The organism is Actinobacillus vicugnae (assembly GCF_901687125.1).
Lineage (GTDB): Bacteria > Pseudomonadota > Gammaproteobacteria > Enterobacterales > Pasteurellaceae > Actinobacillus > Actinobacillus vicugnae.
In genome coordinates, this window is sequence record NZ_CABFJY010000010.1 from 1 (window position 1) to 50,300 (window position 50,300).

The following is a 50,300-nucleotide window of genomic DNA, read 5'->3' on the forward strand; positions in this document are numbered from 1 at the left end:
GTTTAGCGACCTCACGAATACCCAAATCCTGTTCGGTCACTTGTTTGATAATGTTTAAACGAAATTGATAAGAATAAGACATAATCTGCACCTCAAATTAGGTGTCCAGGTTTTGGGGTGCAGATCAACAAGCGGTCAAATTTTAGGAAATTTGACCGCTTGTTTAAATGGTTAAGCCAATTACAGGGCTACCGTTAATTTTGCATAAGCACGTTCGGCTTTTGCCAAGGCTTTTTCAGTATTTTCATCACGCGCTAAAATCACCCCTAAACGGCGATGCCCATTCACTTCACCTTTACCGAACAAGCGGATATTGGTACCGATTTCTTCTAACGCTTTATCCAAATTACCAAAGGTTACATTTTTTGATTTACCTTCAACCACAATCGCTTTTGATGCTGCAGGGCTAATTTGATAGATTTCAGGAATCGGTAACCCCAAAATAGCACGAGCATGTAATGCAAATTGTGAAAGCTCTTGTGAAGCTATAGTCACCATGCCCGTATCATGAGGACGAGGTGAAACTTCGTTAAAGATAATTTCATCACCACAAACAAACAGTTCTACTCCAAAAATACCTCGTCCGCCTAATGCTGTAGTAATGCGTTCTGCTGTTTCTTGCGCACGTTTTAGTGCTAGATCAGACATCGCTTGTGGCTGCCAAGATTCACGATAATCACCATTATCTTGACGATGACCAATTGGTGCAAGGAATGAAGTACCATTTATGTGACGTACGGTTAATTGGGTAATTTCATAGTCAAATTTGATAAAACCTTCCACAATCACACGTCCTCCACCAGCACGTCCACCTTCTTGTGAATAATCCCAAGCCTGTTGAATTTGCTCTGCAGATTTGATTACCGATTGTCCATGACCTGATGAAGACATAATCGGCTTAACCACGCAAGGGAAGCCGAGTTCATCTACCGCTTTTTTAAATTCATCAAAAGTATCAACAAAGAAATAAGGTGAAGTTTTTAAACCGAGTTCTTCTGCCGCTAGACGGCGAATACCTTCACGGTTCATAGTTAATTGGGTAGCTTTAGCGGTTGGCACAATGTTATAACCTTCTTGCTCAAGCTCAACTAGCGTTGCAGTGGCAATCGCTTCCACTTCTGGCACAATAAAATCAGGCTTTTCTTTTTCAACTAATGCACGTAAAGCTATACCATCTAACATTGAAAGAGTATAAGCACGATGTGCAACTTGTTGAGCGGGCGCATTTTCATAGCGATCTACCGCAATCACTTCTACACCGAAACGTTGTAATTCAATCACAACTTCTTTACCTAGCTCTCCTGAGCCAAGCATCATTACTTTCGTTGCATTCGATGTTAATGGGGTGCCAATTGTGGTCATTTTTGATCCTCTTTGATACAAAAAGCAAACGTTTGCGTAAGATTATATAATAAAAGCGGTAAGATTTTGTGAAAAATTTGTAAAATCTTACCGCTTGTTCAAACTATGAAGCTATGCTGATTCTTCTTCAACTTTTTCCATCGCACCTTGAATAGTGAGTTGAATTTCAACTGAAATCAATGCTCTGAGCATTTCCTCAGCTTCTTTGACTTTAGCAACCACTGCGTTACCTTGTTCATCAAAATACCCTTGTGCTTTTAAACTTGCACTAAAAGTCGAGAAAATCGCTTTATCAAAGAATTCTGGTGCGTTAATACCATGTAGAATCGACAGACGTTGTGCAATAGAACGACTTTCTTTTTCTAAGTTATTACGGCTCATTTCTGGCTGTTCTAACAATACACTTAGACTGATGTAATAACGCTGTAAAATCTCACGAATCCCTGCAGCGTGTAACTGTAACGCACGCACACGAGAACGGTTAATTTTCAATACATCACTTTCGTATTTAATAATTTGCTGGCGTGCAAACTCAGTTAAAATCAGCTCAACTTGATTACGTACTTCATTCTCTTTGAAATGAAGGAATAGCTCCGCTTTTAAGAACGGATAAATATGATTTACCGTTTTCATAATCAGATCTTTAGATACTGATTCATGATGCAACACAATACTTGCAACTAACGATGGCAATACGAATAAGTGCTGAATATTATTACGATAATAGGTCATCAACACCGCCGACTCTCGGTCTAAACGGATCATTTCACCAAAATTATCTTTTTCACTTACTACACCAGAGCGAGGCAAACTAAGCACATGCTCAAGCATTTGCTCTGCAGATTCCACAGGCACAGTGATATCTGTAGCATACGGCACATTTTTAAAGAGCTGTAAGTAACTATCCACTTGTTCAATAAGTTGTTCACTAGCAAGAGCTCGTTGGCGAGAAGCAAGTAAAACTGAACCAATTAAGTTTTTCGCGTTTACTGCAGCCGCATTATTAATATTTACCATCACTTGCTGTGCAATCTCATCAACCGCATCATTTAGCCATTTAGGGCGACTATCTTCTGCTGGCGGTTCTTTCCATTCAGGAAAATGTTGGTTCAAATAAGTGTTTACTTGAATCGGTTCACCAAAATTCACAAAGCCTTGACCTAAATTACGTAATTTTTTAATTACTCGTAATACTAAGCCCGCATTTTCTTTTTCTTTTGCCGCACCACGCAACTCTTTTGCGTAAGTATCTACTTCAAGCACGTGTTCGTAACCGATATACACTGGCACAATACTAATTGGGCGAGAGAGCCCTCGTTGTAGTGCTTGCAAAGTCATCGACATCATGCCTGTTTTTGGCTCAAGTAAACGTCCAGTACGAGAACGCCCCCCCTCAATAAAATATTCCACCGAATAACCACGATAAAATAATTCTGCTAAATATTCACGGAAAATAGTTGAGTATAAGCGATTACCTTTAAAAGTACGGCGAATAAAAAACGCACCGCCTCGACGGAAAAATGGTCCCGCTGGCCAGAAATTTAAGTTAATTCCTGCCGCAATATGCGGTGGAACTAAACCTTGATGATACAAAATGTACGACAATAATAAGTAGTCCATATGACTACGATGGCAAGGCACATAAACAATTTCATGCCCTTCTAAAGCCAATTTACGCACACGATCCGCATTTTGAACCTTGATACCTTGGTATAACTTATTCCATAGCCAACTTAAAATACGATCAGCAACACGCAATGTTTCGTGGCTTACATCTGCAGCAATTTCATCTAAAATTTTCTCGGCTTCCTGACGTGCTTTTTCTTTAGAAACCTTTTTCGATTTTGCTTCGTCTTCAATTGCCTGCACAATGGTTGGTAATTGAATCAGCTTATTGAACATTGCTTGACGATCAGCTAAACGGGGCCCTGTTGCTGAATAACGTTGCTTCGCAAAATGGATTTTTGCTACACGAGCGAGTTTTTGTGCTAAGCCTTCTTCAGAACCATGTTCGGTTACCATATAGCGTAATGAGAGCGCTTGGGAGAAACGCACAAAGTTATCTCGCCCAAACCAAATCATTGCAATAATACGCTGGAAGGTACTCATAAAACGAAGTGAAGGTGCTTTTTCTTTACCTGGTGAACGTCCCCATAATACTGACACTGGTACTAATTGCACATCTAAATTTTCATCCGAACGATGTAAATCTAAATAGCGATAGAAAAGAGATTCAGTCTCGCTTTTTGCCCCTTTCGATTTAAAAAATCGACGCCCTTCATCTAAAAAAACATAACGAGGTAACGATTGACCGTTAATCTCATTATTTTGCAATGGGTCTGGTAAATTCAATGCCTGACAATTCTTTTGAAGAATTAATAAATCCGTTTGCGATGTGTAAGGTAATACGTAAATAATAGGTTGAGATAAGTTTAATGAAAGCTCGTTTACAGGATCTGTAGGAATAGAACGAGACTTAACTAATAACGAAAGTGGAAGATTCAACACTTGTCGATAAAAATTTAAGAGGCTAGACATTTTAATATCCTTAATTGTTATGGTTTATGCCATCTAATATAGAGATAACCCTACTAAAGAAACAGTTTACCATAAATTTGTAAAATTTTTCTGAATTTATCTAGTTACAAATAAAAAATTACTGTATATAATGACACAAAATTCTGTATATAAAGACAGTGAGGAAAAAATGTCACGTAAACACTTAACTGCTCGCCAACAAGAAATTTTTGATTTTGTTAAACATCATATCGAAACAACTGGCATGCCACCAACACGTGTTGAAATTGCACGCGAAATCGGCTTTAAATCCCCTAATGCAGCAGAAGAACATTTAAAAGCGCTTGCTCGTAAAGGTTATATTGAAATGCTTTCAGGTACTTCTCGTGGGATTCGTATCTTAGTCAATAATGAAACTGAAGAAGCTGCGAATGATGATGGCTTACCGCTGATCGGTAAAGTTGCTGCAGGTACTCCCATTATGGCGATTGAACACGTTGAAAGCCATTACCCTGTAAATGGCGCTATGTTTAATCCAAATGCGGACTATTTACTCAAAGTAAACGGCAATTCTATGGAAAAAATCGGTATTCTTGATGGGGATTTACTTGCAGTGCACAAAACCAATTTTGCTCGTAATGGTCAGGTTGTAGTTGCACGAGTAGATGACGAAGTGACTGTAAAGCGTTTAGAGAAAAAAGGTGAGCTGATTTATCTTCACCCTGAAAATGATGAGTTACAACCTATTGTTGTTGATCCTCGTATCGAATATATCGAAATTGAAGGCATTGCTGTCGGCGTTATCCGTAATAACGCTTGGATGTAAAATCAAGCTCAAAGCAGGAAATAGGAGAATAAAGCGTTCGTTTATTCTCCTTTTCACCCCATAATATTATGCAACTTTCCACCTTTTCACACACTGAAGCAGAATTACTCAAGAAAGCGAATTGGCTTGCGGGCTTTACGCTTGGTGAAATTGCCCATCAATTAAATATTGACGTTCCGCTTGACCTGCGTAGAGATAAGGGCTGGGTCGGTCAATTAATTGAAACTGCTTTAGGCGCAAAAGCAGGTAGCAAGCCAGAACAAGATTTTGCTCATTTAGGCATTGAGCTCAAAACCATTCCTATCAATCATAAAGGCTTTCCATTAGAAACGACTTTTGTAAGCCTAGCTCCACTTACTCAAAATACAGGGGTTACATGGCAAACTTCTCACGTTCGACATAAATTACAAAAAGTGCTGTGGATTCCAGTACAAGGTGAAAGACATATTCCCGTTGCTGAACGTTATATAGGACAACCCATTTTATGGACCCCCTCATTTAAGCAAGAGCAACAATTAAAAAATGATTGGGAAGAACTAATGGAATATATCAGTTTTGGGCGCTTAAATGAGATCAATGCGACATTAGGCGAAGTCATGCAATTACGGCCGAAAGGTAGAAATAGTAGCTCACTTACCAATGCAATTAATCAACAAGGTGAACGCGTTCAATCTTTACCACTCGGTTTTTATTTACGTAAACAATTTACTGCTGAAATTTTACAGAATTTTTTACGTTCGCCCCTTTAACTTTTGCTTGGCTACCGTTATGCTTTCACCCTTTTGATCGTAGGCAATTGCCTATTAATTCTCTGTTTTAAAGGATATTTTATGTTTGATTGGATTGCCAATCCCGAAGCTTGGGTTGCTCTCTTAACCCTAACTGGACTTGAAATCATTTTAGGTATCGATAACATCATTGTTATCAGTATTTTAGTTTCTCGTCTACCAATTCATCAGCGCCAATCGGCTCGTATTATTGGCTTAGCATTAGCGATGGGAACTCGTATTCTATTATTGCTTTCACTGGCTTGGATGATGAAATTAGTCGATCCGCTTTTCTCTATTGCGGGTATGCCGATTTCTGGTCGAGATCTTATTTTATTACTCGGGGGGATTTTCCTTATCGTTAAAAGCGCAATGGAATTACAAGAATCTATTGCAGGTGAATCTCATGAAGAAGCCCAAAATGCAACTAAAACAGCAAATTTCTTAATGATTTTAGTACAAATTGCGATTTTTGACGTGGTATTCTCGCTTGATTCGGTAATTACTGCAGTGGCAATGGCAGATGATATTCCAGTAATGGTTATTGCTATTATTATTGCGGTTGCGATAATGATGCTGGCGGCAAAATCAATCGGCGATTTCGTTGATAACAACCCAACCATTAAAAACCTCGCATTAGCATTCTTAATTTTAATTGGGGTGGTATTAGTGGGCGAAGGCTTCAATATTCATATTCCAAAATCAGCAGTTTACACCGCAATGGGTTTCTCTGTTGTAGTAGAACTACTCAATATTAAAATGCGTAAAAATCAAGAAAAACACACTAAAGCATAATAAATTGCCCTTGATGAAAATCGGGGGCATTTTTAATGCTAAAATAACACCTATTTAATGATTATAAGCGGTCAATTTTACGCCGAATTTTGCATTACATTCTCAATAAATTATGTTACTGATTGATATAAAAGATAAAGAACTCAGCCAAGAAGAGATTGAAATCCTTGGGCATCCACTTATTTCTGGCTTGATTTTATTTAGCCGTAACTTTTACGACAAAGCACAATTAGCCGCACTCATTAAATCTATTCGCCAGCGAGTAAAAAAACCGCTATTAATCACCGTCGATCAAGAAGGTGGCCGAGTTCAGCGCTTTCGTGAAGGCTTTACCAAGTTGCCAGCTATGCAAGCTTTTCAAACATTAGCAAAACATACGCAAGAATCGACCGCTTTAGCTCAACAAGCTGGCTGGTTAATGGCGGCAGAGATGTTTGCACTTGATATTGATTTAAGTTTTGCACCTGTGTTGGATTTAGGTCATCACTGTAAAGCGATTGGAGATCGTTCATTTGGTGAATCACCAGAAAGTATATTACCTGTTGCTGAAGCATTTATTGATGGAATGCGAGAAATGGGAATGGCAACAACGGGTAAGCACTTCCCTGGGCATGGACATGTTCTCGCCGATTCACATTTGGAAACTCCCTTTGACGATCGTCCAAAAGAAGCCATTTTTGCTCATGATATTTTGCCGTTTAAGCAATTAATTACAAAAGGAAAGCTCTCAGCAATTATGCCCGCGCACGTTATTTATACGCAATGTGATAGCCAGCCTGCAAGCGGCTCAGAATATTGGCTTAAAAACGTATTACGAACCCAACTTAATTTTAATGGCGTGATTTTTTCTGATGATCTCGGAATGAAAGGCGCAGGTTTTATGGGCGACTTTGTACAACGTTCTGAAAAAGCAATTCACGCAGGTTGCGATTTATTACTACTTTGCAATGAGCCTGAAGGCGTGGTTCAGGTGTTAGACGGTTTAAAATATCAGCCGACAAAAGCTCAAACAGAGCGCCATATTTCGTTGATGAAACGCAAAAACGTAAGCTGGCAAGAACTTGAAGCAAGCACACGTTATCAGCACGCGCAACAACGTTTAACCGCATTACAAAATAAATGGCTAGAGTGGAAAACTCAGCATTGTTAGTCCAAATAAATAGGGCATAAACCTATTTTATGCCCTCATAAATAAAACCCTACTTATCACTAAATGACATTAAATTGCCCACATTTTCAACATCAGCATTGTGTTTCATGCCAATGGCTAGAAAAGCCTTATCAGGTACAACTTTTGGAAAAAGAAGCCGATCTCAAGCGGTTAATTTCTCCGTTTATTTTGCAAAATTTCACTGAAATCCTACCGCTTGTTGCCTCCCCAGCAAGTCAATTCCGTAACAAAGCAAAAATGGTGGTTTCAGGTAGTGTAGAGCGACCAACTTTAGGCATTTTAAAAGATCAGACGGATGTCAAAACAGCGCTAGACCTGACAGATTGTCCACTTTATCCTATTGAATTTAAAACACTTTTTCCTATCCTCAAAGACTTTATTGCACGTGCGGGATTAGTGCCTTACAACATCGCCAAAAAGAAGGGTGAACTTAAATATATTCTGATCACCCAAAGCCAACATAACAAATCCATCATGCTGCGTTTTGTGCTAAGAAGTGAGCAAAAACGACCGCTTATTGAGCGCGAATTAACCAATTTATTGACAAAATTACCGCAAGATTCTGTAGTAAGTTTGAATATTCAGCCTCAACATGCCGCAATTTTGGAAGGTGAAACCGAAATTTTTCTCACTGAGCAAACCACAATTGAAGAAAATTTTAATGGCATTCCACTATTTATTCGCCCACAAGGCTTTTTCCAAACGAATCCCAATGTAGCAAGTCAATTATATGCAACTGCACAAAATTGGATAAAAGATTTGCTGATTCAACAATTTTGGGATCTATTCTGCGGCGTAGGTGGCTTTGGTTTGCATTGTATGAAAACGTTGCAAACGAAAAATAAAAATGTGCAATTAACAGGAATTGAAATCTCTGCTTCTGCGATTGCCAGTGCAACGAAATCTGCCGAAAGATTACACCTAAAAAATGTTAAATTTGCTTCACTTGATTCCGCTCAATTTGCGCTAAATGAAAAAGGAACATCACCAGATTTAGTGATTGTCAATCCGCCTCGCCGAGGCATTGGCAAACCATTAGCGGAATTTTTAAATCAATTAGGCGCACCTTATTTAATTTATTCAAGTTGCAATGCACAAACAATGGCAAAAGATTTTATATCATTAAGCAACTACTCACTCCAAAAGGTGCAATTATTTGATATGTTTCCGCATACTTCGCATTATGAAGTGCTGACTTTTTTAGTGAAAAAGTAACTATTGCCTACTGGTTAATATTGGTTGGAGTTTATATTTTTTGCAAAATTTAGGTATAATTAGCCCGCTTTAGTTTTATTTATCCGTATTCGATCAAAGAACCGTTAAATTTTGTGATCCAACTCACTTTTTTACAAGACAAAAGCGCAAAATAGCTTTACTATATTGCTATTCTTTTTTCTATTAACTCTCAATTAGAGGATATTAACAATGGCTAAAATCGTTAAAGTAATTGGTCGTGAAATCATCGACTCACGTGGTAACCCAACTGTTGAAGCAGAAGTTCATTTAGAAGGTGGCTTCGTAGGTCTTGCAGCTGCTCCATCTGGTGCGTCAACTGGTTCACGTGAAGCATTAGAATTACGTGATGGCGATAAATCACGTTTCTTAGGTAAAGGTGTATTAAAAGCTGTTTCAGCAGTAAACAATGAAATCGCTAACGCATTAGTGGGTAAAGAAGGTACTGCTCAAGCTGAAATCGACCAAATCATGATCGATTTAGACGGTACAGAAAACAAATCTAAATTCGGTGCAAACGCAATCTTAGCGGTTTCTTTAGCAACAGCTAAAGCAGCAGCGGCATCTAAAGGTTTACCATTATACGCTTATATCGCTGAATTAAACGGCACGCCAGGTGTATATTCAATGCCATTACCAATGATGAACATCATCAACGGCGGTGAGCACGCTGACAACAACGTTGATATCCAAGAATTTATGATTCAACCAGTTGGTGCATCAACATTAAAAGAAGCACTCCGTATTGGCGCTGAAGTATTCCACAACTTAGCGAAAGTATTAAAATCGAAAGGTTTAAATACTGCAGTAGGTGATGAAGGTGGTTTCGCTCCAAACCTTGCTTCAAACGCAGATGCTTTAGCATGTATTAAAGAAGCAGTTGAAAAAGCGGGTTATGTATTAGGTAAAGATGTAACGCTTGCGATGGACTGTGCGTCTTCTGAATTCTACGACAAAGAACGTAATGTGTACGATATGAAAGGCGAAGGCAAAACCTTCACTTCACAAGAGTTCACTCACTACTTAGAAGGTTTATGTAAAGAATACCCTATCGTGTCTATCGAAGATGGTCAAGACGAGTCAGACTGGGAAGGCTTCGCATACCAAACTAAAGTTTTAGGCGACAAAGTACAATTAGTAGGTGATGACTTATTCGTAACTAACACGAAAATTCTTTCTCGTGGTATCGAAAACGGCATCGCAAACTCAATCTTAATCAAATTCAACCAAATCGGTTCTTTAACTGAAACTTTAGCAGCAATCAAAATGGCTAAAGACGCAGGTTACACAGCAGTAATTTCACACCGCAGTGGTGAAACTGAAGATGCAACTATCGCAGATTTAGCGGTTGGTACAGCAGCAGGTCAAATCAAAACTGGTTCTATGAGCCGCAGCGACCGTGTTGCAAAATACAACCAATTAATCCGTATCGAAGAAGCATTAGCAGCTGCAGGTACACCAGCACCATTTAACGGTCGTAAAGAAGTTAAAGGTCAAGCGTAATCTTAATTGATTAATAAAAAATGCCACAGGATTTCTGTGGCATTTTTTTATATATTTGGAGTGATTTATGCAAGAAACTCTACTTTCTGAGCCGTAGCTTCAATGGGCGATTGAAATTCAAGGTATTGCACAAAATGGGCTTACTTATACAACAGGAATTTATGATCGTGAACGCTATCAACGTCTGCGAGAAATTTCTGCTGAAATGTTAAGCTATAAAACTGCTATTCCAATGGAAACCATAAAATTGCTTTTTTGTAACGAGGATGGCTACCAAACTCCTAAAATAGACACCAGAGCCGCTATTTTTCAAAATAAGCAGATTTTACTTGTACAAGAACAGGACGGACGTTGGGCACTTCCTGGCGGTTGGGTCGATGTATTAGAGACAATTAGTTCTAATACTATCAAAGAAGTAAAAGAAGAAGCAGGATTAACCGTGCAGCCACAATTTCTTATTGCTATCCATAATCAACGACTGCGTAATGATCCTAATTATCCTTATGGCGTTTTAAAAGCCTTTGTCATGTGTGAATTTCTCAGTGGCTCATTCGTTAAAAATAGCGAAACTATTGCATCTCAATACTTTTCTTTTGAGCAACTTCCTGAACTTGCACAAGAAAAAAATAGCAAACAACAAATTGCTCTATGCTTTGAGGCTTATCAAAGCACAAATTGGCAAACTCAATTCGATTAAAAAGGAAAAACCATGTTGTATTCAGTATTAACCGATCAATTACTTATTGGGCAGAGCTATCGTAATGGCGCTCATTCAACAAAGTATGAACATTTAGTTGTGATGTTTGAGGATGATGGCGAAACAGGCTACTTTTATGCGATGGATTTACACCAATCAGCCAATCCTGTGGTAGATAGTTTATTTGTTTATAGTAAAGCCGATATTGAAGAGAAAACGCTTACCGAGCCTCGACGTTTAGAAATTTGTTGGTCTGAAGATGGATACCAAGCCTTTTTACTTATTAATAGCTATCCGCATGCAGTATTTGATTTTAGCCAATTTGTTGGCTACAACCATACCAAATTTCCACAACCTGAATTAGGTAGTATGTGGGTACATAAAGAAACTACTTCTGAATTAGTTAAACGTTGGCTTAAATAAATTCAATAACTAGACTATCCTGAGAATTTTTTTTACAAAAGCCCTTGACTTTATAAAGTTTAATGCATAAAGTTCAAATATCAAGCAAACTATTGTCAATAGTCTGTTTGATGTTTTATCTATTTATATGAATTTATTAGGAGTTCATTATGAAAAAATTAATTCTTGCAACCCTTGCAACTTTTACTTTACTTTCTGCAACGACAAGTGCTTTTGCGGCCAATTTCCCTGGTGCTTGCACCCGTGAATACGACCCAACACCTTACCTCACTAAAGATGGTAAAGTAATATATGCTCCAAACCCATGTATTGCTGAATTATGGGCGATTCAAGGCAGATAATATTTTTAAATAGATAGTGATATAAAGTGAGTTGAAGCTCTTACTAGAGTTCAGCTCACTTTTTATTTATAGTGCTGACATTCTAGAAAAATGTGTTCTTATTTCCAAAGAAAGCTGACAAGTTAAAATCTTTAAGAAACATTATTGACACTCCAAATGGCTTCTGAGTAAAATTCGGACATCAAACATTGCTTCTGATAATCATTGTCAGTTTTTTGTTTGATACTTTGATATTTTATTTTTTGATAAAACTTATTAGGAGTCAATTATGAAAAAATTAGTTCTTGCAACATTCGCAACTGTAACTTTATTTTCTGCAACAACTAACGCTTTCGCAGCGAACTTCCCTGGTGCTTGTACTCGTGAATATGATCCAACACCTTACATCACTAAAGAAGGTAACTTAGTTTACGCACCGAACCAATGTATTGCAGATTTATGGGCTGCTCAAGGCAAATAATCTGAATTGATAAACTGTACTTAGTTTCACTTTGAGCTCAGGTGATTCTAAGTGCAGTTTTTATTTATGGCTATTGCAATGCTCTCTAATTAAACTTAAAAATGCGCCACCAAAACGTTCTAACTTTCGTTCTCCCACACCATTAATATCCAACATTTCCACTTCCGTAAGCGGTAAAAATTCTGCCATTTCCTGCAATGTTGCATCATTGAATACCACATAAGGTGGAATATTTTCTTTATCCGCAATTTGCTTACGAAGAAAACGTAAACGAGCAAATAAATCTTTATCGTAACGTACCGAAGCCTGCTTCTGTATATAAGCTGTGGCAGAGAAGGTCAAACGGGGCATCGCTAATTCAAGCTTTTGCTCAGAACGCAAAATTGGGCGTGCCTGTTCAGTAAGCTGTAGCGCCGAATGATTCACAATATTTTGCCGAATTAAGCCCAAATGAATCAGCTGGCGAATAATACTTAACCAATAATCTTGGCTCTGCTCTTTGCCGATACCGTAAACTGTCAGTTGATCATGATTAAATTGGCGAATTTTCTGATTATTCATTCCACGCAATACTCCAATCACATGATGAGCACCAAAAGTTTGCCCTGTGCGATAAATTACTGACATTACTTTTTGTGCATCTAAGCTACCATCATATTTACGAGGTGGATCAAGACAAATATCGCAATTTTTGCATGGTTCTTGGCGTGATTCGCCAAAGTAATTGAGTAACACTAATCGACGACAAGTTTGTGATTCTGCAAAAGCACCTATTGCTTGTAATTTATGCTGTTTAATATCCCGCTGTTCACTTTCAGGCTCTTCTAATAGCACTTTTTGTAACCAAGCGTAATCGGCTGGATCGTAAAACAATAATGCTTCAGAAGGCAGATCATCTCGCCCCGCTCGCCCTGTTTCTTGATAGTAAGATTCAATACTACGAGGCAAATCAAAATGCACCACAAAACGCACATTTGATTTATTGATGCCCATACCAAACGCAATGGTTGCTACCACCACCTGAATATTATCTCGCTGAAAAGCATTTTGTACCGTTTCACGCTGTTGCACCGACATACCCGCGTGATAGCCCATTACCGCAATTTTACGAGCGGCCAATTTTTCAGTGATTTCTTCCACTTTCTTACGACTATTGCAATAAACAATCCCACTTTTGCCCTGTTGTTTACTGATAAATTTAGCTAGCTGTTCCATTGGCTTAAATTTTTCTTGCACCGTATAACGGATATTTGGGCGATCAAAACTACCGAGGTAAGTATGTGGATTTCTTAAGCGCAAATGTTGCAAAATATCATGACGTGTCGTTGGGTCTGCAGTTGCAGTCAGCGCCATTAACGGCACATTCGGAAAAGTGTTACGCAAATTGCCCAGCAACGTATATTCTGGGCGGAAATCGTGTCCCCATTGTGAAACGCAATGCGCCTCATCAACCGCAATTAAGCTGATTTTGCATAATGAAATAAAGTGGAAGAACCCTTGTGTCATCACTTTTTCTGGCGAAAGATAAAGCAATTTTAACTGCCCAGAAATCGCCTTTTGTTCAACGCATTGTTGCTCTTCAAGCGTTTGAGTAGAATTTAAAAAGCCAGCTTCAATCCCATTGGTAATAAGTTGATCAACCTGATCTTTCATCAATGAAATTAGCGGAGAAATGACCAACGTGATGCCATCAAGGCATAGCGCAGGCACTTGGTAACAGAGCGACTTACCGCCACCTGTGGTCATAATCACAAGACAATCTTTTCCTGCCAATACCGAATCGATTACCTCTTGCTGTCCGTGACGAAACGCTTGATAACCGAAAACGTTATTTAACACCTCTTTGGCAGTGGTTCGAGAAAGTTGCATTATGATTCCAATAAGATAAGCTCAAAAGAAAAGGATCAAGCGGTCAAATTTGCGAAATTTTTCGACATTATGTAGCAAATGCACAAAAGTGCGAATTTGTCTCAATGATGTAGAAGCAAATCCTGTGCCCGCCCCTACAAAAAATGCTTGTGTAACTGCTACATAATACCTAAATTTTTTGCAAAAACGACCGCTTATAACTTAGAAACTGATTTGTTCACCGTGACGTGCAAATGCTTCTTCAAGGTGTGTCCAAAAAGAGCGACCTTCTGCCGTTACCCATTCCCCATCGCGGAACGCAAAATGAAAACCACCCAATTTGCTTGCTAACCAAAGCTCTAACATAGCTTCTTGTTTGTTGATGATAATTTGAGATTCATCATCAAAAGTTAAAGTACATACTGCGCCTTGAATTTCTGTATCGACACTTAAACCTTCATCATCAATTTTTTCTTCGATTTGTTGCCATACTTGTTCAATTTTTTGGTGAAATTCCGCTACATTCATTTAATGCTCCCAATAATTTATAAAAATATTTTATTTAAATTCAAGTTCTCTATCAAATAGTCGTTTATTTAATTAATAAAATGGGCTAATTATTTCTCTACAATAATTTAGATAGAAAAGGTACGTTAAGTATTCTCTTATTAGCTAATTCACTATTAAAGCTGGCATAATGTTATGCCTTTGCACTGTGCATGCAATCCTTATAGCCTTAGAGTAATAACAATTTTTTGCTTCATCAAACAGTTATTTTATTACCCGATTAAAACTTACTTGAAATAAATCTTCTTATATTTAAGTTGTAAAAAAGGCCTTTTCAGTTCTCTAATGATTTTCTTGAAAAAAGTAAGCTTTTCTTTTTTTACGACATTTAAGCATCGAATATCTCTTTCATATTTTAAGGCACTAATAAAACTAACATTTTTATTTAAAACAAAATCCTGAATACAGATAGCAGGATTCATTTGTAAAACATGATAATCCTCATTATCCAACAGAATTTCAAAAATAAAATCATCAATTGGCATCAATAAATGATAATCTCTAAGTTTATCTAAAATATAATCAATTCCTTTCTTAGAAACAATATAACCAGCCAATCCAACGTGCTTAGATTTCAACCTGTAAAACCTTCTACCCATATAAATTAAACTTGGAAAAATCGACATATTTACACGATGAGAAAATTTTTCTATCTTTAATACATCTACATTCTTAGGTAAGTAATTTACATTTAGTAAGTTTTGAGCATTCTTGCCCAAATAAATATCATCTTCAAAAATTACAATATAATCTAGGCTCTTAGCTTGAGCCAAACGCCATAAAGCAATATGACTTAATGCACAGGCAATTTCACCTTTCGTTAATGGGCTATTAAAAATATCAAGCCCAAATTCTTTTGCTTTTTCTTCCATTAAATCAGGCGTAATCGCATCAAAAAATTCAAAAGGAATATTTTGTTTGCCAAATTCTGAAATAATATGTTTTCGACGTTGAATATTATTTTTTACGCTAATAACATAATTATGTTGCGCTGTGCCATACTGCATTATTTTCTCCTTTAAAGATAAAATGAACAGTTATTAATAATTATACTTAAATGCTAGGTAGCTCTGTCATCGCCCAACGAGGTTTTACACTTACACTTAAATCGGTGGTTTCACCATTTTTTAAGCGTAAGAAGCCCGTATAAGCGATCATTGCACCATTATCGGTACAAAATTGTGGGCGAGGGTAATATACCTCTCCTTTTAGATTTTTCATCATTTCAGCTAAATCTGCGCGTAATTGTTTATTCGCACTCACACCACCCGCCATCACAAGACGCTTGTAGCCTGTTTGCTGTAACGCACGTTTACATTTGATGATAATCGTATCTACTACGGCTTGTTGGAAAGCGTGCGCAATATCGCAACGAGTTTGTTCATCTAGCTCTCCAGCCTCATTTAGATTGGCTTTGATGGTATTAGCAGCAAAGGTTTTAAGCCCAGAAAAGCTAAAATCTAATCCAGGTCTATCCGTCATTGGACGCGGAAAAACAAAACGATTTGGCGAGCCTTGTTCAGCAAGTTTTGAAACTGCTACACCAGCAGGATAATCTAAACCGAGCAATTTACCTGTTTTATCAAAGGCTTCGCCTGCTGCATCGTCAATCGACTCACCTAAAATTTCATATTGCCCTACACCATCAACTTTTACCAATTGGGTATGACCGCCTGAAATTAATAGTGCCACAAACGGAAATTCTGGCGGGTTATCTTCTAACATTGGTGCAAGCAAATGACCTTCCATATGGTGAACACCAAGCGCTGGTACATTCCAAGCATAAGCTAATGAACGTGCAATAGTTGAACCAACCAATAATGCACCAACCAAGCCAGGACCTGCGGTATAAGCCACACCATCAATATCACTTGCAGTTAAATTTGCTTCTTTTAACGCTTGTTGAATTAATGGCAAGGTTTTACGAATATGATCCCGTGAAGCAAGTTCTGGCACAACACCACCATAGTCGGCGTGCATTTCAATTTGGCTATAAAGTTGGTTTGCCACCAAACCTTTATGTTCATCATAAATTGCTACTCCTGTTTCATCACAGGAAGTTTCAATACCTAAAATTCGCATATTTTCGTCTTATTTATTAAATGGGAAAGGGGCATTATTCAAAAATAACGCCCCTAGAATAGCAAAACTTTGATAAAAATCGACCGCTTGTTTAGAACTGTTCGCTATATTCAGGCTTAGCGATTTCAGGGAAGTTTCTATCTTTATTTGCTTCAATTAATCCAGCCACTTTTTCTGCTGAATCTTTAATGCCCATTTGTTCGTAGGCTTTTTGCATATAAGGCAAAGCTTCATAAGTTGATTTACTTTCTGGATAGAAACGTAACATTTCTTCTACACGGTTTACTACTGCAACATAAGCTTCACGATCGTCGTAGAACTTAACGATAGCTAATTCATGTTCTGCCATACGATTAACTAAATAGCCCATCCAATTTCTTGAATCTTGTGCATATTTACTTTGCGGATAGTGTTGAGTGATCGTTTGGAAGCTACCATAAGCATTGCGTACACTATCTAACGCACGAGATGAACGATTAATACCAAAGAAATCTTGAATAAAGTTATCTCCTAAACGAGCATTACTTAAACCCGCTAAATAATAAACATAATCCATGCTTGCACTATTTGGATAAGCACGCACAAAACGCTCAGCAGCATCTAAGGCCTTGTAATACTCACCCACTTTGTAATTTGCATAAATTAAGCTAAGTTGAGTTTGTTCACCAAAAGCACTTTGCTGACCGCCTTTAGTTCCAACCGCATCTAAATAGCGAATCGCTGAGTTATAATCGCCATCTTGTAAATAGGTTTGTCCTTTAGTGTAGAGATCTTGTGCGGATGATTCTTCTAATTCTTTATTCGCACTATTAGAACAACCTACTACTAAAAGCCCCGCTAACACCAGCGAAGCAAGAGATGTGAATTTACGCATAATGATTTTACCTATAAAAAAGTGTCTATGAGCCAAAGTTAATGTACAATGGTCGAGTTTGACCAATGGCACTTTGCTAAGTTCATACCAATTGCCCTATTTTATAGAACCTATTCAAATAAGCAACAGACAAATTTTGGAATTTATCTTTAATGACTCAACAAATGATATTAACCGCTGAAGTTTCGGCGGATTTACTCGGTGCTCGCTTAGACCAAGCGCTAGCACAGCTCTTTCCTGACTATTCTCGTTCACGCTTGAAAGTATGGATCGAAAACGATTTAGTAAAAGTAAACGGTGAAATAGTAAACAAAGCTCGTGAGAAAGTTTTTGGCGGAGAACAGATTGAAGTTCTAGCGGAAATAGAAGAAGAAGTACGTTTTGAACCACAAGATATTCCGCTAAATATTGTTTATGAAGATGACGATATTTTAGTCATCAATAAACCGAAAGATTTAGTTGTGCACCCTGGCGCTGGTAATCCTGATGGCACGGTACTGAATGCGCTATTGCATTATTACCCACCAATTGCGGAAGTGCCTCGTGCAGGTATTGTGCATCGTCTGGATAAAGACACCACAGGTTTAATGGTGGTGGCGAAAAATATTCCAGCACAAACACATTTAGTAACCGCTCTGCAAAAACGCCAAATCACACGTGAATATGAAGCGGTTGCAAGTGGCATAATGACACAAGGCGGTAAAGTAGATGAGCCAATGTCTCGCCACCCGACCAAACGTACTGCAATGGCTGTGCATCCAATGGGTAAACCCGCGGTAACCCATTACCGTATTATGGAGCGTTTCCGCAACTATACACGCCTACGCTTACGCTTAGAAACAGGAAGGACCCACCAAATTCGTGTACATATGGCGCATATCGCCCATCCATTATTGGGTGATCAGCTATACGGTGGTCGTCCGCGTCCACCCAAAGGCGCAAGCGAAGAATTTTTAGCAGTATTGCGAGGCTTCCAACGTCAAGCGCTACACGCAACGATGCTGCGTTTAGAACATCCAATTACGGGCGAATTAATGGAGTGGCATGCACCATTACCTGATGACTTTGTGGCGTTGATTGAGGCGCTCAAAGCAGATTATCAATTATACAAAGATGATTTAGATTACTAAAAAGAAAGGCGCTCTGACATTCACCGAGCGCCTTTTCCTTTAGGCTAAAATTAAGCAAATAAAAAAAATCAAAACCACAGGAAATTCAAACATTCCAACTTGTTTTACATTCCAACCAAAACTTGGCACAACAATCGCTCGTGCAAGTGCAATCAAATAACTTGTAAATAACCATAGGTTTCCACTCAATATATAAATCAGCGCAAACAACAAATGAAAAGTGATACTTAGCTCCATATAAACAGGATTTTTTCGTTCCCGCACCATACTTTTTACATATAGTGTTGCAACGATAAAAAAGAGCGTTGGGTGAATTAATATCGCCCAATTAAATTGCTCGTGTACTAAATAAAAGCTCGCCATACCAATCACACCAAAGGTTAAATAGCCCGCCACATCATTAATAAAATTACGTTCATCTTTTCGTTTTGCATAGTAAATTTGAATCACGACAAGCGGTAAAATTAGCCCTAAAAATTGCAAGATTTGCGGTTGGCGCCACAAAATCGGCATGGCGCAAATCAAACTTAACAGCGCATAAATTAATGCCCATTTTTTATTGCGGCTGGTTGGTTTTTTACTAAATAACGAAAGAAATGGGTAAGAAAAGAGGTAAAGAAATAGCCAAGTAAAACCAAGTGAGAGATGCGCCAGTGTAGGAGTTGCCGCAAACATTCCATATAAAAAAGGAATAAATGCCATTGCTAATGCACCGTGCTGATTAGAAATAACAGGCTTATCATTAAACATAAATTATCCTTATATAAACAAAAAGGCGACTTAATTAAGTCGCCTTTCGATTTTAAGAAAAATTAGAATAATTTTCTAGCTGCATCGAACAATTCTTCTTTGAATGGACGACGCATATTATTAATTGCATCAATAATGTCGTGGTGTACCAATTTCTCATTTTGAATACCCACACAACGACCACCGTAGCCTTGTAATAATAAATCTACCGCATATACGCCCATACGTGAAGCTAAAATACGGTCGAATGGGCAAGGCGCACCACCACGTTGAATGTGACCTAATACTGTTGCACGCGTTTCATGGCCGAAGCGACCTTCGATCTCTTTTGCTAATTGGTGAACGTCCGTCATTAATTCAGTAATTGCGATAATTGCGTGACGTTTACCTTTTTTGAAGCCTTCATCGATATTACGCATTAATGATTCTTTATCTAAACCTTTCTCTGGCACGATAATATATTCACAACCACTTGCAAGCGCTGCACTGATAGTTAAATCACCACAGTGACGTCCCATAATTTCAACAATTGAAATACGTTGGTGTGAAGTAGAAGTATCACGTAAACGGTCGATTGCTTCTACTGCAGTTTCTAATGCTGTTTGGTAACCAATAGTATAGTCTGTACCTACGATATCATTATCAATTGTGCCTGGTAAACCGATACAAGGGTAACCAAACTCTTCGGTTAAAAGTTTCGCCCCCATATAAGAGCCGTCACCACCGATGACCACTAATGCATCAATTTCATATTTTTTTAGGGTTTCTACTGCTTTTCTACGCACTTCAGGATCTTTAAATTGCGGGAAGCGTGCAGAACCTAGAAACGTGCCACCACGGTTAATTGTTTCTGACACTGAACGGCGGTTAAGCTGGATAACTTTATCATTATATAAGCCATAATAACCGTCTTGGATACCATATACTTCTAAACCTTCATTGAGTGCAGCACGAACCACACCACGAATCGCAGCATTCATACCTGGTGCATCACCACCACTTGTTAGAATCGCAATTTTTTTGATTTGTTTAGTCATTTTTAGACACCTTTTGCTATAAAATTAAAATTTTGAAATAAATCAGAAATTGGCGTGAAGATTACCCTATTTAGGTTATTCATTCTAGTAAAATTTTATCTTTTTTTGATCTAGTCAGCCAAAATATCCAGCGCTATATCTAAAGCGTTGCAAAAGCGCTCAACATCTCCCATTTGGTTATAATGGGCTAACGATAAACGCAACGTTCCTGTCTGTTGCAGATAGTGTAGATAAGGTTTCGCACAATGTTCTCCACTACGTAATGCGATCTTGCTTTCAGTCATCATTGCAGCAATATCTGCATGATGAAGATTACGTAAAGCAAAGCTCAATGTGGTGCAACCTTGTTGTGAAAAGAGCTGAATATTCGGGTATGTTTTTAAGCGTTGGTACGTTTCATCAGCTAATGCTTCTAGCGAGCGATTTAACGCTTCAAAATCCCATTGTTCCAGCCACTCCAGAGTTTTTCCAAAGCCAATAATACCCGCAATATTTGGTGTTCCTGCTTCTAAACGATAAGGCAATTTTGCAAGCGAAAGTGAAGTTTCTGAAACCTCTTCAAGCATCTTTCCGCCAAAAAATAGCGGTCGAATTTGCTCCAAACTTTGCAATTTACCCGTCAGCACGCCCACCCCATTCGGTCCATACATTTTATGTGCAGAAAAGGCATAAAAATCAGCATCTAACTGTTGCACATCAACCTTTTCACAACAAACTGCCTGTGCACAATCTAACAAAATTTTTGCCTGCGAAAATTGGCGGGCAATCGGAATTAACTGCTCAACAGGCTGACGTACTCCCGTGACATTCGAAACCAAATTCAAAGCAACAATTTTAGTTTTAGCCGAAATCGCTTGGGTGAAAGCGGTCAAATTTAGCTGAAAATTTGCATCTAATGGCAAAACAATCAATTTGGCTTGAGTGCGCTGTGCCAATTGTTGCCACGGAATAAAATTGGCATGATGTTCTGCGACTGAAATCACAATTTCATCGCCTGCTTGCAATAAATGTTCTAGCCCGTATGCCACTAAATTAATCGAATGCGTTGTGCCTGTCGTCCAAATCACCGCATTGCGTGACGCCACATTAAACCGCTTTGTAACTAAATCTCTCGCCTGTTCATAGGCTTGGCTTTGAGCAAGATCGTATTGGCTACGGTGTACCGATCCTGCCGAGGCATAAAATGCTGCTGTACTATCAATTAAAACTTGCGGTTTAAGTGTTGTCGCTGCTGAATCCAAATAGATCCATTGGTCTGTTTGATTGAAAAAAGGGAATTGAGATCTAAACGCGGTCGTTTGTTGCATATCCATTAACGTGTTGCCTCTCGATACAATTTATTACAAGGAATACCGTCGTTATTGCCGTCCATTGTTTTCGAACCACATTGGTCGAAATAGCGTTTTGCCGCTTGGTAATCGCTGAAATCACTACAATGCAAAACTTTACCGCAATTCACGCTTTGAGCCGTTGCAAGCGGTCGTTTTTGCCAATTCCAGCCCGAATCGAGCCGCTTGTCTGCACTATGTGTTTTACGCCATTGGGCAGGGTTAATTGGTGATTTATCTTGCCACAAGCCTTTTTTAGCTTGCTTTGCTTTTTGCATAGCTTGCTCATAAATCGGTAGCGTTTCATGATACGCCCATGCCATTCCTTTTTCGACTAACAACAGATTAATATTTTGTTGCTGTTCATCATACACTACCGCCAATAAACGCTGATAACGATCGTAACCTTGAGTGGCTAAACTAACTTGTTTTTTAAATACTAACTTGGCAAGCGCTTGTTTCGCTTTATTACCAAAAGGCTGTGCAGATTCGGGCGCATCAATATATAACAAACGCACCTTAAACGGTGTGCGTTGATATAAACAAGTGAGCGTATCACCGTCGCTAACCCCCACCACTTTACACTGAATAACAACGTCTGGCGTATTGGCATAAGCAAGCGGGGCTTGGCTAACCAATAGCAATAAAAATAAAGAGAAAATTGATTTCATATAAAACAAAAAAGTGTAGGAATAATCCTACACTTTACCATAATTTCTTGGTATTAATCTTATTTGATTTCACCGTTTTTTAAACGGAAGAAATAATTTTTGGTTTCTTCAATAATCACTTTACGCAATGCAATTAAAGCGATCAAATTTGGGAATGCCATTAAGCCATTTACAATATCTGCAATCGTCCAAATCGTCTTTAATTGTAAGAATGGCGCTGAAGCAATTAATGCGATAAAGAGTAAGCGGTAGAATTTAATCCCTTGTGTTTTGCCATTGGTTAAATACACAAAACAACGCTCACCATAATAACACCAGCCTAAAATGGTTGTGAATGCAAAGAACACTAACCCCACGGTTACCACTACCGCACCAAATGAGCTTTCTAAACCTTGGCTAAATGCTTGTGTGGTAAGTTCTGCACCTTCCGCATCACCAGTCCAAGCACCCGTTAAAACAATCACTAAGCCTGTCATAGTACATACGATAATCGTATCTAAAAATGTCCCCGTCATTGAAATTAAACCTTGACGAACAGGCTCTTTGGTTTGTGCGGCTGCAGCTGCAATGGGGGCAGAACCTAAACCAGACTCATTCGAGAAAATACCACGTGCAAGCCCTAATTGAATTGCCTGCATGACGGTAAAACCAAATACACCGCCTAGTGCTGCTTCTGGGTTAAATGCTGCGTGTACGATTAACACAATTGCATCAGGTACTTTTTCCGCATGCATAATCAACACACTTACCGAAGCAATTACATAAGCTACTGCCATAAATGGCACCACAATTGAGGCAATTTTAGAAATACGTTTTACCCCACCTAATACGATTGCCGTTACGACTAACGTTAAAATCATCGCACTAAATACCACTGGTACATCAAAAGTTGATTCTAATGAATGAGTGATACCATTTACTTGTGGGAAAGTACCAATCCCTAATAATGCAACTAATACACCGAAGAAAGCAAACGCTTTAGCAAGCCATTTCCACTTTTTCCCCATCCCCATTTCAATATAGTACATCGGACCGCCTGCAATGAAACCATCTTTATCACGCCCTCGGAACTTGATTGCTAATAACCCTTCTGCATATTTGGTTGCCATACCGAATAAAGCAATTAGCCACATCCAAAATAGTGCACCGGGCCCTCCCGAGTGAATTGCAGTTGCAACACCGACAATATTTCCCGTACCGATGGTTGCCGCCAGCGCAGTAGAAAGTGCAGCAAATGCAGAAATATCTCCAGATTGTCCTTGCCCTTTTTCAGGTTTAAACATATAGACAAAAGCACGTCCCAATTGACGGAACTGAATGCCTTTTAATGAAAGGGTTAAATATAAACCGACACCAGAAAGTAGGATTAAAAGAGGGGCGCCCCAAATCAGGCTGTTAATAGAGTTAAGAATATCGTCAAATGACATTGTTGGTTCCTCGTAAAACTGAATTACAAGGAAAGAAAAGCAAGCTACAAGCGGTCAAATTTTTGCAAAATACCACAAAATAGAAATAGGTTATACTTTTCTCCCCTGTCCTTTTGCCTGAGCGTTTCATGCTTACGCACTTGCGCCTTCGGCGTCCATTTTCCATAAACTACATGGATTGGATCTCTCCAAGGGTTCGTCCAGTAACTGTCCCCGCTATTGCTAGCACCTGAAAGATTTTACCTCGTCGGTAGAGTTATCACTCTTCTCCAGCTACCTTCATCCGAACGTATCTTTTATAAAAAGAATGCGCCAAATTCTACCGTTTCTAACAAAATCGTCAATAGTCAAAAACACATTTTAAAGCGAACGTTTGCTTTTGTTTCTCGATTAACCATCTATCTAAGTTGCCATTCTTTTAGTGCCTTAAAAACAAAAAAACAAGCGGTCAAATTTTCAAGAAATTTTGACTGCTTGTTAAAAATACAATAAATCTTAGCGTTTAATTTCTTCTATATCACCTAATAACACTGCATAACGACGCGTTGATTTACCCGATTCTAATGCGATTTTTAGCGCCATAGTTAATGGAACCGAAAGCAACATTCCCACCGTGCCTAATAACCAGCCCCAAAATAATAAAGAGAGAAATACAACCAGAGTAGAAAGCCCTAAGCGTTTCCCCATCATCCTTGGTTCTAGTGCGTTGCCAAGTAACATATTTATTCCAATTACGCCCGTTAATACAATTAATCCAACTGAGAATCCATTGAGTAACAAGGCTTGTAATACAATTGGAATACCAGCTAATATTGAACCAATATTAGGAATATAATTTAATAAGAAAGCCAATACCCCCCACAATACCGCATATTGCACCTCAAGTAGCATGAGTAAAATCCAAATACAGATCCCTGTTAATGTACTAACAATAGTTTTAACACCTAAATAACCAATTACCCCATCTAATACTTGATTAATATAATATTCTTCATTTGAAAGATCATCATCAGGGCTTAGTGCAAGTGCTAATTTATATTTAGCCATTGGTGATTCCAATAACATAAAAATCACCACTAAAAATAATACAAAAATATTAGATAGCACCCCTGAAAAACTTAATAGCAATCGGCTAACTAAATTCATTACTGCGCTAGGATCGAACTTATTTAGTATATCTTCTTGGCTAATGATAATTGGCAATTGATGTTCTTTTAGCAAAGTAAATATAGTTTGCAAACGTGTAGTAAGTAATAATTTATATTGTGGAATTGAACTGGTAAATTCTTGAATAGCATTATTTACCATACTGGTTAAAAATAGGAAGATTAAGATTATCAATCCTAACAAAATACCAATAGCTAAACCTAAAGGAATACGACGATTTGTCATCAATTTAATTATCGGTGAACAAATAATCGCAATAAATAATGAAAGCAAAAATGGCACAACAATTTCAGTAGCTGCTTTTATCCCCGCTAAGATCACAATAATCGCAGCAGTTGCGACCAGCGCTTTAGTGGTTGATACATGATCTTTTTCCATAATTTCTCGTCTATAAAATAAAAAATAAGCGGTAAAATTTTAGCATTTTTTGCAAATAAAAACTAAAATTCAACCGCTTGTTAGATGAGTTATTTATATTCAATGTGATATTTTTTCTTCATATCATCCAATGAATTTAGCATCTCTTTCGCTTGAGCTAAATTACCTTGTTTCGCCTGTTCATCTGCTTTTTTCACGAAATCAATCACTTCTTGCATTGCACTTTGATAACCCGCAAAACGCTCTTGATCGCCTTCCAAACTCGCTGGCATAGTTTCTTTCGCTTTTTCTGCTTGAACTAAGAAAAGCTCAGCCGCTTGCTGAAATTCTTCGCTTGTTTCCGCCTGCATAAAGCTATTCATTTGCTTTTTCATTTGGAACATTTCCATCATTACCCCTTTCGCGAAACTAAAGCTTGAGCAGACTAACAATGCGGTCGCTAGTAATCGTTTAAATTTTTTCATAAATTCCCACAAAATAAATTAGGGCGCTTGCCCTTGCATAAGCATAAAAAGTCGCATTTTAATCTATCTATTGCTTGCGAGAAAGAGATATTTCTTAGAGAATAGGCTCTTTTATGCCTCCCACTCGTGGGGGGTACTGACTTGTTATCAGAAGAGAATCAAACCTATGTCCGAATTAAAATACCCAAAACCCGAATTGCTCTCGCCCGCAGGCACATTAAAAAATATGCGCTATGCATTTGCTTATGGTGCCGATGCAATTTATGCGGGGCAGCCTCGCTATAGCTTACGTGTACGTAACAATGAATTTAACCATGCAACGCTAAAAGAAGCCATTGATGAAGCGCATAGCTTAGGCAAAAAATTCTATGTTGTGGTAAATATTGCACCACATAACTCAAAACTTAAAACCTTTATTAAAGATCTGAAAGTAGTGGTGGATATGAAACCCGATGCCCTGATTATGTCAGATCCAGGTTTAATTATGTTAGTGCGTGAAAATTTCCCAGAAATTGATATTCACCTTTCAGTGCAAGCAAATGCGGTAAACTGGGCAACGGTAAAATTCTGGAAGCAAATGGGCTTGACCCGTGTAATTCTTTCACGCGAATTATCATTAGAAGAAATTGAAGAAATCCGCCAACAAGTGCCAGATATGGAGTTAGAAATTTTCGTACATGGCGCACTTTGTATGGCATATTCAGGCCGCTGCTTACTTTCAGGCTATATTAATAAACGAGATCCAAACCAAGGTACTTGTACTAATGCTTGCCGTTGGGAATATAAAATGGAAGAAGGCACTACAGACGAAGTAGGTAATATTGTGCCAAAAGCAATGGTACAAAAATATGAGCCTGAAATCGAAGTGAAAAACGTTGCGCCGACCTTAGGTGAAGGTGCAAATACCGATAAAGTGTTCCTTTATACTGAGCCAAATCGCCCAGACGAACAAATGACCGCATTTGAAGATGAACATGGTACTTATTTTATGAACTCAAAAGATTTACGTGCGGTACAACACGTAGAGCGTTTAACCCAAATGGGCGTTCATTCACTAAAAATTGAAGGTCGTACTAAATCATTCTATTACTGCGCGCGAACTGCTCAAGTTTATCGTAAAGCGATTGATGATGCGGCGGCTGGTAAGCCTTTTGATGAATCATTAATGGATACATTGGAATCACTTGCACATCGTGGTTATACCGAAGGTTTCTTACGTCGCCATACACACGATGAATACCAAAACTATGAGTATGGTTATTCTATTTCAGAACGCCAACAATTCGTCGGTGAATTTACTGGAAAACGCAATGCCGAAGGTATGGCAGAGGTTGCGGTGAAAAATAAATTCCTTGTGGGTGATTCAGTAGAAATGATGACGCCAAAAGGCAATATCGTGTTCAAAATTGAACGTATGTTAAATCGTAAAAATGAACAAGTTGAAGCGGGGCTGGGCGACGGACATTTTGTCTTCTTAGATGTGCCTGCAGATATTGAATTAGACTATGCACTTTTAATGCGTAATCTGGTTGATTCTAATACAAGAAACCCGCATAAAATGTGATCAGCCTCACAACTTTAATAAAATATTGTAAAGATTGCAAATTTCTTGTTGAAGTTATGAATTATATTCATATAATGGAGGCTCAATACTCATAGAAGTATGACTCCATAATAAGTTTTACCCCTCCAAATGAGGGGTTTTTTTATGCCTATTGGAAATTTACACGATAAGGCTAGCTTTTCTCGCTTTTCTTTCCTTTCTTACACTATTTTTAAGTATAATGCGCTATTAAAATTTTTATGTGGGACTCTTATGCTAACGCAAATTAAATCGAATAAAAGCCAAATCTATTCAGTACTTATTGGGCTATTTTTTATGTTAATTCTTCAATTTAAACTAAGTTATAGCCTCATTCCGATCTTATTAGCATTAGCGGGCATTACGCTACTTATTCCACATATAAAAAATAAATCCTATACCTTAACCAGCGTAGATAAATGGCTGAGTATTACTTTTATCTGCTATTTTTTGTTATTTGTCGTCTCTCTTATTGTGCATAAGGGAAAAGGGAGCGAATTAGATCTCGCTAATCGTGCATTATTAGCATTACCAATTTTGGCAATTTTCTATAAAAATCCGATCAAACATTCATGGATTATTTATTCACTGTTAATTGCAGGTATTGGTATAGGCATTACCAGTATATTACAAGTTTTCATATTTGATTTCGAAAGGCCATTCCCTAAAATTATGCATATTCAAGCGGGCGATATAGCTATGTCGCTTGCAATGTTCTCGCTTTGTACTTTGTTCTATTTTTATACGCAAAAACAGCGTATTGCGATGTATTTTAGCTTAGTAGCTGGATTATTTGCGATGATCGCTAGCTTTCTTACCACCGCTCGAGGGGCATGGATTGGCGTACCATTTGTGCTTTTAGTGATCTTTTGGCTGAATCGTAAATCACTCTCAAAATGGCTTATCGCAAGTGTGCTATTGATTACTGTTGGCGGGGGTATTTTTACGAGTAAAATTATTCATCAGCGTTATCTTGACGCACAACGCGATATCGCCGCTTACACTGATGGAGCAAATAAAAGCACTTCCGTTGGTGCACGTTTTGATATGTGGAAAAGTGCACTACTCGGCATTCAAGAAAAACCGATTTTTGGTTGGGGAATACAAGGCGTAAAAGCAATGCGCCAACAGCATTTCGCAGAAGGCGAAATTTCAGAATATGCAGCAAGTTTTGAGCATGCACATAATCAATACTTACATGATGCCTCAACCCGAGGTTTGTTAGGTTTAATGGCACTACTGGCAACATTATTTGTACCACTTTATCTGTTTTGGAAAAATTTAAAATCAGCCGAACCCAATTCGTTAGCTTATTTGTGGGGCGTATTAGGTATTACTCATATGCTATTAATGATGAGTTATTTTTTAACTCAAGCATTTTTATCGCATAATTCAGGGGCGATTTTCTATTTTGTTACCACCGTTATATTCTTAGGCTTGCAAACAAATGCACAAAATAGACCGCTTATGGAGAAAATCTAGTGCTACATTTATTCTATACGATTTTAAGTTACATCATTCAGCCGTTCATTTTATTGATGATGTGGAATCGTGGGCGTAAACAACCAGCCTATCGTCATCGTCTGGCAGAGCGTTACGCTTATTACGATAATGATCAACAGCCTGTAGAGAACGGTGTATTAGTACACGCCGCCTCTGTAGGAGAAGTCATAGCAGCGACGCCGCTTATCAAAGCGATCCAAGAAAAATATCCAACATTACCCATTACCGTAACCACGGTTACTCCAACGGGATCGGCTCAGGTGCATTCTGCATTTGGTAACAGCGTATCGCATTTTTATTTGCCTTACGATCTGCCTGATGCGATGACCCGCTTTTTGGATTTTGTAAAACCTAAGTTGATCATTGTGATCGAAACCGAGCTATGGCCAAATTTAATTCATAAAGCGCACACCAGAGATATTGCCTTTGTGATTGCTAACGCCCGTCTGTCGCCACGTTCAGCAAAACGTTATGGTTGGATCAAATCAGGCTTAGCAAAAATATTAAATAAAATTGATTTAATTATGGCGCAAGATGCAGTAAGTGCAGAACGCTACTTAAATTTAGGCTTTCATCAACAAAATTTAGTGAATACGGGTAATTTAAAATTCGACTTAGAAATTAATAATGAACTGCGCAATCAGGTTGAGCTGACAAGAAAAGAGCTAAATTTACAGCAACGACCTGTTTGGATTACTGGTAGCACTCATGAAGGCGAAGAAAAAATATTGCTCGAAGCACATAAACAGCTACTTACTCGTTGGCATGATTTAGTACTTATTTTAGTGCCAAGACACCCCGAGCGTTTTGCAAGCGTGGAAGATTTACTGATTAAATCCGAACTAAATTATACAAAGCGCACCGATAAAGTAGCCTTAGACGCCAATAGCCAAGTGCTACTCGGCGATACCATGGGTGAAATGATGACGCTTTATGGGCTAGCTCAAATTGCGTTTGTTGGCGGAAGTTTGGTCAAACACGGCGGACATAACCCTCTTGAGCCGATTGCCTTTGAACTTCCTGTTATTTCAGGTGTACATACTTTCAACTTTCCTGAAGTCTTTGCCAAATTACGCTACGTAAAAGGCGTTATTGAAATAAAAAGTGAAGTAGAAGACCTAGTACAAGCGGTCGATTTTTTACTGGAAAATCCGAATGCTTGCCAAGCAATCAGCCAAGCAGGCTTTAGTGTATTACAAGAAAATCAAGGCGCATTAAAACGTCATATGGCGCTCCTTGCACCTTACATAGAGAAATAAAATGAGTTATACCGTTATCTACGCAGGTACTTTTGACCCGATTACCAATGGGCATTTAGATATTATTGAACGTGCTACCAAGCTATTTGGCAAAGTGATTGTTGCTGTGGCGAAAAACCCAGGTAAGCAACCACTTTTTTCGTTAGAAGAACGTACACAGCTAGTTGAGCAAAGTTGTGCACATCTTAGCAATGTACAAGCGGTCGGATTTAGTGGCTTATTAGCACATTTTGCTACCCTTCATAATGCTAAAACTTTAATACGAGGCATTCGTGGTAGTGATGATATTGAATATGAAATTCAATTAGCACAATTAAATGAAAAACAAGCCGCAGGGTTAGAGACGGTGTTCTTCCCTCCTGCTGTGGAATGGCGCTATCTTTCTTCAACTATGGTGCGCGAAATTTATCGTCACCAAGGTGATGTTACACAATTTGTACCAGCGCCTGTTTTAAAAGCATTAAAAGAAAAGGAATAACAATGAGTAAATTAGACAACCAAAACCTAATTTGGATCGATCTTGAAATGACAGGTTTAGATCCAGAAAAAGAACGCATTATTGAAATTGCGACGATCGTAACGGATAAAGATTTAAATATTCTTGCTGAAGGTCCTGTTTTAACCGTACATCAGCCAGATGAACTATTAAATAAAATGAGTGATTGGTGTGTCAAAACGCACACCGAAAATGGCTTAATCGAACGAGTAAAACAAAGTAAACTGACTGAACGTGCAGCGGAGTTACAAACACTTGATTTCTTAAAACGTTGGGTGCCAAAAGGTGCTTCGCCAATTTGTGGCAACAGCGTGCCGCAAGACAAACGTTTTTTATATAAATATATGCCTGATCTTGCCGATTATTTCCATTATCGCCACCTTGATGTAAGCACCCTAAAAGAGCTTGCGCGCCGTTGGAAACCAGAAATCTTGGAGCAATTTACCAAGAAAAATACTCATTTGGCATTAGACGATATTAGAGAATCTATCGAAGAACTAAAATTTTATCGTAGTCATTTTATTAAATTAGATTAAAATGCCTTCTATTTTATTAACCTTAGCTGTAACAATTACTCACTGAAATGTCAGATTCAATCACTTTTTATTCTCCAACTGAGCAACAAATGTCGCAATTTGGTCAAGCGTTGGCTCAACGTATGCAGACCTATTTAAATCTTTCCACTCAGCACTCGCTCGTGATTTATTTAAACGGAGAATTAGGCGCAGGGAAAACCACCCTAACCCGCAGTATTGTACGGGAGTTTGGTCATATTGGAAATGTGAAAAGCCCAACCTACACTTTAGTTGAAGAATACCAATTAGCACCTTATACGCTTTATCATTTCGATCTTTATCGTCTTAGCGATCCTGAAGAACTTGAGTTTATGGGTATTCGTGATTACTTCCGCCCCCAAACCGTTTGTTTATTAGAATGGGCTAGCCGTGGTAAGGGCATGATTCCAGATGCTGATATGATTATCCAAATTGATTATGCCGAAACAGGACGAAATATTAGCTTATTAGCACAAACCGATGCTGGCGCACAGCTTTTGGTAAATTTTAACCTAAATCAGATCGCTTAATTGAAAGGAATAAGATGAACAAGTTAGTAAATTATATTGCTGTTAGTTTATTTGGCTTATTTTTTAGTCTTAGCAGTTATGCTAAAACCGTAGTGGTTATTGATGCTGGACATGGCGGAAAAGACCCTGGTGCAATTGGTGCAACCCTTGGCACTAAAGAAAAAAATGTCACTCTCGCAATCTCAAAAGAGTTAAAAGCGTTATTAGACGCTAATCCGAATTTTAAAGCGGTAATGACACGTAAAAGTGACTACTTTATTCAACTTCCAGAACGTACTGAAATTGCACGTAAAAACAAAGCAAATCTTTTAGTTTCTATTCATGCGGATTCATCGCCGAAATCAAATAGTCTAAAAGGCGCTTCTGTTTGGGTACTTTCAAACCGTCGTGCAAGCGATGAAATGGGGAAATGGCTCGAAGATCACGAAAAACGCTCTGAACTACTCGGTGGTGCAGGCTCTGTACTGTCGAATACGAACGAGAAATATTTAAACCAAACTGTATTAGATCTGCAATTTTCGCACTCGCAACGTTCTGGCTATGAATTAGGTAAAAGTGTGTTATCTCGTTTAGGCAATGTGACATCACTTGCCAAAAGCGCACCACAGCACGCAAGTTTAAGTGTATTACGTTCGCCTGATATTACTTCGATCTTAGTTGAAACGGGTTTTTTATCGAATCCAGAAGAAGAGCAAAAACTCGCAACGCCAGCCTACCGTCGTAAAATTGCGCAAGCGATTTACAACGGCTTAGTTGCTTATGCTTCACGCCATTCAGGCAACAGTAGCAAAGTGGCGTATAAAGAAGCTAAAGAAGAGAAAAAATCAACCGCTGATACCAACAAAGCTAAATCAGATAGTAAAGGCAAAAAAGCCGAAAAATCTGTTGAAAAGCAATCTGTTAAAAACACTTCTGAAAAAGCTTCAAATAGCAAAAAAGAAGATACGGATAAATCGCAAGGCTCAACCAACAAACGAGAGCCGCAAAAATCCAACAATGGCTATCATGTTGTCCAACAAAATGAAACGCTCTACTCTATCTCGCGTGTATACAATACGACACCAGAAAAATTGAGTGCGCTAAATAACATCAAAGACAACAAAATTACTGTAGGCAAAAAACTAAAAGTAAAATAACCAAGCAATAAACCACGGAATAATGAATAACACGAAGGTACGCTTTCCAAGTTATGAATTATTCCGTGGTTTTATATTGGCAAAATTCAGCCCAAATTCGACCGCTTGTCATAGGGAAATCGGCAAAACAAAAGCCTCGTTGAAAACAACGAGGCTTTTGCTAAATTACCCGAATATCAGTAAAGATTAACCCATACCGTATTTTTTTAATTTTTTACGTAATGTACCACGGTTGATACCTAACATCGTTGCTGCACGAGTTTGGTTACCACGGGTATATTGCATTACCATATCTAACATCGGGTGTTCAATCTCAGATAATACTAATTCGTATAATTCTGTTGGATCTTCACCGTTTAATTGAGATAAGTAATTTTTTAATGCTGCTTTTACGTTATCACGAAGTGGTTTATTCACTTGTTGCGCTTGAGCATTTAACATAGATACCGTTAATGGGTTTTGTGTAGGTTGTTGTTCTAACATTGTCCTTCTATCCAACTAAATAAGGATTCTAACGAATCGATTTCACAAAATCTTCTAATGCCAAAAGTTGTTCTTTTGTAGATTCTAAGGCATTAAAAGCACGTTTAAAATTCGAGCTTGGAGCAAGTTGTTCTACATACCAACCAACATGTTTACGCGCAATTCGATAACCTTTCTCCTCACCGTAAAATTGGTGAAGGTCTTCGATATGCTTCAACATGAGTTCGCATTTTTCATCAAATGATGATTTTGAAGAACGTCCATTCTCTAAAAAATCTTGAACTTCCTTAAATAACCAAGGGCGACCAAAACTGCCTCTACCGATCATAACCGCATCTGCTTTGGTGTAATCTAGAACATATTTTGCCTTCTCTGCGGAAGTTATATCACCATTAGCAATAATCGGAATAGAAACTGCTTGTTTAACTGCTTTCACACTTTCATATTCGGCTTCACCATTGAATAAACAGTGACGAGTACGACCATGAATAGTTAAAGCAGAGATACCTGCTTTTTCGGCAATTTTAGCAATATCCAAACAATTTCTATTTTCTTGATCCCAACCTGTTCTAATTTTTAATGTTACAGGTACGTTCACGGCATTCACGACTGCATCTAAAATTTGAGCAACGAGTTCAGGTTCACGTAAAAGTGCAGAGCCTGCCATCTTTTTGTTTACCTTCTTCGCTGGGCATCCCATATTGATATCAATAATTTCAGCACCGTACTCAACATTGACTTTTGCCGCCATTGCCATTTCTGTTGGATCAGCCCCAGCAATTTGTACCGCATTCACGCCAATCTCTTGATGATGCGCAAGCCTCAAGCGAGATTTTTCCGTATGCCATACGTCAGGGTTGGTGGACATCATCTCTGAAAACGTTAGTCCTGCTCCAAGTTGGCTACATAAACGACGAAATGGTTGGTCAGTAATACCTGCCATTGGTGCAAGGAAAATACGGTTTTTGAATTCATACTGTCCTATTTGCATCTTACCTTCACCGTAAATGATTAAAATTAAAGCGATTTTAACGAGAGAAACATCCAAATAAAAAGTACGGCTAAAAAACCGTACTTTCTTATTTAAACCGTTCAGGCGAACCTGATTTTCGAGGTGCGTATGATACGCATTTTTTTGTCATTTTGGAAGTCTATTTATTCGACAATTTTTAAAAATATTTAAAAAAATTGCATAATTTCGCAAAATAGCGTTAATTTATGGTTGTACCACTGCGCTGATTTCACCTAAATCACGTTGCCAATCAATTTCTGCGAGTACTGCAGGATAAAAATGCACAGCACTTTGATTAGCAGTTAAAGCAAGTACCAATTCATACACTAAAGGCAAATGCGAAATAATTAACACATTTTCCGCACCTTCTTCTCTTAAAAAAGCTAAATAATTGCATACATTTTCAGGATCACCTGCTGGGGTAATGCCATCCCATTGCTCAATAATATTCTCATTTATAAAATTTTCAGAAAATTTGACCGCTTGCATTCCTTGCTTGAAACAATCAAGCGTTTGCTGGGTACGACGATATGGACTAACTAAAATTTTATCGAGCTTAATCTGTTTTTCAATCAAACGATTAGCAAACCATTCACCTTGTTGTATTGCGCATTTTTCACCGTGTGGGGTCAGAGTACGCTCTCTATCTGTACTCGCATTAAAACCCGCTTCGCCATGGCGCATAATCCAAATATTCATCGGAAAACCTCATTACTGTATTTAAACCTAATCGATTTAAGCGTATAATGCGCTACGTCTACGACAGTATCAAGCCCTGTCAATGAAAAGAATTTTTAATTTCGACAAATCAATACATTACGGAGTCTATCAATGTCTAGAAAACTCAGAAGAACCAAAATTGTTTGTACAATGGGTCCAGCTACAGACCGTGGCAATAATTTAGAAAAAATTATTGCTGCTGGTGCAAATATGGTTCGTATGAACTTCTCACACGGTGTGCCAGAAGATCACATTGAACGTGCAAATAAAGTACGTGAAGTTGCAGCAAAACTAGGTAAAACTGTTGCAATTTTAGGTGATTTACAAGGTCCTAAAATCCGTGTATCAACTTTCAAAGACGGTAAAATTTTCTTAAACATCGGTGACAAATTCACTTTAGATGCTGACTTACCTCGTGGTGAAGGTCATCAAGATGCGGTTGGTTTAGACTATAAAAACCTACCAAACGATGTAGTACCAGGCGATATTCTTTTATTAGACGATGGTAACGTACAATTAAAAGTACTTTCTGTTGATGGCGTAAAAGTTCACACAGAAGTAACGGTTGGCGGCCCATTATCAAACAATAAAGGTATCAACAAATTAGGCGGTGGTTTATCTGCACCTGCATTAACTGATAAAGATAAAGAAGATATCAAATTAGCAGCGAAAATCGGTGTTGATTACCTTGCGGTATCATTCCCACAATCAAGCGCAGACTTACATTACGCACGTCAATTAGCGCAAGAAGCGGGCTTAAATGCGAAAATCGTTGCAAAAGTAGAACGTGCTGAAACTGTTGCAACTGAAGAAGCAATGGATGACATCATTTTAGGTGCGGACGTAATCATGGTTGCTCGTGGTGACTTAGGTGTTGAAATCGGTGATGCAGCACTGGTTGGCGTACAAAAACGTTTAATCCGTCGTTCACGTAAATTAAACCGTGTAGTTATTACTGCAACACAAATGATGGAATCAATGATTAAGAAACCAATGCCAACGCGTGCAGAGGTTATGGACGTTGCAAACGCAGTATTAGATGGTACTGATGCAGTAATGCTTTCTGGTGAAACCGCAAACGGTGACTACCCAGTAGAAACAGTTAAATCAATGGCTGAAGTGTGTTTAGGTGCTGAAACAATGCCTAGCATTAATATTTCTCGCCACCGTATGGAAGGTTCATTCACAACCATTGACGAAGCTGTTGCAATGTCTGCAATGTATACGGCAAACCACTTAGAAGGTGTTTCTGCAATTATTGCTTTAACTCACTCAGGTGAAACAGCGAAATTAATGAGCCGCATTAGCTCGGGCTTACCAATTTACGCATTATCTCGTAATCAAAAAGCATTAAATCTTTCTGCACTTTACCGTGGTGTTACACCTGTATTTTACGATGAAGAAAGCCGTACAATTGATGGTGCGAAAAAAGCAATCACATTATTAAAAGAGAAAGGTTACTTAATGTCTGGTGACTTAGTATTATTAACACACGGTGATGAATTAAAAGAAGGTGGCACAAACACTTGCCGTATCTTAAAAGTTGAATAATTCATTCACTGAATAAAATAAACCCACGTTTCAGCGTGGGTTTTTACTATCAAAAACCAAGGGATACTTCCATGACTGAACAAGAAAAAATGCTTTCAGGCAATTTATATAACCCTGCCGATCCGCAATTAGAGCAAAATAGAGCAATCGCTCGAGAAATTACCTTCCAGCTCAACCAGCTTCCGCCATCACAGCAAGCCGAAAAAATGGCGTTGTTTAATCAATTATTCCATTCTAGCCAAACTGATTTTTATATCGAATTACCATTTCGTTGTGATTATGGCTATAACATTAAGCTAGGTAAAAATTTTTACTCAAATTACAACTGTACTATGCTTGATTGTGCTTTAATTACGATTGGCGATAACGTAATGCTTGCACCGAATGTTTCACTCTTTACCGCAGCTCATCCAATTGATGCCGAATGCCGTAACTCTGGCACTGAATTCGCGTTGCCTATTGTAATTGGCAATAATGTTTGGATTGGTGGAAATACTGTGGTTATGCCTAATGTAACAATCGGCAATAACGTCGTGATTGGCGCGGGTAGCGTCGTTACTAAAGATATTCCTGATAACTGCATTGCCGTTGGCAACCCTTGCAAAGTGCTACGCCAAATTAATGAACAAGACAAAATTTATTACTTTAAAGATCGTAAATTTTAATGAAAAAACGACCGCTTAATATCTGTGTTTTACGCCTTTCCGCAATTGGAGATGTATGTCATACCCTTGCGGTGGTTCAAGCTATTCAACGCCAGTATCCCGATGCACATATCAGTTGGGTTATCGGAAAAACTGAGGCAAACCTAATGCAAGGTTTAGCTAATGTAGAATTAATTACTTATGATAAAAAAACAGGTTGGAAAGGAATCTTTACACTCTGGAAACAGCTCGCTGGTAAGCGGTTTGATTTTTTACTAAATATGCAAACCGCATTTCGCGCCTCAATGATTTCTCTCGGTATTAAAGCACACAAAAAAATTGGCTTTAATAGAGATCGAGCGCGTGAAGCACAGTGGTTATTTACCAATGCCAAAGTGGAAATAACGTCTTCTCCCCATGTACTCGATGGACAAATGATGTTCGCCAAAGCGATTGGCGTAACAGATTTAACCCCTCGTTGGGAATTGCCATTAAGCCAATCCGATCTTGATTACGCTACGACCTTTATTGATAAAACGAAAAAGAATGTGCTGATCTCACCTTGCTCAAGTAAACCAGAAAAAGATTGGAGCTTAGAGGCTAATGCAGAAATTGCCCAATGGCTTATAGATCGTAATGTGAATGTAATTATTGCGGGTTCACCAGCAGCTTATGAAATGGAAACAGCACAAAAAATTCAACAACTTGCGCCTAATTGCATCAATATCGCGGGAAAAACTAGCTTAAAACAACTTGCAGCCGTGATAAAACAAGTAGATTTAGTAATAGCCCCAGACACAGGTGCTGCGCATATTGCTACCACTCAAGCTACTCCTGTCATTGGTTTATATGCGATACATAATCCACGTAGGACTGCACCTTATAATGATCAACACAACGTAATATCTGTTTATGACCAAGCGATCTTGGATTATTACGCTAAGCCGTGGCATGAATTACCTTGGGCAACGAAAGCTAAAAGTAAATCGGCGGAAAAATTAATGGCACGTATTAGTGTTGAACAAGTAAAGAAAAAAATAGTTGAAACGCTAAGTGTTAAGTTGTAGAGTATCACTGTACTAAAAATTTTACAGAACAAGGAAACAAAAATGAACACTGTAGTGAATCAAGATAGCTTACACAATGTAAATATTTGCGATGAGAAAGTTTTACTCACCCCTGCTGAACTTAAAGCTGAATTTCCGTTGCCTGAGCATTTACGTAAACAAATTGAAACATCACGCCGCGAGATTTCAGACATTATTCATAAACGTGATGCTCGTAAACTGATTGTGATTGGTCCTTGCTCTATTCACGATTCTGTGGCTGCACTTGAATACGGTAAAAAACTGAAAGCATTAGCAGATCGTGTGTCAGATAAACTTTACATTGTAATGCGTGTTTATTTTGAAAAACCTCGTACAACTGTAGGCTGGAAAGGTTTAATTAACGATCCTAAAATTGACGGTACTTTTGATGTAGAAACGGGTTTACGTGTTGGACGTAAATTATGTTTACAACTCTCAGAACTTGGTTTACCCCTTGCCACTGAAGCGCTCGATCCTATGACCCCACAATACCTCGCTGATTTATTCAGCTGGTCGGCGATTGGCGCTCGCACCACAGAATCACAAACTCACCGTGAATTGGCTTCGGGCTTATCTATGGCAGTTGGTTTTAAAAATGGTACGGACGGTGGCTTAGCGATAGCAATTAATGCAATGCAATCTGCAGCACAAGGTCATAGTTTTATCGGTATCAACCAAAAAGGTCAAGTAAACTTATTACATACCAAAGGTAATCCTGATGGTCACGTTATTTTGCGTGGCGGTAAAACGCCAAACTTCGAAAAACAATATGTAGAAGAATGTGAACTTGCATTACGTAAGGCAGGCTTACCTGAAGCAATTATGATTGACTGTAGCCACGGCAACTCCAATAAAGATTACCGTCGCCAACCGCTTGTTGCAGAAAATGCCTTAGCACAATTGTTAGAAGGTAATACTTCAATTATCGGTTTAATGATCGAAAGCCATTTAAATGCAGGTAACCAATCTTCTGAACAGCCATTCAGCCAAATGCAATACGGTGTCTCAATTACCGATGCTTGTATTGATTGGCAAACGACAGAAGAAGTTTTAACGAATTTTGCAGAAAAATTAAGACAATAATCATACAAGTCATACATACAAATAAGCGGTAAAAAACTTGCAAATTTTTGCAAAAATTTGACCGCTTATTTATTCCAATTTTCTAGCCACATAAAGGGAAAACAATGAACCCACTCACTCCTTTACGAGAAAAAATTGACCATGTTGATCAGCAACTCATTCAATTATTTGCGGAACGTCTAAAATTAGTTGCCGAAGTTGGTAAAGTTAAATCAGAACATGGTATTCCTGTGTACGCGCCAGATCGTGAAAGTGCGATGATTGCTGCTCGCCGTCAAGAAGCCGAAAAACAGGGTATCCCTGCAGATTTAATTGAAGACGTTTTAAGACGAGTCATGCGTGAATCTTATGCAAATGAAAATAAGCATGGCTTTAAAACAACCAATCCGAATATCAAAAAAATTGTCATCGTCGGTGGTAAAGGCAAATTAGGCGGTTTATTTGCACGTTTTCTTAGCCTTTCTGGTTACCAAGTCGAAGCGTTAGGTAGCAAAGATTGGGATAACGCAGAACGAATTATTAATGGCAGTGATTTAGTGATTGTTTGTGTACCGATTATCAAAACCTTAGAAACGATCGAACGCTTACAACCCTTTTTAACGGAAAATATGATTTTAGCCGATTTAACTTCTGTTAAAGCGCAACCATTAGAAAAAATGTTGGAAGTTCATAGTGGTGCAGTTGTTGGTCTACATCCGATGTTTGGACCAGATATCGCTTCAATGGCAAAGCAATTGGTCGCTTGTTGCCACGGACGCTATGCAGAAAAATATGAATGGTTGATTGAACAAATAAAAATCTGGGGAGCGAAAATTGAGGTAATTGATGCACATGAACATGATCATGCGATGACTTATATCCAAGCATTGCGCCACTTCTCTACTTTTACCTTCGGTCTGCATTTATCCCGCCAACCAGTAAAATTACCACAGCTCCTTGCGCTGTCCTCACCGATTTACCGTTTAGAACTAGCAATGATCGGGCGTCTATTTGCCCAAGACGGCGGATTATATGCGGATATTATTTCGGATAAACCAGAAAATTTAGCAGTGATAGAATCGCTAAAACAGACCTTTGAAACCAGTTTAGAATTCTTTAAAAACAATGATAAAGCAGGCTTTATCCAAGCATTTGAAGAAGTGCATCATTGGTTTGGCGATTATTCGGAACAATTTTTAAAAGAAAGTCGAATTTTGCTCCAACAAGCAAACGATAACCGAAAATAGTAAAAAAACTCATTTTTAACAATGCTCTACCCCCAAAAATTAGACTAACTATTGGGGGTAGGGCAAATTTCACCACACTTTTGTTTTTATATTAGTTATTTGTTGCTTGTGCTAATTTTTTCTTTTCTAAACGTAACACACCTAAATGAGTCATATAACAGCAGAAGATACAACCGCATACTGCGAATAACAAGAGGTAGAAACCTGCGTCCCAACCAAAGCGTTCTGCCAAAATACCAAATAATGCAGTGCCAGAAAAACTACCTAAAATATAACTGAGTAAACCACGTAACCCCGTTGCTGAGCCTGCGGCAAATGATGGCACTAACTCGATAGTTTGTAACGATGATAAGAACATTGGCACATAAATCAAACAACCGATAATTCCTGCACCAATGGTGACGGTTAAGAGATCTTGTCCTCCCCAATAAGCGAACATTGCTGCACCTACGCCAATTAAAGTAATGATTGCAAGTGGCATACGACGACCTTTGAAATAGGTATCTGTTAACCAACCAGCCAATAATGTTGAAGGAATTGCTGCCCATTCAAAGATAGCAAATGCAGTTGCCATTTGACCTTTTGAGAAACCTTTAGTTTCTAATAAGTAAAGTGGTAACCAAGTTAACACACCGAAACGGATCATATAAGTAAATACATCGATGAATGATACAAACCATACATTGATATCCTTCACAATATAATTGCGGAAGATTTCCCATGTCGTAAGGTTTACATTCTCTTCTTTAGTAACGATCAACTCTTCTTGTTCTGTGCCTAATATTTTACTTGTTGGCGGTAAACCTTCATTATAAGTACGGCCTTTACCAACGACATACACTAGGATAGCAACGATAGTGGCTAATATCACTGGTACAATAAAATGTGCTGCTTGCCAATGTTCTGTACCTAACCATGCAATACTTGCGCCAGCGATTGGCGCCACTAAGCCGCCCCCTACATTATGTGAGATATTAAACATTGCGGTGGTGATACCACGAGATTTACGAGGAAACCAGCTTGCCAATACCACATAAGCAGGACCTGCACCCATACCTTGGAAAATACCATTCAGAATGCAAAGAAATAAAAACACCCAAAATGATGCGCTAAAGCCCATCATGAAATTTACTGCCGCTGACATCATTAAACCGAAAATCATAAAATGTTTTGGGTTAGATTTATCAGCAAAAGCAGACATAAAGCCTTTACTTAGACCGTACACGACTAACATTGTGCCAGAAATAAAGCCTATGTCTTTTTTGGTGAAACCGAATTCGCTGATTAGCTCTGGTGAAGAAAGTAAGAAGTTATTACGCAAAATGTAATATGCAGCGTAACCGATGAAAATGCCGAAAAGAGCATGCCATCTTAAACGATTATAGCGTTCAAATTGTTCCGTTTCTGGTACTGGTTTACCCGGCTTTGATGCTAAAAATGAAATCATAATGTAATACCTTTAATAATAAAAAATAGGAAATTTTTATTTCTCGTTCAAGAAATTGGGCGATATGTTAATATGTCTGAAACAAAAGGCAATACATTGAAATTTAAGTCAAAATTGACCTTTTTGAGTTTTTTTGTGTGTCAAAAATAACTCAAAATAATTGAATGCAATGATGTTTTTATACGCTGGGAGAAAATTGAGATAAAATTCACCCCTTTGTAGAATGTGAATAAAAAAAATTTTTTTAATTTTGTGACCTAAATCACAAAAATGGATATAAAAATGAACAAATTTATCGGCTATTTAAGCCTGTTATTCGTATTGTTGCTTACGATTCAGGCACAAGCTAAAGGCTTGGTCATCGCAACGTCCTTTGCACCAGAAACTATGGATTATATTCAAAAAGAATGGAAAGAAATTTATCCAGAACAAAATATTCGTTTAATTAACCGTACTGTGAATTCATTAGAGCGCTTGTTAACGCAACCCAATATAGAGGGCGTGGATTTGGTACTAAGTTCGTCACCTTTTTTGTTTCAACAGCTACAACAGCAACAGGTTTTATTCTTATTACCCGACTCCCTGCAACAACATGATAAATGGGTGCCTCATCAATTAAGACAAACTACCACAGCGGTAGCGTTCTCTGGCTATGGTATTTTTTATAATAAAACCTTACTGAAGGAACGTCATCTGCCCGTACCAACAGATTGGGATAGTCTGTTACATAGCAATTACTTTAATAGTGTATTAGTGAGTTCGCCTTCACGCTCTGGTTCAAATCATATTATGTTGGAAATGTTGCTACAACAACGAGGTTGGATACAAGGTTGGCATGATTTTTTGACCCTCTCTAGTAACTTATCTTTGATTTCTTCGCGTAGCTTTAATGTTGCCGATAAAGTTAAAGCTGGTTTAGCGGTTGCAGGGGTAAGCATTGACACCTATGCGCTTAATTCACCTAGCCATTCAGATGTTGGGTTTGTGTACTTCCCACATTCTATTGCTTCCCCTACTTTTGTAGCTATTCATCGTAATAGTAAGCATATTGAAGAAGCGATAGTATTTATTAGCTTCTTATTATCAAACCAAGGACAGCAACTGGTAGCGGCACATAATTTTGCCAAATATCCCTTTAACCCTTTAGATGTTAAAGATTCTTTATATGCAGAACAACAAAAATTAATAAATGAACCTTTACTGGATTATGATCGCCTATTGGCGCGTGAATATTTAGTAAAAAAGCTCTTTGATGTGGCAATTACCTTTCGTTTAGCTCAACTCAAAGAAGCTTGGAATGCTCTAAATGAAAAAGAGAAAAAAATAGGCAAAAAATTAACTGCACTTCGTGAACAGCTAACAGCAATGCCATTAACAGAAGCACAGGCTAATGAAAAACATTTTTTAACACAATTTAAAAATGATAGAGCCTTTGCCTTAATGCAGGAACGAAAATGGACAGAATTCTTTCAAGGGCAGATCAATAAAGTCTTACTCGCCCTCGAAGAATAATAAGGTTATTTCATGCAACTGGAAAAAATGAAAAAAACAACCATTACACAGGTGTTGAAAAATGCCTTTGCAATGAGCCTGATGCTGAGTGTAATTTTAGGTATAGTGAGCCTTTTTTCTTGGTATCAGCAACATAAACAAGTGAATTATATTTTAGACGATTATTTTCCAAAAACTCGCCTTGCATTGAAATTGGAAGATAATGTTGCCACCTTTCTTAATGAATTAGATCGCTTTGCTGCGGTGAAGAATAATATGAGCCGCCAGACAATGTTTAAACAGCTCAACGGACAGTTAGAACAAATTGAGCAAGACGCTTTGGTATTGTCTGATGATGTGCATGATGAAGGACGGATTTTGCAGAATATCGCCGATTTAAAGGCATTGATTGTAAAAATTCATACCCATTTAAATCAAAGTTTTCATATTGAGCAAAAAAAACAAGAATTAGCGACTAAGTTACAATGGTTGCATGATGACTTTAATAATGAAATTGTCGCATTAGGGCAGGAATTAAATTGGCAACAAATTAATTTATCTAAACAGCCTGTTTCTCATTATCAATCCAGTACAGAAGCCTTTAATTTGCAAAGTGAATTGCAAGCTATTGCCCAGCTTAAACATACTGAAGATAATATTAAAACTGAGATTTCACAATTTTTGTACGGATTGGATCAACAAGATATTTTGCTGAAATATCAAACATTGAAAGAGTTGGTCATAAATTTACAGCGTAGCGCTCCCTTACAAACTAACAATCCGAGTATCACTACTTTACAACAAATGGTGGAAATGTTGGTAAATATAATTGCCCCGTACCAAGATTTAGATGTTTTAGTGGCAAACATTCATCAATTTCAACTATCAGCAATAGAAATTAGTCAGCAACAAGCGAAGATTTTTCAATCGACACGAAAGATTACGGAAGGCATTCTGGTAAAAACGAATGAATATTTGTCCACCCTTAATCAGAATATGAAACAACAAACGCAGATTAGCGGTTTCATTATTGTGGCAACTTTGTTGATAGCATTGATTTTTATTTGGTATTTTACTCATTTTTATCTGCAAGGACATCTCACCAAGCGCTTTGAAAACTTAATTGAAGCCGTAAAGTTACTCAATAAAGGGAAAGAAGAATTGCCGATTCAGGTCTCGGGTAATGACGAAATTGCAGAAATTAATCAACTGCTGAAACACCATACGGAAATGATTAAAGAACGCCGTATTATTGAACAAAATTTACGTGATACGCAGAATGAATTAATTCAAGCCGCTAAATTAGCAGTAGTAGGGCAAACAATGACGAGCCTTGCTCATGAAATTAATCAGCCATTGAATGCAATGGCAATTTATTTATTCAGTCTGAAAAAGAGTTTACAGACAAATAATCTACCACAAGCTGAAACTTATACCGATAAAATCAATAAATTGGTAGGGCGTATTGCACATATCGTGAAAGGATTACGCCAATTTACTAAACGCCATACGCTGCAAGAGCCACTACAGCCTATTTCTCTTAGACAAGCAATTAATGCCGCATGGGAATTGCTGGAATTACATCATCAACCAGTCCAAGCGCAGTTATCGGTTGAAAATGAAGCCGTGGTGAAAGGTAATACCATTTTGTTAGAGCAGATTTTTGTCAATCTATTGAGTAATGCGCTTGAGGCGTGCAAAACACAAGCTCATATTCAGATTCGCATTCATTCTCGTCAATATAAAACATATGTTTATATTGAAGACAATGGTGAAGGTTGGCAGATTGAAAATGCAGATAAATTATTACAACCTTTTTATAGTAATAAAGAAGTCGGGTTAGGCCTCGGTTTAACCATTTGTCAACGTATTATGCAACAATTTAACGGCAATCTTTATATCGCCTCTAGCTTACATAAAAGTGCGGTGATTATTTTAGAATTTCCGTACTGTGAATCACATTTATTAGGAATAAAATATGAATTATAACAATACCGTCTTATTAATTGATGATGATCAAGATGTATTACAAGCCTATCAGTCCTTGTTAGAGCTAGAGGGTTATCGCACCATTGCGGTAAATAATCCAATTTCAGCGTTAGCACAGATTAATGAAAACTGGCAAGGCATCGTAGTGAGCGATATTTATATGCCTCAAATGTCAGGTTGGGAATTGCTTGAACAAATTCATGCCAGAGATAAGCATTTACCAGTTATTTTAATTACTGGACATGGTGATGTGCCAATGGCTATTGAAGCGATGAAAAAAGGTGCTTTCTATTTTATTGAAAAGCCTGTGAAGCCAGAACAATTATTACAACAAGTAGCACAAGCCTGTGAGCAACGAAAAAACCAGTTAGCTACGCAATTATGGCAACAGAATGAACTCAAAATGTATTTTATCGGGCAAAGCCATTGGATTAAAACGAAACGCAAACGCTTGCAACAATTATCCGAAACCAATTTACCAATTTTTATTTTCGGAGAAATTGGCACAGGCAGAACCTTGGCGGCTAACTATTTATATAAATTAGCAAAATCACGTTTTGAGCAAAAATATTTTCTTGAATTGTTAGATGCGGAGGATAGCGAAATATTACAAAGTCAGGTTTCTCATTTAAAAAATGCGGTCATTATTTTAAAAAATATTGAATATCTAACCAAATCCGCGCAAAAATTGTTGGCACAATTTATTCAGCAAAATCAACAAAATCGTGTAATTGCAATCAGCCAATATTCGCCACAACAATTGTTATCCGAATATAGCTTATTGCCCGAATTATTTTATGCTTTCAACCTCACGCAGATTGAATGTATTCCTCTGGCACAACGCCCATCAGATATTGAGCCGTTGTTTCGTCATTATTTAGCGTTAACTTGCCAAAAGCTGAAAAAGAAAAAACCAACAGTAACAGAGGCTTTCTTAAAACAACTGCTATCCCAACAATGGTTAGGGAATATTAGTCAATTGATTCATACTGCTGAACTCTATGCGGTGGGGGTTACTGTTCAGAATGATAATTTACATTTCATACCAGAGCATCAGGGGGAACTCTCGTTGGATTCATTAATTGAAGAGTATGAAAAAACCGTGATCACCGATGTGTTAGAGCGTTTTCAAGGGCGTATCAATGACGTTGCTGAATATCTACAGATTCCGCGTAAAAAACTATATTTACGTATGAAAAAATATGATCTCAGCAAAGAAGATTATAAAGACTAAAACAGCATTTTAGACAAAATGGCTGCAAAACCTGCTAAAAATCAATGAGATAGTGTAGTACACATCGAAAAAGGGGAAATATTTTAACAACAATTGAACTATTTAACGGCTAACGATTTTGTCAGTTAGCCTAAAATAGCAAGGTCTTAGAGCAAGATTTTCGTGGGGGCAAAATAAAAACTGCCCACCAGTTATTTGAAATGTTGGCTGTTTTTAGCCATAAAAAAATCTGCACCTTAATCCGTTAGCAATTAGTCCAACTTTTGGGGCACAGATCACAAGATACGTTTTTCTTTATAAATTTACTACTGCTTGGATTCTTTGTTCAATGCCTGCTGCATCTAAACCTAAATCTGCATAACTTTCAGCTTGAGTCGCTTGTGGTACAAAGAAATCTGGAATACCGAGCATCACAAGCGGTCGAATTTTACCAATTTTTTGCAAATATTCATTCACGAAACTGCCCGCCCCGCCCTGAATCGCATTCTCTTCTAAGGTCACCAATAACTGATGAGAGTCCGCTAATTCAGACACTAATTGTTCATCAAGTGGCTTCACAAAGCGCATATCGACCAACGTATAGTCATATTTTTCCGCCACAATTTTGGCTTTATTGAGCAATGGCCCAAAGTTCAGAATCGCCACTTTTTGCCCTTGGCGAATCGGCTTAGCTTTACCAAGCTCAAGAACTTGCATAGGCTCTAATGGCACACCCTGTGCATTGCCTCTTGGGTAACGCACAGCAGTCGGCGCATTGGTATGATAAGCGGTATAAAGCATTTGACGCATTTCATTTTCATCCGATGGACACATAATGGTCATATTCGGAATGCAACGCATAAAGCTCACATCAAACGCACCTTGATGGGTTTGTCCATCTGCTCCAACAATTCCCGCACGGTCAATTGCAAAAATTACAGGTAAATTTTGGATTGCCACATCGTGAATCAGCTGATCATAAGCACGTTGTAAGAAGCTTGAATAAATCGCTACTACAGGTTTATAACCTGCAATCGCCAGCCCTGCACCAAAAGTGACTGCGTGCTGTTCCGCAATCGCCACATCAAAATATTGCTGTGGAAAACGCTTAGAGAACTCAACCATTCCCGAACCTTCACGCATTGCAGGCGTAATACCAATCACTTTACTGTCCTGTTGCGCCATTTCGCATAGCCATTGCCCAAAAATATCTGAGTAGGTTGGAATCGCTTTTACTTTGGGCAATTGTCCGCAAGTGGGATCAAATTTAGGCACGCCATGATAACCAATCGGATCATTTTCCGCTGGTTCATAACCTTTGCCTTTTTTGGTACGAACATGTAAGAACTGCGGGCCTTTTAACTCACGCATATTGCTGAGCGTTTTAAGCAATTCATCAATATTATGACCGTCAATTGGGCCGATATAGTTAAATCCAAGCTCCTCAAATAAAGTGCTTTCAGGCGAAATCACCCCCTTCATATGCTCTTCACTTTTCTTCATAAAGTTTTTAATAGTCGGCACTTTATCTAGCACTTTTTTACTGCCGTCACGCACAGTCGTATAAATTGAGCCCGAAAAAATTCGTGCTAAATGGTTATTCAGCGCACCAACATTTTCGGAAATCGACATTTCGTTATCATTTAAAATAACTAGCATATCTGTATGTAACGCACCTGCATGGTTCATCGCTTCAAATGCCATACCTGCAGTAATCGCGCCATCCCCAATAACACAAACGGTTTTACGTCCTGCGTTTTCTTTTTCTGCCGCAACCGCAATACCAACACCTGCACTGATGGACGTTGAAGAGTGCCCAACACTTAGCACATCATACAAACTTTCTCCACGCCAAGGGAAAGGGTGAATCCCATTCTTCTGGCGAATAGTGTGCATTTGGTCACGACGACCAGTAAGAATTTTATGAGGATAAGCTTGGTGACCAACGTCCCAAATCAGTTGATCGAAAGGGGTTTGATAAACATAATGCAAAGCCACTGTAAGCTCCACCACCCCCAAACCAGAGGCTAAATGACCGCTTGTTTGGCTAACCGATTCAAGTAAATAAGCACGAAGCTCATCCGCTACAGGTTGTAATTGCTCTTTTGAGAGCAAACGCAAATCTTCTGGAGAATTGATTTGGCTTAACAGAGGATATTTGTTTTGCATAGTGTTTTCTTTGAATTTAACCACGAATAACACGGATTAACACGAACCTTGCAAAACCAACGAAAAATTTGACCGCTTGTTTTACCTTGTTCGTGTTATCTATGGTTTAAATTAGTTTTTAAGATCTTCGGTTAATGTTGGTTGGATCGTATTTAAAATTTCTTTTACTACACGAGCTTGACCTGCCACCACATTACCTGATTTTAAGTAATCTGTCCCACCAACGAAGTTCGTTACAATTGCACCTGCTTCACGTGCAATTAGATCGCCCGCTGCGCAATCCCATGGTTTTAAACCGATTTCAAAGAAACCATCCACACGGTTTGCCGCAACATAGGCTAAATCCAGTGCTGCAGAACCTGTACGACGGAAATCTGCCACACCGTTATTCATTAAACCTTCGAGCATATTTAAGTGCGCTGGACGATGTTTAGCTGCTTTGAAAGGGAAACCTGTTGCAAGTACCGTGCCGTTTAAATCACGACGCTCTGTATCTACACGCAAACGGAATTCATTGAGTTTTGCACCTTCACCACGTACCGCAGTGAAAAGTTCGTTACGGATAGGATCGTAGACCACACCCACCGTTGTACGACCATTTTCACGTACCGCAATAGAAACTGCAAAATGAGGTAAGCGTTTCACGAAATTCGTTGTGCCATCTAATGGATCAATCACCCATTGCACATTTTCGTTTTCGCCAGTCAAAATACCTGACTCTTCACCAACAATTGCGTGATCAGGATAAGATTTACGGATCACATCAATAATCGCAGCTTCAGCCGCTTTATCAATTGCAGTTACGTAGTCATTTGTACCTTTTTGAGCCACTTCGATTTCACTCGCGGCTTGCTCATAGCCTTTAGCAATAATATTGCCTGCTTTTCGTGCAGCACGAATAGCAATGTTTAACATTGGGTTCATAATTCCACCAGATTTTAAAGAACATAAAAAGACGTACAATTATAAAGAAACTTAGCAAATAAAGGAATAACAAGCGGTCTGATTCTCAAATTTTTTTGCAAAAAAACGATATTTTACTAGGCGAATAAACTATAATAACCCCAAATTTTCCCTAAGGAACGATAGAATGAAACCAAAATTTAATGAAAATAAACCTCGCTTTCAAACCGTTGATGAACGTCGTGATAGCAAATTCCAAACAAAATCTGACCGCTTTGTGATCTGCACCCCAAAACCTGGACACCTAATTTGAGGTGCAGATTATGTCTTATTCTTATCAATTTCGTTTAAACATTATCAAACAAGTGACCGAACAGGATTTGGGTATTCGTGAGGTCGCTAA

47 protein-coding genes, 2 pseudogenes and 1 riboswitch are annotated in these 50,300 nt (G+C 38.3%); of the genes and pseudogenes, 28 read left to right on the forward strand and 21 right to left on the reverse strand.

The genetic code is table 11. The annotated features are described in order from the left end of the window. The 3 genes and pseudogenes from F8M47_RS12210 to plsB all read right to left on the reverse strand — a co-directional run. A pseudogene (locus F8M47_RS12210) lies at nucleotides 1-82 on the reverse strand (transposase); the annotation flags it as partial. A gap of 98 nt (nucleotides 83-180) precedes the next feature. Continuing rightward, nucleotides 181-1,362, reverse strand: a complete 1,182-nt coding sequence (gene purT, locus F8M47_RS02870) for a formate-dependent phosphoribosylglycinamide formyltransferase (RefSeq protein WP_150538711.1) — start codon at nucleotides 1,360-1,362, stop codon at nucleotides 181-183. A gap of 111 nt (nucleotides 1,363-1,473) precedes the next feature. Then, nucleotides 1,474-3,900, reverse strand: a complete 2,427-nt coding sequence (gene plsB, locus F8M47_RS02875; RefSeq protein ID WP_150538712.1) for a glycerol-3-phosphate 1-O-acyltransferase PlsB — start codon at nucleotides 3,898-3,900, stop codon at nucleotides 1,474-1,476. Between the two features lie 169 nt (nucleotides 3,901-4,069). Here plsB and lexA point away from each other — a divergent pair, with 169 nt between their 5' ends. From lexA to F8M47_RS02925, 10 genes are all read left to right on the forward strand, one after another. Then, entirely contained in the window at nucleotides 4,070-4,705 is a 636-nt protein-coding gene (lexA, locus tag F8M47_RS02880) for a transcriptional repressor LexA (protein ID WP_150538713.1), read from the forward strand. A 68-nt stretch (nucleotides 4,706-4,773) separates the two neighbouring features. Continuing rightward, complete coding sequence (gene mutH / locus F8M47_RS02885; RefSeq protein WP_150538714.1) at nucleotides 4,774-5,454, forward strand: DNA mismatch repair endonuclease MutH; 681 nt, start codon at nucleotides 4,774-4,776, stop codon at nucleotides 5,452-5,454. An 81-nt stretch (nucleotides 5,455-5,535) separates the two neighbouring features. Next, nucleotides 5,536-6,267 carry a TerC family protein gene (locus F8M47_RS02890; protein WP_150538715.1) on the forward strand — a complete coding sequence of 244 codons (732 nt, stop codon included), beginning with the start codon at nucleotides 5,536-5,538 and terminating at the stop codon, nucleotides 6,265-6,267. Between the two features lie 112 nt (nucleotides 6,268-6,379). Continuing rightward, entirely contained in the window at nucleotides 6,380-7,417 is a 1,038-nt protein-coding gene (gene nagZ, locus F8M47_RS02895) for a beta-N-acetylhexosaminidase (protein ID WP_150538716.1), read from the forward strand. A 63-nt stretch (nucleotides 7,418-7,480) separates the two neighbouring features. Beyond that, complete coding sequence (gene rlmC, locus F8M47_RS02900) at nucleotides 7,481-8,653, forward strand: 23S rRNA (uracil(747)-C(5))-methyltransferase RlmC (RefSeq protein ID WP_150538717.1); 1,173 nt, start codon at nucleotides 7,481-7,483, stop codon at nucleotides 8,651-8,653. Nucleotides 8,654-8,863: 210 nt separating this feature from the next. Next, entirely contained in the window at nucleotides 8,864-10,174 is a 1,311-nt protein-coding gene (eno, locus tag F8M47_RS02905) for a phosphopyruvate hydratase (protein WP_150538718.1), read from the forward strand. A gap of 109 nt (nucleotides 10,175-10,283) precedes the next feature. Then, on the forward strand, nucleotides 10,284-10,871 hold the full coding sequence (locus F8M47_RS02910; RefSeq protein WP_244298044.1) for an NUDIX hydrolase N-terminal domain-containing protein: 588 nt from the start codon (nucleotides 10,284-10,286) through the stop codon (nucleotides 10,869-10,871). Nucleotides 10,872-10,883: 12 nt separating this feature from the next. Further along, complete coding sequence (locus F8M47_RS02915) at nucleotides 10,884-11,294, forward strand: DUF2251 domain-containing protein (protein ID WP_150538719.1); 411 nt, start codon at nucleotides 10,884-10,886, stop codon at nucleotides 11,292-11,294. 149 nt (nucleotides 11,295-11,443) lie between these two features. Further along, complete coding sequence (locus F8M47_RS02920) at nucleotides 11,444-11,635, forward strand: hypothetical protein (protein ID WP_150538720.1); 192 nt, start codon at nucleotides 11,444-11,446, stop codon at nucleotides 11,633-11,635. Between the two features lie 268 nt (nucleotides 11,636-11,903). Continuing rightward, nucleotides 11,904-12,095 (forward strand): hypothetical protein, encoded by a 192-nt coding sequence (locus F8M47_RS02925; RefSeq protein ID WP_150538721.1) that lies wholly within the window; start codon nucleotides 11,904-11,906, stop codon nucleotides 12,093-12,095. A 60-nt stretch (nucleotides 12,096-12,155) separates the two neighbouring features. Here F8M47_RS02925 and recQ read toward each other — a convergent pair whose 3' ends face one another. From recQ to F8M47_RS02950, 5 genes are all read right to left on the reverse strand, one after another. Then, entirely contained in the window at nucleotides 12,156-13,964 is a 1,809-nt protein-coding gene (gene recQ / locus F8M47_RS02930; RefSeq protein ID WP_150538722.1) for an ATP-dependent DNA helicase RecQ, read from the reverse strand. A gap of 201 nt (nucleotides 13,965-14,165) precedes the next feature. Further along, nucleotides 14,166-14,471: an iron donor protein CyaY gene (gene cyaY / locus F8M47_RS02935; RefSeq protein ID WP_150538723.1), complete on the reverse strand. Its 306-nt coding sequence runs from the start codon at nucleotides 14,469-14,471 to the stop codon at nucleotides 14,166-14,168. A gap of 266 nt (nucleotides 14,472-14,737) precedes the next feature. Beyond that, nucleotides 14,738-15,517: a glycosyltransferase family 25 protein gene (locus F8M47_RS02940; protein WP_150538724.1), complete on the reverse strand. Its 780-nt coding sequence runs from the start codon at nucleotides 15,515-15,517 to the stop codon at nucleotides 14,738-14,740. A 46-nt stretch (nucleotides 15,518-15,563) separates the two neighbouring features. Next, on the reverse strand, nucleotides 15,564-16,592 hold the full coding sequence (gene tsaD / locus F8M47_RS02945; protein ID WP_150538725.1) for a tRNA (adenosine(37)-N6)-threonylcarbamoyltransferase complex transferase subunit TsaD: 1,029 nt from the start codon (nucleotides 16,590-16,592) through the stop codon (nucleotides 15,564-15,566). Nucleotides 16,593-16,683: 91 nt separating this feature from the next. Further along, on the reverse strand, nucleotides 16,684-17,466 hold the full coding sequence (locus F8M47_RS02950) for an outer membrane protein assembly factor BamD (RefSeq protein WP_150538726.1): 783 nt from the start codon (nucleotides 17,464-17,466) through the stop codon (nucleotides 16,684-16,686). Between the two features lie 152 nt (nucleotides 17,467-17,618). Here F8M47_RS02950 and rluD point away from each other — a divergent pair, with 152 nt between their 5' ends. Then, nucleotides 17,619-18,596 carry a 23S rRNA pseudouridine(1911/1915/1917) synthase RluD gene (gene rluD, locus F8M47_RS02955; RefSeq protein WP_150538727.1) on the forward strand — a complete coding sequence of 326 codons (978 nt, stop codon included), beginning with the start codon at nucleotides 17,619-17,621 and terminating at the stop codon, nucleotides 18,594-18,596. Between the two features lie 39 nt (nucleotides 18,597-18,635). Here the strand turns inward: rluD and F8M47_RS02960 are convergent, their stop codons facing one another. From F8M47_RS02960 to F8M47_RS02990, 7 genes are all read right to left on the reverse strand, one after another. After that, on the reverse strand, nucleotides 18,636-19,346 hold the full coding sequence (locus F8M47_RS02960; protein ID WP_150538728.1) for a YwiC-like family protein: 711 nt from the start codon (nucleotides 19,344-19,346) through the stop codon (nucleotides 18,636-18,638). A gap of 62 nt (nucleotides 19,347-19,408) precedes the next feature. Beyond that, nucleotides 19,409-20,383, reverse strand: a complete 975-nt coding sequence (pfkA, locus tag F8M47_RS02965) for a 6-phosphofructokinase (RefSeq protein WP_150538729.1) — start codon at nucleotides 20,381-20,383, stop codon at nucleotides 19,409-19,411. A gap of 110 nt (nucleotides 20,384-20,493) precedes the next feature. After that, nucleotides 20,494-21,696 (reverse strand): aminotransferase class V-fold PLP-dependent enzyme, encoded by a 1,203-nt coding sequence (locus F8M47_RS02970; protein WP_150538730.1) that lies wholly within the window; start codon nucleotides 21,694-21,696, stop codon nucleotides 20,494-20,496. After that, the gene (locus F8M47_RS02975; RefSeq protein WP_150538731.1) at nucleotides 21,696-22,382 is read right to left on the reverse strand and encodes a thermonuclease family protein; all 687 of its coding nucleotides are present in this window, start codon (nucleotides 22,380-22,382) and stop codon (nucleotides 21,696-21,698) included. Before F8M47_RS02975 ends, F8M47_RS02970 begins: the two co-directional genes overlap by 1 nt. A gap of 59 nt (nucleotides 22,383-22,441) precedes the next feature. Then, nucleotides 22,442-23,809, reverse strand: coding sequence for an alanine/glycine:cation symporter family protein (locus tag F8M47_RS02980; RefSeq protein ID WP_150538732.1), 1,368 nt, complete (start codon nucleotides 23,807-23,809; stop codon nucleotides 22,442-22,444). Between the two features lie 95 nt (nucleotides 23,810-23,904). Beyond that, nucleotides 23,905-24,011: riboswitch (glycine riboswitch) on the reverse strand. A gap of 293 nt (nucleotides 24,012-24,304) precedes the next feature. Further along, nucleotides 24,305-25,354 (reverse strand): AI-2E family transporter, encoded by a 1,050-nt coding sequence (locus F8M47_RS02985; RefSeq protein ID WP_150538733.1) that lies wholly within the window; start codon nucleotides 25,352-25,354, stop codon nucleotides 24,305-24,307. A gap of 89 nt (nucleotides 25,355-25,443) precedes the next feature. Next, a complete protein-coding gene (locus tag F8M47_RS02990) occupies nucleotides 25,444-25,818 on the reverse strand; it encodes a cytochrome b562 (protein WP_150538734.1) in 375 nt (124 codons plus the stop codon). A gap of 166 nt (nucleotides 25,819-25,984) precedes the next feature. Between F8M47_RS02990 and trhP the strand changes: the two genes are divergently transcribed. The 7 genes from trhP (at nucleotide 25,985) to F8M47_RS03025 (ending at nucleotide 32,878) form a co-directional block, all read left to right on the forward strand. Next, entirely contained in the window at nucleotides 25,985-27,382 is a 1,398-nt protein-coding gene (gene trhP, locus F8M47_RS02995; RefSeq protein WP_150538735.1) for a prephenate-dependent tRNA uridine(34) hydroxylase TrhP, read from the forward strand. 252 nt (nucleotides 27,383-27,634) lie between these two features. Further along, nucleotides 27,635-28,882: an O-antigen ligase family protein gene (locus F8M47_RS03000; RefSeq protein WP_150538736.1), complete on the forward strand. Its 1,248-nt coding sequence runs from the start codon at nucleotides 27,635-27,637 to the stop codon at nucleotides 28,880-28,882. Continuing rightward, complete coding sequence (gene waaA, locus F8M47_RS03005; RefSeq protein WP_150538737.1) at nucleotides 28,882-30,162, forward strand: lipid IV(A) 3-deoxy-D-manno-octulosonic acid transferase; 1,281 nt, start codon at nucleotides 28,882-28,884, stop codon at nucleotides 30,160-30,162. Before F8M47_RS03000 ends, waaA begins: the two co-directional genes overlap by 1 nt. Nucleotide 30,163: 1 nt before the next feature. Further along, the gene (gene coaD, locus F8M47_RS03010) at nucleotides 30,164-30,640 is read left to right on the forward strand and encodes a pantetheine-phosphate adenylyltransferase (protein ID WP_150538738.1); all 477 of its coding nucleotides are present in this window, start codon (nucleotides 30,164-30,166) and stop codon (nucleotides 30,638-30,640) included. Between the two features lie 2 nt (nucleotides 30,641-30,642). Then, a complete protein-coding gene (gene orn / locus F8M47_RS03015; RefSeq protein ID WP_150538739.1) occupies nucleotides 30,643-31,194 on the forward strand; it encodes an oligoribonuclease in 552 nt (183 codons plus the stop codon). A gap of 47 nt (nucleotides 31,195-31,241) precedes the next feature. After that, entirely contained in the window at nucleotides 31,242-31,742 is a 501-nt protein-coding gene (tsaE, locus tag F8M47_RS03020; RefSeq protein ID WP_150538740.1) for a tRNA (adenosine(37)-N6)-threonylcarbamoyltransferase complex ATPase subunit type 1 TsaE, read from the forward strand. Nucleotides 31,743-31,756: 14 nt separating this feature from the next. Then, nucleotides 31,757-32,878, forward strand: coding sequence for an N-acetylmuramoyl-L-alanine amidase (locus tag F8M47_RS03025; protein ID WP_150538741.1), 1,122 nt, complete (start codon nucleotides 31,757-31,759; stop codon nucleotides 32,876-32,878). 186 nt (nucleotides 32,879-33,064) lie between these two features. Here the strand turns inward: F8M47_RS03025 and fis are convergent, their stop codons facing one another. The 3 genes from fis to sixA form a co-directional block, all read right to left on the reverse strand. Further along, complete coding sequence (gene fis / locus F8M47_RS03030; protein WP_005623949.1) at nucleotides 33,065-33,361, reverse strand: DNA-binding transcriptional regulator Fis; 297 nt, start codon at nucleotides 33,359-33,361, stop codon at nucleotides 33,065-33,067. A 28-nt stretch (nucleotides 33,362-33,389) separates the two neighbouring features. Next, nucleotides 33,390-34,352 carry a tRNA dihydrouridine synthase DusB gene (gene dusB, locus F8M47_RS03035; protein ID WP_150538742.1) on the reverse strand — a complete coding sequence of 321 codons (963 nt, stop codon included), beginning with the start codon at nucleotides 34,350-34,352 and terminating at the stop codon, nucleotides 33,390-33,392. Nucleotides 34,353-34,577: 225 nt separating this feature from the next. Beyond that, entirely contained in the window at nucleotides 34,578-35,072 is a 495-nt protein-coding gene (sixA, locus tag F8M47_RS03040) for a phosphohistidine phosphatase SixA (RefSeq protein ID WP_150538743.1), read from the reverse strand. A gap of 132 nt (nucleotides 35,073-35,204) precedes the next feature. On the opposite strand from sixA, the gene pyk reads away from it, so the two are divergent. The 5 genes from pyk (at nucleotide 35,205) to tyrA (ending at nucleotide 40,685) form a co-directional block, all read left to right on the forward strand. Continuing rightward, nucleotides 35,205-36,644 carry a pyruvate kinase gene (pyk, locus tag F8M47_RS03045; protein WP_150538744.1) on the forward strand — a complete coding sequence of 480 codons (1,440 nt, stop codon included), beginning with the start codon at nucleotides 35,205-35,207 and terminating at the stop codon, nucleotides 36,642-36,644. A 71-nt stretch (nucleotides 36,645-36,715) separates the two neighbouring features. Then, on the forward strand, nucleotides 36,716-37,309 hold the full coding sequence (locus F8M47_RS03050; protein ID WP_150538745.1) for a sugar O-acetyltransferase: 594 nt from the start codon (nucleotides 36,716-36,718) through the stop codon (nucleotides 37,307-37,309). Next, nucleotides 37,309-38,355, forward strand: coding sequence for a glycosyltransferase family 9 protein (locus F8M47_RS03055; RefSeq protein ID WP_150538746.1), 1,047 nt, complete (start codon nucleotides 37,309-37,311; stop codon nucleotides 38,353-38,355). Before F8M47_RS03050 ends, F8M47_RS03055 begins: the two co-directional genes overlap by 1 nt. 42 nt (nucleotides 38,356-38,397) lie before the next feature. After that, entirely contained in the window at nucleotides 38,398-39,459 is a 1,062-nt protein-coding gene (locus F8M47_RS03060; RefSeq protein WP_150538747.1) for a 3-deoxy-7-phosphoheptulonate synthase, read from the forward strand. A gap of 104 nt (nucleotides 39,460-39,563) precedes the next feature. After that, nucleotides 39,564-40,685, forward strand: a complete 1,122-nt coding sequence (tyrA, locus tag F8M47_RS03065; RefSeq protein WP_150538748.1) for a bifunctional chorismate mutase/prephenate dehydrogenase — start codon at nucleotides 39,564-39,566, stop codon at nucleotides 40,683-40,685. Nucleotides 40,686-40,776: 91 nt separating this feature from the next. Here tyrA and F8M47_RS03070 read toward each other — a convergent pair whose 3' ends face one another. After that, nucleotides 40,777-42,132 carry an MFS transporter gene (locus F8M47_RS03070; protein ID WP_150538749.1) on the reverse strand — a complete coding sequence of 452 codons (1,356 nt, stop codon included), beginning with the start codon at nucleotides 42,130-42,132 and terminating at the stop codon, nucleotides 40,777-40,779. A gap of 282 nt (nucleotides 42,133-42,414) precedes the next feature. Here F8M47_RS03070 and F8M47_RS03075 point away from each other — a divergent pair, with 282 nt between their 5' ends. From F8M47_RS03075 to F8M47_RS03085, 3 genes are read left to right on the forward strand one after another with little or no spacing between them, the layout of a single operon-like run. Beyond that, nucleotides 42,415-43,644, forward strand: a complete 1,230-nt coding sequence (locus F8M47_RS03075) for an ABC transporter substrate-binding protein (RefSeq protein WP_150538750.1) — start codon at nucleotides 42,415-42,417, stop codon at nucleotides 43,642-43,644. A 12-nt stretch (nucleotides 43,645-43,656) separates the two neighbouring features. Then, nucleotides 43,657-45,612, forward strand: coding sequence for an ATP-binding protein (locus F8M47_RS03080; RefSeq protein WP_244298043.1), 1,956 nt, complete (start codon nucleotides 43,657-43,659; stop codon nucleotides 45,610-45,612). Further along, on the forward strand, nucleotides 45,602-46,846 hold the full coding sequence (locus F8M47_RS03085) for a sigma-54-dependent transcriptional regulator (protein ID WP_150538751.1): 1,245 nt from the start codon (nucleotides 45,602-45,604) through the stop codon (nucleotides 46,844-46,846). Before F8M47_RS03080 ends, F8M47_RS03085 begins: the two co-directional genes overlap by 11 nt. A gap of 294 nt (nucleotides 46,847-47,140) precedes the next feature. On the opposite strand, the gene dxs is transcribed toward F8M47_RS03085, so the two are convergent. Both dxs and suhB read right to left on the reverse strand, forming a co-directional pair. Beyond that, nucleotides 47,141-48,994 carry a 1-deoxy-D-xylulose-5-phosphate synthase gene (gene dxs / locus F8M47_RS03090; RefSeq protein WP_150538752.1) on the reverse strand — a complete coding sequence of 618 codons (1,854 nt, stop codon included), beginning with the start codon at nucleotides 48,992-48,994 and terminating at the stop codon, nucleotides 47,141-47,143. 111 nt (nucleotides 48,995-49,105) lie between these two features. Next, entirely contained in the window at nucleotides 49,106-49,918 is an 813-nt protein-coding gene (gene suhB, locus F8M47_RS03095; protein WP_150538753.1) for an inositol-1-monophosphatase, read from the reverse strand. Nucleotides 49,919-50,084: 166 nt separating this feature from the next. Here suhB and F8M47_RS12345 point away from each other — a divergent pair, with 166 nt between their 5' ends. Further along, the gene (locus tag F8M47_RS12345; protein WP_280177510.1) at nucleotides 50,085-50,210 is read left to right on the forward strand and encodes a hypothetical protein; all 126 of its coding nucleotides are present in this window, start codon (nucleotides 50,085-50,087) and stop codon (nucleotides 50,208-50,210) included. Nucleotides 50,211-50,220: 10 nt separating this feature from the next. Further along, nucleotides 50,221-50,300: pseudogene (locus F8M47_RS12215) on the forward strand (transposase); the annotation flags it as partial.

Coding starts and splice junctions, on each gene's coding strand:
- purT (WP_150538711.1), bottom strand. CDS start 1,362: ATGACCACAATTGGCACCCCATTAACATCGAATGCAACGAAAGTAATG.
- plsB (WP_150538712.1), bottom strand. CDS start 3,900: ATGTCTAGCCTCTTAAATTTTTATCGACAAGTGTTGAATCTTCCACTT.
- lexA (WP_150538713.1), top strand. CDS start 4,070: ATGTCACGTAAACACTTAACTGCTCGCCAACAAGAAATTTTTGATTTT.
- mutH (WP_150538714.1), top strand. CDS start 4,774: ATGCAACTTTCCACCTTTTCACACACTGAAGCAGAATTACTCAAGAAA.
- F8M47_RS02890 (WP_150538715.1), top strand. CDS start 5,536: ATGTTTGATTGGATTGCCAATCCCGAAGCTTGGGTTGCTCTCTTAACC.
- nagZ (WP_150538716.1), top strand. CDS start 6,380: ATGTTACTGATTGATATAAAAGATAAAGAACTCAGCCAAGAAGAGATT.
- rlmC (WP_150538717.1), top strand. CDS start 7,481: ATGACATTAAATTGCCCACATTTTCAACATCAGCATTGTGTTTCATGC.
- eno (WP_150538718.1), top strand. CDS start 8,864: ATGGCTAAAATCGTTAAAGTAATTGGTCGTGAAATCATCGACTCACGT.
- F8M47_RS02915 (WP_150538719.1), top strand. CDS start 10,884: ATGTTGTATTCAGTATTAACCGATCAATTACTTATTGGGCAGAGCTAT.
- F8M47_RS02920 (WP_150538720.1), top strand. CDS start 11,444: ATGAAAAAATTAATTCTTGCAACCCTTGCAACTTTTACTTTACTTTCT.
- F8M47_RS02925 (WP_150538721.1), top strand. CDS start 11,904: ATGAAAAAATTAGTTCTTGCAACATTCGCAACTGTAACTTTATTTTCT.
- recQ (WP_150538722.1), bottom strand. CDS start 13,964: ATGCAACTTTCTCGAACCACTGCCAAAGAGGTGTTAAATAACGTTTTC.
- cyaY (WP_150538723.1), bottom strand. CDS start 14,471: ATGAATGTAGCGGAATTTCACCAAAAAATTGAACAAGTATGGCAACAA.
- F8M47_RS02940 (WP_150538724.1), bottom strand. CDS start 15,517: ATGCAGTATGGCACAGCGCAACATAATTATGTTATTAGCGTAAAAAAT.
- tsaD (WP_150538725.1), bottom strand. CDS start 16,592: ATGCGAATTTTAGGTATTGAAACTTCCTGTGATGAAACAGGAGTAGCA.
- F8M47_RS02950 (WP_150538726.1), bottom strand. CDS start 17,466: ATGCGTAAATTCACATCTCTTGCTTCGCTGGTGTTAGCGGGGCTTTTA.
- rluD (WP_150538727.1), top strand. CDS start 17,619: ATGACTCAACAAATGATATTAACCGCTGAAGTTTCGGCGGATTTACTC.
- F8M47_RS02960 (WP_150538728.1), bottom strand. CDS start 19,346: ATGTTTAATGATAAGCCTGTTATTTCTAATCAGCACGGTGCATTAGCA.
- pfkA (WP_150538729.1), bottom strand. CDS start 20,383: ATGACTAAACAAATCAAAAAAATTGCGATTCTAACAAGTGGTGGTGAT.
- F8M47_RS02970 (WP_150538730.1), bottom strand. CDS start 21,696: ATGGATATGCAACAAACGACCGCGTTTAGATCTCAATTCCCTTTTTTC.
- F8M47_RS02975 (WP_150538731.1), bottom strand. CDS start 22,382: ATGAAATCAATTTTCTCTTTATTTTTATTGCTATTGGTTAGCCAAGCC.
- F8M47_RS02980 (WP_150538732.1), bottom strand. CDS start 23,809: ATGTCATTTGACGATATTCTTAACTCTATTAACAGCCTGATTTGGGGC.
- F8M47_RS02985 (WP_150538733.1), bottom strand. CDS start 25,354: ATGGAAAAAGATCATGTATCAACCACTAAAGCGCTGGTCGCAACTGCT.
- F8M47_RS02990 (WP_150538734.1), bottom strand. CDS start 25,818: ATGAAAAAATTTAAACGATTACTAGCGACCGCATTGTTAGTCTGCTCA.
- trhP (WP_150538735.1), top strand. CDS start 25,985: ATGTCCGAATTAAAATACCCAAAACCCGAATTGCTCTCGCCCGCAGGC.
- F8M47_RS03000 (WP_150538736.1), top strand. CDS start 27,635: ATGCTAACGCAAATTAAATCGAATAAAAGCCAAATCTATTCAGTACTT.
- coaD (WP_150538738.1), top strand. CDS start 30,164: ATGAGTTATACCGTTATCTACGCAGGTACTTTTGACCCGATTACCAAT.
- orn (WP_150538739.1), top strand. CDS start 30,643: ATGAGTAAATTAGACAACCAAAACCTAATTTGGATCGATCTTGAAATG.
- tsaE (WP_150538740.1), top strand. CDS start 31,242: ATGTCAGATTCAATCACTTTTTATTCTCCAACTGAGCAACAAATGTCG.
- F8M47_RS03025 (WP_150538741.1), top strand. CDS start 31,757: ATGAACAAGTTAGTAAATTATATTGCTGTTAGTTTATTTGGCTTATTT.
- fis (WP_005623949.1), bottom strand. CDS start 33,361: ATGTTAGAACAACAACCTACACAAAACCCATTAACGGTATCTATGTTA.
- dusB (WP_150538742.1), bottom strand. CDS start 34,352: ATGCAAATAGGACAGTATGAATTCAAAAACCGTATTTTCCTTGCACCA.
- sixA (WP_150538743.1), bottom strand. CDS start 35,072: ATGAATATTTGGATTATGCGCCATGGCGAAGCGGGTTTTAATGCGAGT.
- pyk (WP_150538744.1), top strand. CDS start 35,205: ATGTCTAGAAAACTCAGAAGAACCAAAATTGTTTGTACAATGGGTCCA.
- F8M47_RS03050 (WP_150538745.1), top strand. CDS start 36,716: ATGACTGAACAAGAAAAAATGCTTTCAGGCAATTTATATAACCCTGCC.
- F8M47_RS03055 (WP_150538746.1), top strand. CDS start 37,309: ATGAAAAAACGACCGCTTAATATCTGTGTTTTACGCCTTTCCGCAATT.
- F8M47_RS03060 (WP_150538747.1), top strand. CDS start 38,398: ATGAACACTGTAGTGAATCAAGATAGCTTACACAATGTAAATATTTGC.
- tyrA (WP_150538748.1), top strand. CDS start 39,564: ATGAACCCACTCACTCCTTTACGAGAAAAAATTGACCATGTTGATCAG.
- F8M47_RS03070 (WP_150538749.1), bottom strand. CDS start 42,132: ATGATTTCATTTTTAGCATCAAAGCCGGGTAAACCAGTACCAGAAACG.
- F8M47_RS03075 (WP_150538750.1), top strand. CDS start 42,415: ATGAACAAATTTATCGGCTATTTAAGCCTGTTATTCGTATTGTTGCTT.
- F8M47_RS03080 (WP_244298043.1), top strand. CDS start 43,657: ATGCAACTGGAAAAAATGAAAAAAACAACCATTACACAGGTGTTGAAA.
- F8M47_RS03085 (WP_150538751.1), top strand. CDS start 45,602: ATGAATTATAACAATACCGTCTTATTAATTGATGATGATCAAGATGTA.
- dxs (WP_150538752.1), bottom strand. CDS start 48,994: ATGCAAAACAAATATCCTCTGTTAAGCCAAATCAATTCTCCAGAAGAT.
- suhB (WP_150538753.1), bottom strand. CDS start 49,918: ATGAACCCAATGTTAAACATTGCTATTCGTGCTGCACGAAAAGCAGGC.
- F8M47_RS12345 (WP_280177510.1), top strand. CDS start 50,085: ATGAAACCAAAATTTAATGAAAATAAACCTCGCTTTCAAACCGTTGAT.